Source organism: Vibrio penaeicida, from assembly GCF_002933855.1.
Lineage (GTDB): Bacteria > Pseudomonadota > Gammaproteobacteria > Enterobacterales > Vibrionaceae > Vibrio > Vibrio penaeicida_A.
The window spans coordinates 57,672-114,238 of sequence record NZ_BFAQ01000006.1; the positions used below are offsets into that span (position 1 = coordinate 57,672).

Genomic DNA, 56,567 nt, shown 5'->3' on the forward strand with positions numbered 1-56,567 from the left:
CAGGTTTAAGCACAGTGCTCAATGCAGATCAAATTAATGTCCACTTTGCTTAATGGAGCCTGGGTAAGTCCACAGAGATGAGAGCCATCAGAAAGGGGGTGGTTATGGGTACAGCTAGCGCAAACGCCAAATGTGCGAAAGTGGTTCTGCTTTTGAATCGACGACAGGAGCAATTGCAGTTGCTCCTGTAAGAGGTCTGGGCGCAAATCTGAAACCGAATCGCCATCGGTCGCCAATGCACGCGTTAGGGCTTGGGAAGGAAAACAACCATCAACCAGATCTCGCCCTTTTTGGGATACCACTAAATGCGTAACTCTTTTGTCATCTGCGTCGGCCAGTTTCTCTATATAACCTTTGTTTTCCAATACTTTAAGGCTTTGAGATACGGTTCCTTTCGTCAAGCCTAAATACTCCGTCACCGCTTTGGGTGTATCGGAAAATCGATTACAAATAGTCAAATAGTGGAGCGCATCTAGCTGGACGGGCTGCAACCCATGCTCGGTTAAACCAGCACGGGTTTCATTTCTAACGAGGTTGCCGATTCGATCAAGCAACTGATGAACAAGATAAGTATTCATACCTAAATAGTATCGACTCAAAACCTTATTGACAAGTTTATTTATTTACTGTTAGATCTATTGGTATCGAGTCGATACCAATATAAAACCTAATAATCTATAACCCAAAAAACCTACGCCAAAGGTAGCTACACAAAGGAAACGTTATGAGCAAATTAAACTTAGCTAAAAAGACATCATCGCTATTGGTTGCATCCGCATTACTGGTCACCTCCGCCCATACGATTGCCCATTCAAAACATACGGGTGGGATCCAATCGGGTACCAGTGATTCCGTACTCTCTGCATTTGACATTATTCACACCAAAATCACGACCGAGGGCAACACGGCAACATTTCATATTGCCGTATCCGACAAAGCGGGGAGCGTTAAACCAACCCCAACAGGAAAGCTAGCAGGGAGCGACGTTTTTTCTTACGTTTGGCCGACCACCATGAACAGTGGGCAAATCGGGTTTGAAGATGATGCAGGAATTTTGGCTTTCGCGGTTACATCCCACCCCGATTTTGACGATACCCCGCTTTACGATGAAAACGGCGATGGCGACAAAGCAAACGACGGGGACGTTTGGCACAGTCACTGGGTGGTGTTGCAGCCTAATGAACAATGTGGACCTGGGGCTCTCGGAGTCGTTGATATTCCAGAGGGAAGTAAGCCCAAGGTACCAGACACATGGCCAGGCTTGCCGTTACTGATTGATAGCCCCGATTACACCCCTAACTTTGACGGTAATACGCTGAACGTGCAGGTTCAATTCGATGATATCGATGCCGTCAAATTGGCCAAATTTGATGGGGTTACTTCCGGCTTGCGAGTCAATGCAAGCGCGCATTCACCGCTTCTTTGCATTGTTGATGTGTTTGATGTCGCCTCTGGTGATTTAAGCCTGCCGGGCATCGTTATACCCAAGTAACCTAAATAAGGAAAAACAATGAAATCATTACCACTAGCACCTGAACTGAAAACCGCAGGCTGGCTTAATTCGGATATCCCGATTGAGTTAAGAGATTTACGAGGCAAAGTGGTTGTCCTGCATACATTCCAGATGCTTTGCCCTGGATGTGTCAGCCACGGCTTGCCTCAGGCTTCTAAAATCCATCAGTTTTTTAAAGATGATGATGTACAAGTGATTGGGTTACATACCGTATTTGAGCATCATCAAGGTATGCAGCTAGAGTCGCTAAAAGCTTTTGTCCACGAATATCGGTTAACGTTTCCGATCGGAATTGATGCGCCTTCTGGCGGTGATATCCCGATCACAATGGCAGAGTACGGATTACCCGGCACGCCGACATTGGTGTTGATCGATAAATCGGGTCAGATCCGATTTACGCATCATGGGATCATTGAAGATATGATGGTTGGGAAAATGATTACCTCATTACTGCATGAACAGTATTCAGAAGTTGGTCAATCATTGTCTGGAGATAAAAACAAAGACTTGAACTGCGACGAAGAAAAATGCTCTGCAAACTAGACGATATGATGCCGTAGTCCACATGAGTCATCCGATCCAAACCTTTAGGCGTGGTGCTTCCACTTTCCTTCCACGCCTCTTTTTATGTTGTGTCCTCAGTTCAATCATTTGAAAATGCGTTAGGTATACTCCCCTTGAGGTGTAACCTCATATCTGCGCAATCCTGATACACTTTCCCCATAGCAGGGAACACGATGTGTTCACTCAAAACACCTGATTTAACGAAGCCACATTTTTCTAAGACTCGGATACTCGCAACGTGATTTACATATGGGTGAGTTCGAATCTCGCTAATACCGCTTCCTTTTAGTATTTCGATTCCAACCAAGCATAATTGAGTCGCCAGACCTCTATTTTGATGATCAGGCGAAATACCAAAATGAATTTCAGCATGTGTACCGTTAAAGATAAAGACAAGCATACCTATCACTTCGGACGTTTGATTACATTCCGCAACAGATACTTTAATTTTTGAAGAGGTTTTCAGGTTGGATTGGGACCATTTTTTGATAGCCACTGACGCCTCATCTTCATTAGCAAACGCTTTTCGAGCAAGGTATTGGGTTGTTTCTTCCCTTCCCAAGTAATTTTTAAAAAGAGAAGTCGTATCTGACTCTCGAACAGACCTAACATTGATATCTGAGGCAGCTCTATGAACTTTCAAATCCGGACATTCTCCTCTAGAAGATTAGCCTTACTCTACCTTCAATTGTTTTCGTCTTCTTCTCGTTTTTTCAGCTCGTTTTGGTACCAAGTTTCATTGATAAACCAACTCAGAGCACCGAAAACAAAGCCGCCACCTAAGCCAATGCCAGCCGCTTGCGACAAACTCACTAAGGCCGAAACATCGTGCTTCGATAATGCTGGTATCGAGTACGCTGCCAGTAAGGCAATGAAACCTGAGAAAATGGTCCAATTGAAAATGTATCGGATTTTTCCGGCTTCTCGTTTTTGTTTCCAACGCTTAAATTTGTGCTCCAACGCATTCATCGCAATCTCTCGTTTTATTGATTATTATGAAAACATGATACCGCAAAATTAACTTCTTTGATAAAGCTGCTAGGTTCATTCATCCCTAAATAAACACGCTCGCCCGACTTCAGTTTAAATTCTACGTTAGGAACACCCATTACGTTATAAACCTTCACTTCTTTAGAGCGCTTTACAGCTTGGTTCCATACATTAACCTCACAGATGTCAGCGTATTGAATCGCTCTCGGATGCCATACTCCGTAGCGAATAAAAATCTGATTTTTGCCTAAAGAAATAGGGCGTATAGATAGTGCTTTGTATTCCGCAATGAAAAAGTGCATACCAAGCAATGTCAGTAAGGTCAAAGTATTAGCGGCAAAAGGAGATATCCAGAAGTGCACAAGAACGTGGGTAATCGGGACTTCAAATAAAATGATGAAAATAAACCCAAGAAGGTTACTTTTTGTACCATCTTTCAGGTGCCCATGAAAATGTGAATTACCTTGGAAATCCTCCGTTTTCATTTTGCTAGAGAATAATGCGTATGACCACACGCGAATTTCGAAACATACCCATTTACTGAATATGCCGTGCCCAAATACCCCCTCGACGGAGGTTGATATTGCTTCATCGGGGTCGGAATTCTTCATAAGTAACGATTTGATGGTAAGAATAACCATCAACATTGCGAAAACCTCTACCGCAAGCAGTAACGGAGCAATCAAGTAACGAGCAAATTCAAGGTGCGACCATAAAACTTTTGAGTCTTCGGGAATAATAAAGCTACCCAAAACAACGATTACGCCAACATACACAGCTGCTTTGATTCCCGCTTCTTTTTTATCTTTGATGCACATAAAACAGAGAATCGGCAACACGATAATGCCATCGAGCAACAAAAACCACTCCGGTTTGTTGCCAGCAATATTGAACAACTTATCTATCGATGAGTGGATCGCCGTAGATTGGTAAAACATCGCCCAAAATAGCGAAATAGTAAGAAAGTAGACAAAAGGAATATGATGGCGCTGAAAGGTAGACATATCGATTTACTCCCAAAGCAGCAAGGAAAGGGCAAGCAACTTGCTCGTATTCAACCATCGTGAGCGATAATAGGATATTAAAGATCGATACTCGGTCACCTAAAGCTTTTGGGGTTAGCAGACATCACTTAGTTTTCAGGCTAGGCAACGCTTGATATACGTTGCCAGATCTTTGGGATTTTCTAAAGGCAGCATATGCCCACTTCCTGAGATTCTGGTGACTGAAATACTCGACTCCAGAAACGTCGCTTCGTTATACCAGCTTAAGTCGACCAGTTTGTCTTTCTCGCTGCAAAAAATGAACGTATTGCAGGGCGCACAAGCAAGTTCTTGATACAAATCTTTCCGATGAGTCGTATGGTGGTATTGACTTAAAAAGGTGTCGATACCTGACTCGCGATCCATTTCCTGTATTTGCTCGATAAGCGAATCAGTCCGCTTACTTTCATCCAATAGAGCGGCGACTTTCGTGCGGCTAATACCTGAATACCCTTTTGCTTTAACGTACTGAAGTACATGGTTTCTTTGTTTTACCTCAGCGGATGGCAATTCGGTTAAACCGTTCGATATTACAATAAGGTTGGAAACGCGGTCTGGGTATTGATAGGTGAAATGCCCGGCACTGTAGCCACCCAATGAAAAACCGATGAGGTTAAGTTCGTCGCCTTTTAAGGTTTCACGATAATACTCGGCAATTTCATCGAAGCTTTTGCCATTGGGAATTGGCAAATGAACTAGGTCAAAGTCATCGACTAGGTAGCTCGATAACTCAGACCATAGTTTTTCATTGCACATCGTGCCGGGGATTAGATAGAGAGTTTTACGCATGAACTTAACGTATCAGGTCGCTGAGATAATGTCTCTTAACTTTTTAATATCTCTGAATTTTATACACTCAAAAAGTAACTGTAGTAGGCATTGTCTCGTTCATACCCTAAAGATTCATACAGCTTCTGCGCTGTGAGGTTATCATGTGCGGTTTCAAGGGCGAGACCTTTAGCATTGGTGTTGATTGCTAGCTCTTTCGCAGCATTCATGAGCGCTTTTCCTGCGCCTTGACCTCTCGCATCCCCTGTAACAAACAGATCATTTAAAATCCAAGAGCGCTGCGCAGAAACCGATGAAAAAGTCGGGTAAAGCTGGGTAAAACCGATACCTTCACCTTGCTCATTCAACGCAAGAAAGACCACGGATTCACTGTTTTCGAGCCTCTCTTGGATAAACGTTGTCGCAATACCGATATCACTTTCGTGACCATAGAAGACTCGATATTGGTTAAATAGGTCCGCTACCATAGCGACATTTTCTGCACTTGCTTTAATTATATCCATATAAAAATCCGTTCTTTAATTAAGCCAATTATTCCGACATTGTCGTGTTCAGAGTGTATGCAAACAACTCGTTGATTACAAAAACTTTATTGGTCTAACACTACAATCGTATTCGCTAATTTATCCCCTATTCTTTGCCTGCCCTTACCCAATATAAAGAGAGCATCGATAGTGCCAATAATTGGCGATAAAATATTGCGTAGAAATGCGCGCCACAAAGTACAGCTTTTACCCGTAGATTTGTTGATCGTCGACATACCCAATACCAGTTTCCCGATGCTTTTGCCCCGTGGCAGGGCGTCTGAGAACACAAAATAGGTAGCGGCAGCGGCAATAGAAGTCAGTACTTCAACGTCACTTCCGACCTGTAGGTAATCCATTAAGGCCATTCCTGTGAGAAAAATCGCCCAAGAAATCGCACCATCAATTATTTGCCCAACGTATCGCCTACCGGGACTCGCTAGAATGCGCGTTTCTTCCATATCCTTTCCCCGCTTTCCCTGTCGAATTTGTTCTGGATTGGCATCCGTCATTTCTACAGCCTCTATATCACCGACGGTTGGTTCGATTTTCATTTAACCGTGTCCATATACTCTATTAAAAACAAAACATGAACGAAAAAATCTAGACGTTTCCCTTTCAAAATGAAACTTCTACGCGAAGGTTCTATTAGATGTGCCCCGCAATTTCGTTCAATACTTCATTCATTATTCTCGATACGTTTGTCTTTCCACGCTAATCGAGGAAATACAGAATGGAGTCTTTAATCTTGTCTATGGTTGTCTTTGCGTTTGCTGGCGCGGCGACACCGGGTCCGGTGAATATTATTGCCGCGGCATCTGGCGCTCAATACGGCCTGCGCAAAGCTTCAGTTTATGTTGTTGGCGCATCTGTTTCTTACGCGATTGTTGTATTACTCAGTGGGCTAACGATTGGTTCATTGTTAATCACTCTGCCTGCATTTACTTTCTACCTTAAATTGGTCGGGTCGGCTTTCTTGATCTATTTAGCATATAAAATCGCTACCGCTTCCCCTGAACCACTGAAGGCAACGGATATTGGACAGCATGCGCCGGGGTTTGGTAAGGGTGCATTAACTCAAGTACTGAACCCTAAAGCATGGCTTTACGCCTCGTCTGGCGTGTCTTTGTTTGTTGCAGGTAGCAGTACCGAAGACTTGCATTTACAGCTATTCGTCACTATCTCTTTAGTAGTTTGCCTTTTTGGTGTCGGTATTTGGGCATGTTTTGGGCAAGCAATCGGTCAGTGGCTCAATAGCGCTCAGCGTCAAAGAGTATTCAATTGGACAATGGGTATGCTATTAACGGCAACGGTGATAGGGATGTGGTGGAGTTAAAACATGAAGCAAGATGATTCAGTATTTTTGACCCAATCTCAAAGCCTACCATTTGTCGAAATGCGCACAGCGTCTGATTCATTCGCATGCTATCAAGCTCACTCCCACGATGAGTTTTCTTTTGGTGTAATCGATGGTGGATGCGCAAGCTATCGCAACCTGAATCACACCCATCAGGTGCACCAAGGTCACACCGTTACCATTAACCCTGGAGACATGCATTCTTGCAACCCTGACAAAACGCAGTGGTCTTATCGAATGCTATTTGTCGATACCCAATGGATTGGCAAGCTACAGCAAGAGTGGACCAAAAAAAGCGGTGTGGATTACCAACCTTTCTTCCACCAATACGAACAACGCTCTGATTTGTATTGGCTATTTCATCAACTTTATCAATCCCTTTTGCTAGAGAAAAACGCATTGGTGACGGAAACACTGATGGTTGAATATTTGGCAAGTATCTTTGAGCATCCTGTTAGCCAAAGCCTGAATAAGCCCTTAAAAACAGAATCAAAATTGAATCGAGCAGCAGAGATGCTGAGCGATCAATTGGAAGTCAATGTCGCACTGGATAAGCTTGCAAACGAAGTGGACATGAGCCGCTATCAATTGATTAGAGCATTCAATCGGCGGTATGGCGTTTCTCCTCACGCGTACCAATTGGACCAACGGATCATCAAAGCAAAATCTTTACTTAAACGTGGGGTATCTTTAGCCGATACCGCCTCTGAAACCGGATTTTCTGATCAGGCGCATTTTCAACGTCATTTTAAAAAACGTTTGGCGATCACCCCTAAGCTTTATCAATCCTTTTTCATTACCTAGCTCGCACACCAGAATCATCAGGTTGCATATAAAGAGATTTTCAATATAGAGTCGAGCTTACTATCGATTTTATAGAACTTGAGAAGGAAAAGGTGATGCGAGCACTTCTTTTAAGCCTGATGATGTTTAATGTTCATGTTGTGGCTGACGAGCTGTCTATTCCCAGTGACGTATTGAATTGCGCAGGCAGCGAACCCGACTGGTATCTCGAAGTCACGCCGAAAAAAGCATCGTTCGAATTGCCCTCTACCGACGAATTCTCGGTCAACGTTACACAATCAATAGAGACCGAAAATCACACCAATAAATGGGTCATCACAGCAGAAGACAACCAGTTTCACCAACAGATTGTCATAGCGTTAGCCGAAACTCACACCTGCTCTGATGACATGAGCGATAAAGTATATCAATACGAAACCATACTCCTTGTACACGGTCAGGAAGCCTACAGCGGATGCTGCAATGTGATTAAAGGCTAGTGGGCTACTTAACCTCTTATCCCGAGTTCAGGTTACTTAGCAAAAATTAGCAGGGATTAATCAACACTTTGTGACTTTCAAAAGCAAGTCACCTGAATGTTCAAGTAAATCTAAGACATCATCTGAAGACGCACATAGCCACCGATCAACTTCATTAGGCGGAATGAGAAGCGGCATTCGATGGTGATAAGGTTCATAAGCTTTATCGGGTTTAGTCGTCAAAGTTACTACGCTATTCATAGACTCTAACCCAATCGCTGCCATATATAGTGGTTCATCTTTTGGTGGCTCGAAAAGGTATTTTTGTTTTGAGCCTTCACGTGATACCCATTCATACCAACCACTACACGGTACTACCACGCGTGACGATTCATAAGCACTCCGGAACGTTGGCTTGGAAGCGACCGTTTCTGCTTGTGCATTGATGATGACTTTTTTAGCCCAATGAGGCTTGATGCCCCAGCTAAGGTCGTACTGCTGCAAACCGATTGGGGCTGCGCCTACCGAAGCAAGCGTGTCTGTTGGTCTGACATCTGAGTTGGGTTGTGTCAAAAATCGAATACCAAGCTGCTCACACACTTGCTGAGCAAATGGATCGTCCATAACATTAAGCCGGCCGCACATCATGATTTCCACTGATTCCTACAGATTCAGTATAGCCTGCGGTTTTTACGTCATACCTATTTGTAAAAATAAAAAAAGCAGATCCGAAGATCTGCCAAACGAGTAGATTATTACGTGCTGCCATAGCAATAGGCACAATGACTATCGCTCACTCAGCACTACATCATACGATGCATTGAAAAGTCTCAGTTAAGATGCTTGCTTGCCTACGATCATTTGATAATCGGCATCTAACCTGCGCTTTTCTTCTTCGGGTAGAACGGTCCAATGTTGACCCGTTCTCGCCCCTTCAATTTCGTAAAGCAACTTAGGCGACACATCCAAATCAAGCCCGAGCTTTACGATTTTGCTCACGATATCTGCGGTAGAATCTTGTTGAAGTTCTGTCATAGAGCCAATTCCAATTCTGCGGAACAACTTAAGGTGCAGACGACGAACATTTGGTAACAACCGCAGAGGTTGGTTTGCTCGATGATCACGGTTGGCGGCTTCGATAGACAAATGGACCGCCTCGACGAATGTGAAGTCATCAAGTTCAGAAAATAATGAAAAATAGTGGGCGGCGATTTTAAAATCACCCTTCATTTGTGGCTCTGGTTGGCATTCGCCACAACCCATTTCAACCAATTGGTCTTTGAGTTGGTCTCCTGCCCTTAGAAAAACATGTTCATCACGGGCCACCGCGAAAATGACATCGTTACAAAAAATCCCTGTGCCTCCAAACATTGCACGAGAGCTTACGCGTCCAAATCGCTGCGCGATGAGTATGGTTGAATCAACGTTTACGTTCATACCCTTTCCCCCTTTATTACATCCTTGGCGTTATGCCTCAGGAAACGCCAGCACCCTCATACCGGCTTCACGAATACGTGATGTTTCCCTGCGTTTCAAGCCTATAGCTTGGATATCAGTGCCATCGTTTCAGATACGAACATGTGATGGTCACTGTCGACAATCAATTTGACTGTCATGAGTAATGTAACGGTGATAAAAACTGGACGAACCACTTTATCGCCGTTATGGATTACGATTTTGCTTCCGACGACTGAACCTAAAATTTGTCCAGCGCCCATGACAAGCCCCAGTGTGTAGTCCACGGAACCTAGCCCTATAAAAAACAACAAAGAGACCAAGTTACCCATGAGGTTCAGCGGTTTTGTAGCGATGGTTGCTTGCTTGATCGTGACACCTAAAAGGATCACGAAAGCCACCATCCAGATCGAACCAGTACCTGGACCAAAAAAACCGTTATAAAACCCAATCGCTAATCCACAAATCAACATGAATCGACGATTGGAAATCTTGGCTTCAGACGCTACGTTGTTTTTAATTCTTTTCGATAAAATCGAGTAAAATGTAATGCACACCATCAGAACTGGCAGAAGAAGTTGCAGTACTTCTTTTGAAAACAAACTCACCGAATAAGAGCCTAAAACCGCCCCTATTGCCGTGGTTAAAATGCCAAATCCAAATCCTTTAAGTTTTATCTCTTTATTCAGCCAATAGGTAATTAACGCTGTGGTTTCACCTATCACTGCCTGTAACCTATTTGTTCCTAATACAACCAGTGGTGGTATACCTGCTAGCATCATACTTGGCACTGTTATCAGCCCACCACCACCAGCAATCGCATCCACGATGCCAGCAATCAATGCGGCGCAAAACAGCCAAATTAAAACACTTTCAGATACACTAAAAAGCGACAGCTCCATTTGTCAAAACTCCGTACAGGGCAAAAAAAAGCCGAGCCCTGTACCATTGACCAAGGCTCGGTAAAACATGGATTTAGGACGTTCTGCGATTCACAATTACTCGGTGCATTACACGTAATGAGCCGTAGTAATCGTTTACCGCATGGTGTTGCACCGACCGGTTGTCCCACATAACAACCGTGCCATTTTCCCACTTAATGCGGGTGGTGAACTCGGGTCTTGCAACATATTCGTAGAGGTACTCTAGAATTGGGGTACTTTCTTCTACTGTCATGTTGGCAAATTTGTGTGTGTGCTCCTTATTAACGTATATAGAGGGATTGCCTGTATCTTCGTTAATTTTCGCTGCTGGGTGGGTTGCTTCAAACGATGCGTTCGCTGTTGCAATCTCACTAAAATTGGTTAGATGTGGTGTTTTTTGTTTTGCTGACTGGTGCTTATTCGAAATGTACACAGCATCATTGTTCAACAAAAACTCTTTCATACCACTCGACAATCGGCTGAAAGCCGTTTGACTGTCAGAGAAAACCGTATCGCCGCCCACATCAGGTGTGGCACGAGCTGTTAAAATGGTAAAATCGGGTGGGCTCTCCAAGTAAGTGGAATCCACATGCCACATCCCACTAAAGTTTTCTTGCTGATGAGGTTCTTTTCGTATTTCGACAATGTTTGGGTGCCCCTCAATTCCACTTGAGAATGGGTACTTCTGTACTTCACCTAACTTGTCTGAAAATGCCATCAAATCTTCAGCTGAAATAAATTGATCCCTAAAAACCAATAATTTGTTTTCTAGCATTAGCCTTTTAACAAAGATAAGCCCGTCTTCGTCTAGCTCTGCTAATTTCAGCCCTTCAACTTCTAAGCCCATATGAGGTGCCAATCGCCTGACACGCGTATCTATCTTAAATTGTGGTGTTGCAACCTTGTCCATGATCGTTAAGTCCGTCTTTTTGTTTAATTATGCGACGCCATTATTAGTATCAATTTTCAACATGTAGTTAAATTAATCATATCTAACTCCAATATTAAGGTTGAACTTAATGCTCACTTCACAGGACCTTGAATTTTTCGACACGATCGCCAACAGCCCTTCACTGGCTGCGGCTGCCAGAACGCTCAACGTTACCCCCCCTAGTATTTCGCAAAGGTTGCAGGCATTAGAAAAAAAATTAAATGTAAAATTAGTTGAAAGAAGCGTTCGTTCTACAACCCTTACTGAAGAGGGGGAAAAGCTGGCCAAACGGGGGCGCAAGCTACTTGTAGACATTGAATCATTACAGAATGAAATACTCGCTGATAAACAAGTCATTGAGGGAGAATTGAGGGTGCTATCCCCATTAGGATTTGGCATCGATTACATTGCTCCTCTTGTCACAGAGTTTCAAGAACGATACACAAATATAGATATCGACCTCACTCTTTCAGACATACCGCGCTGGACAGACCGGCAACATCCAGATGTAATGGTTTACATTGGTGAACTTAAGAACTCTTCACTCAAATGCATACATCTTGCAGAAAATCGACGCCTTTTGCTGGCATCTCCTCAATACTTGAGAAATTCGCCACCTTTGCTCTGTCCGCAAGATTTACACAAGCATCAATGTATCGCTTTAAGAGAAAATGATGAAGATGTGACCATGTGGAAATTTGAAGCCACCAGCAATCAGCCTCTCACAGGGGTAAGAATTCATCCCAAGCTATCCAGTAATGTGGGGCAAGTTATTAAAGATTGGGCAGTGGACGGGAAAGGGATCATTCAGCGTTCAGAGTGGGATGTTACCAAAGAACTCAAATCCGGTGAGCTGGTTTCATTGTTACCAGACTTCCCCATTCCAAGAGCCGATGTGGTGGCGCTAGTGTCTGATGACAGGCAACAACGTCCATTGAAAGTGAACTTATTCTTAGACTTTATTAAAGCGCGTCTTTCAAACCGACCTTGGTTTAATAAAGCATAAGTTTAACAAAGCATAAGTTCAACGACGCATTGGTCTAACAAAACTTGAGCTTAATACGTATGAAATAGAGCTACTCACACAAAAGCCACTCTTGCAAATAATCACTCAAGCAAGAAAACGATATGCCCCATAACCATGGTGAGCCAAATAGGCGTGTAAGGGATATCTTCAGGAGACATTTTCGTAATATCATCTCCTAGTATGACTAAATCAGCAGATTTACCTACTTCCAATGTCCCCGTTAAATGCTCTACCCCTAAACTTATCGCTGGGTTTTGAGTGTATGCCTTTATCGCAGCATCAATATCGGGAAGCCCTTGATTGCCCATCTTTAGGCTATTGGCAATACCCGCTAATGGACTGATTGGATGGACATTCCAATCACTGCTTAAGCTAACATTCGCCCCTGAACGATATAGCTTGTTCAAAGGCATCAGATCGTGGGTGCGTTTCATTCCAATAAATGGCTTCGCCCAATCATGGTTTTGCTGTGCAACGTAGTCAGACCCGACCTGCATGTCTGCCGTCACGCCCAACCTTGCAAATCTCGGTATGTCTTTTTTACTTATCATCTCGACATGCGTCAGCGTGTAGGAAGCGGTTTTTGCCTGATTATCTAGGCTTTCAATAGCATCTAGCGATGCTCGCACGGCTTTATCGCCAATCGCGTGGATGTGAGCACCATAACCAATGCCATTTAACAAATGTAGCCACTCTTCCATCTCGCCCGGTGGAATGTAATACAAACCATCTTTACTTTTCGGCATATAAGAAAACAGATACGGCGCCAAGGTTTTCGCCGTGCCATTAATCAATATTCCATCGCTGTACATTTTCACTTGATCAATACGCAACCAGCCTTGATCATCGTTCCGATAAATACGCTCTAAGTATTTCAATTGTTTAAGCATGTCATCTTGAGGATAAATCCATGGTCGGAGAGATACTCTAGCGGTTAGATCGCCATTGATTTCTGCCTGCTGCCAAACTTCTAGCCAGCCTCGCTTCCAATACATCCGGCCATCACCAATGGTGGTAATACCATGCTGCGCAGTCTCGTTTAACCCATTTATCAGCCCTTTATAACTAGCTGCAAAAAGGTTATCAGAGCTGTTCCAAGCAAGCTCCATGATCACGTCTCCAGCGTTATCCAATAAAATACCATTGAGCTTACCCGTGCGTTTATCTTTCAGAATTCGACCACCAGCAGGGTGAGGTGTTTTCGCGGTAAAATTGGCGGCCTTAAGGGCAGCAGAATTGACCCACATGGAGTGCGACGTTTGCTCCATAAGAACCACAGGTTTATCTGGGAACACACTATCAAGCACCTCCAACGGGGTACGCTTGTTTGATTTATGGAGAATATGATCGAGTTGAAAACCGTACCCAATGATCCACTTCTGCTTCTCGCCGTATTCTTTGCAGTAGCGTAAATAGGGGATTTGTTCTTCAAGCAAAACGTCTGGATCCACATAGCAGTCGCCTCCCACTTCGGAAGCCGACTCAAAAACGTGGTTATGATTATCTATAAACCCCGGAAGAACCAACGCACCATTCGCGTTGATGATCTTGGTTTCTACGTCAATGTAGTCTTCCAGCCCGGCTTCATCTCCCAGATAGTCAATTTTCCCTTCTCGAATCGCCATAGCAGAAACACGAAATCCCTTCCCTGTATAAATATTGGCGTTACGGATAACCGAGTCCGCTTTTATAACGGCAAAAGAAGGAAAACAAATAAAAAGTAATAAACACCAAACAGTTAGACGCGTCATTCCACCGCTCCAAGTGAGACCAGAATCTTTATAATAGGTCATTCTAAGATGGTTTCCGCTATGAGAAATAACTAAACGAAATAAGAATCAAATATAAGATTATTTTTTTTAAAGCTCAAAATAAAATCAAGGCGGGGATTTTATGAGCTACTGATCATATAAATTTACATTTGTAGAATTTTATTTTGTATTCCTCACAATTGATGTGATTATATTGGCCCCAACAAATCTCTCAGATGGAATAGAAATCACATGCCTCAAACCCTTTCAAAATCAGCTCAAGAAGTTCTAGTGGGTGAAAATGAACAACTTGTTTCTACAACCGACTTAAAGGGTGTTATCACGTATTGTAATCCTGCCTTTTGTAGAGTCGCTGGTTTTGAAGAGAACGAGCTTTTAGGGCAGAACCACAATCTTGTTCGCCACACCGATATGCCAAAGGCAGCGTTTGCTGATATGTGGTCACACCTTAAGAAGGGGAACGCATGGCGAGGGATTGTGAAAAACCGAACCAAGAATGGTGGTTTTTACTGGGTAGATGCTTATGTGACTCCTATTTACGAACAAGGCAGAATCGCGGGTTATCAATCGGTTCGAGTAAAACCAAAATCCAAATGGGTTGATGTGGCTTCGAAGGCCTACCAAAAGCTGCGTGAAGCTGAAAAGAACGGTCGCAGTTTTGCTTTTGGTTTACCTACTGCATTCAAATACTCCGCACTGGCTGCTGCGTGTGCAATCCCTGTCATTGCGAATATGATGGAGAGCGGTATTTCATGGCAACTAATGATGAGTGCTCTGCCTGCTGCTGTGCTTGCGGTTTTCTTCCGCCAAGAACTCATCGATACACCCGTGTTCCTGAAAAAGCTGCAATCCGAATACGACAGTGTGAGTCGTTTGGTTTACTCGGGTAGTCACATTGCGTCTTCTGCTGATTTCCATATCAAGTTGTTGCAAGCACGTATCCGCACAGTATTAGGGAGAATGACCGATTCAGCAGCGCCTCTTCACCAACTCTCGGACGATTTAAGCAATACCGCAATTCGAGCCATGGGTGCCATTCGACAACAAAACACTGACATCCACCATGTGGCAAGCGCAGTGAACGATATGGCTTCTTCTGCCAATCAAGTATTCGAACATGCATCTCAAACTCAAGTGCTGATCAACGACACTCAATCGCAATGCGACCAAACCCGAGCCAAGATTGATGCCACTGAAAATCAATTGAATCAACTTGCTGCTAACGCAGAAAAAGCGACACAAACCACCTATCAACTTAGCGACCAAGCACAAAAAGTCGGCTCAGTGATGTCTGAGATAAGTGGTATTGCAGAGCAAACGAACCTGTTGGCTCTGAACGCTGCAATAGAAGCGGCGCGGGCAGGAGAACAAGGCCGTGGATTCGCCGTCGTTGCCGATGAAGTTCGTGCGCTTTCATCACGTACTCAAAATGCAACCGAAACCATTCAAGCGAGCTTAGGCCAAATGTTGTCGACCATTTCGACATGGCAAAAAGAAATTGAACGCAGCCGAGATCAGACTGGCGATTGCGTTGTAATTGCGCAAGAAGGTGCGCAAAGCCTCCAGCAAATTGAGCAAATGATGACTGAAATTCATGGTTTGATCGACCAAGTATCCGACTCGGCTAACCAGCAAACTCAACTTTCTAGCCAAGTTAGTGATCGCGTGCATTCTATTGCTCAAACTTCCGAGAACAATTTGGCCGAAACAGATTTGGTCGAGAAAAACAGCCAAGTATTAAAACAAGGTGTCGATAAACTATTCCAATTGGCGAAACAGTTCGAGCAGAAATAAAGATGCTCTCATTCGCTCTCTAACAGGGCACTTTCGCTGACTCAGTAAAAAAAGGGGTGAGGCATTGAATAAATGCCTCACCCCTTTTAATTTTATTGGTAAAGTTAGATCTTAGGGCTGTTTAGATTTGAGCCATACTTCGTCATTTTTTATCTGAACTTGCCACGTTCTTAAACTCTGTTCTGGCATTTCCAAACACGCGCCTGTTTCTAAGCTAAAATGCTGCTTATACATTGGAGAGGCTACGCACAATTCCTCCCCCTGATTTCCAACAATTCCTCGGCTCATTACGTAAGCCCTTGCTATTGGATCCCAATTCCCTATAGCAAAAACACGAGGCGACTTATCCGAGTTACTTGTATCAAAACACGCTTCATCATCAGGCACCAAAAATAACGCGACCTGATGATCGTCAAACACACTGCCGACACCTTGATACGGCAAAAGCTGGTTTATGTTGCAAATCTTCTTCCACATCATTTCACCTCTGAATTTTGCGTCGAAATAGTGCTGGGTATACGTTGACCTCGAACTCTCTGGTAAGGCAGCGGAACACTATCTCCTTCGTGGTTAATGAATGGACGGAATCGGGCGCGTTTTTTATCCGACATCACCGCGGTTTTCCACTCACATTGATAAGAATCCACTACATGTTGCATTTGCGCTTCTAGCTGAGCATTGATCCCAAGCGAATCGTCTATCACGACACTTTTCAGATATTCCAACCCTCCGTCAAGGTTGTCCATCCATACCGATGTTCGCTGAAGCTTGTCTGCCGTTCGAACGTAGAACATCAGCACACGGTCAATCAAGGTGACCAGTTCGTCTTTCGACAAATCAGAAGCCAGCAAGTCCGCATGGCGAGGGCGCATCCCCCCATTGCCACAAACATACAAATTCCAGCCATTTTCAGTGGCGATCACACCTATATCTTTGCTCTGCGCTTCCGCACATTCTCGTGTGCATCCGGACACCGCCATTTTAAGCTTGTGGGGCGAACGTAAACCTTTGTAGCGGTTTTCAAGTTCAATCGCGAAGCCAACAGAATCATCGACCCCGTATCGACACCATGTTGACCCAACACACGACTTCACTGTACGCAGTGACTTGCCATAGGCATGACCAGTCTCAAAGCCCGCTTCGATGAGTTGTTCCCATATTTCAGGTAATTGCTCCATCTTGGCACCAAACAAGTCAACGCGTTGCCCACCAGTAATTTTGGTGTAGAGATCGTACTGCTTTGCAACCTGCCCTAAACGGATAAGCTTGTCTGGCGTGATCTCTCCACCCGGGACGCGAGGCACAACGGAATAGGAACCGTCTTTTTGCAGATTAGCCATAAAGGCGTCGTTCGAATCTTGCAGCGCTTGGTGTTGCGGTTCCAAAATGTGTTCATTCCATAACGATGCAAAAATCGACGCCGCTGTCGGCTTGCATAAATCGCACCCAACACCATTGCCGTATCGGGTGAGTAAGGTTTCAAAATCGTGGATCGCTTCTACTTGACAGATATGAAACAACTCCTGCCTTGAATACGCAAAATGCTCGCAAATGTGGTTGTTTACCTCCATCCCTAATGCAGCCAATTCTGCATCCAGCACGGTTTTTACCATGTTGCTGCACCCGCCACAGCCTGTGCCTGCTTTGGTTTCAGATTTCAAGGCATTAAGATCGTGCGCGCCAGCTTGAATAGCAACCACCAAGTCGCTTTTAGTAACATTGTGGCATGAGCAGATAAGCGTGTTATCGCCGATTTCACCCGACAGCGGTGAGGCATCAAGCAGCAACTGCGCTGGATACTCTGGTAACGGTGATTGATTGAGGTAACACTGGAGCAGAGCATCATAATCGGTATTGTCTCCTACCAATATCGCGCCCAACAATTGCGACCCAGACGCATCGGTGATCAGCTTCTTGTAAATGCCGGTATTCGCATCTTGAAGAATGAGTTCCTGAGCGCCTTCTGTCGTCTTCTGCGCATCGCCAATCGAGGCAACATCCACCCCGAGCAGTTTGAGCTTGGTGCTCATATCCGCGCCAGTAAAAGTGCTGTCTCCACCAGACAATTGCTCGGCTACTGTACGTGCCATTTGGTAGCCAGGAGCAACCAGCCCAAAGATTTTTTGTTGCCATAAAGCACATTCCCCAATGGCGTAGACATTCGGATCACTCGTAATACAGTGGTCATCAATCACAATGCCACCTCGCTCTCCCACCGTAATACCAGCCTGTCTCGCTAGCGCGTCTTGTGGACGGATCCCTGCGGAAAATACGATAACATCAACCTCTAGCGGGTCTTTATCTTTCAACTTCATGCGATGGAATGCGCTTTCTCCATCTATAATTTCTTCTGTCGCAGTACCTGTATGCACCTGCAAACCAATCGACTCTATTTTGCTTTTCAGCATGTTGCCAGCTCCGCTATCAAGCTGAACGGGCATCAATCTTGGTGCAAACTCAATCACGTGGGTGTCCAACCCGAGTAGCCTTAGTGCGTTAGCAGCTTCCAGCCCAAGTAGCCCACCACCGATCACTGCACCGGATTTCGCCCCTTCACAAGCTGCTTGGATTTCAGAGAGATCATCCAGCGTTCGATAGACAAAACAGTTTTTACGATTGTGTCCAGCAATGGGCGGAACAAACGGATAAGACCCCGTTGCAAGAACCAATTTGTCGTACTGTAGAATGACGTTGTCATCGATCACCACCTGCTGATTTTCAGTTTTGACCGATGTAACCTGACGACCAAGAATCAGCTCTACCCCATATTTTTTATACCAGCCCTCACTTCCAAGCTTTAAGTCTTCGTGGGACTTACCAGAAAAGAGGGCAGACAACTGTACTCTGTCGTACGCGATGCAAGTCTCTTCCCCAATTACTGTAATTTGATAGTGTAAATGAGCATGCTTTTCTACCAGTGAAGCCACCAATTGATGCCCCACCATTCCGTTCCCGACAATGACCAAACGTTCCATATTGCTCACCTTCCTTATGCGCTTTTGGGAGCTTCTGACGGCTCCTCTTGTTTTGGGGTTGCCAATACGGGTTGCGGCTTGGCTTGTTTTTCGTACAGAAAGCGTAAAACCGACTGGCGATATTTTTGATATTGGGCGTTATCTGCCAACTGGACGCGATTTCTCGGTCTGTCGAGCTCTACATGGAGTACTTCGCCAATTGTGGCCGCAGGTCCGTTGGTCATCATGACAATCCGATCCGACAACAGAACGGCTTCGTCTACATCGTGCGTTATCATGATCACGGTGGTGTTAAGTTCCGCGTGAATCGCCATGAGTGCGTCTTGCAAATGGGCTCTGGTTAACGCATCTAACGCACCAAAGGGTTCATCCATCAGCAGCACTTTAGGCTTTAAAGCGAGTGCTCGTGCAATCCCGACTCGCTGTTTCATGCCGCCTGAAATCTCATCGGGCTTTTTGTCGCTGGCATGAGTCATTTGCACTAATTCAAGGTAATGTTGAACCTGCTCTCGTACCCACGACCGCTTTTTCTTTCCCTCTGTGTTGGCTGAGGCTAAGTTCTTGGTGGCTAACTGCTTTACCGCCAGTTCCACGTTTTGGTAAACCGACAGCCAAGGCAGCAAAGAGTGGTTTTGAAACACGACTGCGCGCTCTGGTCCCGGTCCATCGACTTCTCGTCCTTGCAGTATCACACCGCCATCTGTTGGATCGTGTAGCCCAGCAACCAAGTTAAGTACCGTTGATTTTCCACAGCCAGAGTGACCAATCAATGAAATGAATTCGCCCTCTTGAATGCGTAAATCCACTTTTTTCAAAGCAACAAATTCGCCTTTTGGCGTGGGGAATCGCATACCTAACTGAGTCAGATTTAAAAATGAATTTGGCATAATATTCTCCTAACGCAGTATTTGCTGCTTATCCCAAGACACCGACTTTTGCAGCGTCAGCATTCCCCTATCGAGCAACAACCCGATAAACCCAATCGTGATCACAGCAACCATGATCCGACCGAGCGAGGCTGAGCTGCCGTTCTGGAATTCATCCCACACGAACTTTCCTAGCCCCGGGTTTTGCGCCAACATTTCTGCGGCAATCAGCACCATCCATGCAACGCCTAGTGAAAGGCGCAGACCGGTAAAAATCATGGGAATCGATGAAGGAAGAACAATCGTCCAGATGTGTTTCCACCATGATAGGCGTAACACTCGGCTTACGTTCACCAGATCTTTATCGACACTCGTTACCCCCACAGCGGTGTTGATTAGCGTGGGCCACAAACTGCACAGCGCCACGGTAAGCAAAGAGTTCACAAACGATTTCGCCACCAAAGGATCGGAGCTGACGTAAGTAGCACTCACCACCATGGTGACAATCGGTAACCATGCCAATGGTGAAACCGGCTTGAGTAACTGGATAACTGGGTTGAATGCTTGGTACAAGTTGTGATTTAACCCCAATACGATGCCCGCTGGAATGGCAATGAATGAGGCGAGAAAAAAGCCGCACGCAACGGTAATTAAGCTAGTCACTATCTGGTCGAAAAAGGTCGGCTTGCCGGTATAAGGACGAATTTTCACTTTGGCATCTGGGTCTTTCGCTAGCTTGGCTGCATTGCGTTTTTCTTGACGCTCAACAAACGCCACTTCTTTCTCTCTTTCTGCCCAGTGATCGGAGACCAAATTGCCAAACTGCTGCGCTGTTTGAACAGGGCCTGGCAACGTGCCTAAAGAGGTTTGTACTTGGCGAGCAGACAAATGCCATAACATCAAGAACAGCAATATCCCAAGTAGAGGGAGCAACAATGCCTTACTGTGGTTGGCGACCTGCGCTCTGTTTGGAAACAACGAAAATACGTTGTTTTCCGACATTTTCTTCTTAGGTGAGGGCTTCTTGGATAGCTGACTGTCCATTTTAGATTTCCTCTGAACCTTTCAGGCCAATATTGAATTTCTTCAAATAGGCATTCGGCTTTTTACCGTCATACACAATATTGTCGATAAAATGCGTTTGCGGCTGGCGGTAACCATCTTGTGAACTAAATTCTGGGAAATCTGCTTTGCTCAAAATCCCATCTTTGATGAGAGACTCCGCAGCCTGCTGGTAGATATCGGGGCGATACACTTGTTTCGCGATATTGGCGTACCAATCATCTGGCTTTTCTTCTGGAATCTGCCCCCAGCGACGCATTTGCGTTAAGTACCAAATGGCGTCGCTGTAATAGGGATAAGTCGCGTTGTAGCGGAAAAATACATTGAAGTCTGGCACTGAACGTTTGTCGCCTTTTTCATACTCAAACGTACCCGTCATACTGTTGGCGATCACATCCGCATCCGCACCAACGTATTGGCTTTTAGCCAGTAACTTCACCGCTTCTTCACGGTTGGCGTTGTTGTTATCATCTAACCAATGGGCGGCTCGAATTAACGCCTTAACGACGCGAATATGTGTATTCGGGTACTTTTCTGCCCATGCTTTAGATACACCAAACACTTTTTCAGGATTGTTTTTCCATATTTCGTAATCGGTTACTACTGGAACGCCTATTCCTTTGATAACCGCTTGCTGATTCCAAGGTTCGCCGACGCAGTATCCCATTATGGTTCCAGCTTCCATCGTGGCGGGCATTTGTGGTGGAGGGGTAACACTCAACAGCACATCAGCGTCTAACTGACCGCTGTTGTCTCCGGTTTTAGGGGCGTAATACCCTGGGTGAATCCCCCCAGCGGCTAGCCAGTAGCGCAACTCGTAATTGTGAGTAGAAACTGGAAACACCATACCCATGTTGAATGGTTTTCCTTTGTCGAGGTAGCTTTCAACTACGGGCTTTAAGGCATCAGCTTTGATGGGGTGGGCAGGTTTCCCATCCGCTTGTTTGTTTACATGGGGCTTCATTTGTTGCCATATGTCGTTAGAAACAGTAATGGCGTTGCCATTCAAATCCATACTAAACGCGGTGATCACTTCTGCTTTTGTGCCTATACCAATGGTTGCCCCAAGCGGTTGCCCCGACAACATATGTGCACCATCCAACTCTCCATCAATCACTCTATCGAGCAGTACTTTCCAGTTGGCTTGCGCTTCCAGCGTTACGTACAACCCTTCGTCCTCAAAAAAACCTTTTTCATACGCCACCGCAAGGGGAGCCATGTCGGTCAGCTTAATAAAGCCAAACTTCAAGTCCTCTAACTCGGGTTCACCTACCTGTGCATAAGCAGAATGCGCACCTATTGAGATCGCACCTAATGAAAGTGTTAAACCCACTGTTTTTAGTAACCAAGACCTTATTCTGTTTTTCCGACAACCCATTCGAACGCTCCTGTTCCAATTTCCAATAATAAAAACTTAAAAAAAAGGCGCGGCTGCACTCAAAGTGCAGTCACGCCATTGCTTAGCTATTAACCACCGCCGTTGATGGTCTATTGGAGCATTGCTCCGCTTATAGTTTTTATTATTTCAAGTTGCGTGCCAAACACAAATATTACTAAATATCAGTTAGTTAATGGCTTTCCGCATTATTAACTTAGTTCTTTTGCCGCTTTGTAGTGCATCACTGCACCAGATCGAGTGTTATTCCATTCCACTTCCTAGCTAATCGCATCAAACGTTAGCATTAGGTTCTTAGCCACAAGACCAATTGGCTGGCTGGATTTCATCGCGCTGGTTCGAAGTGCTTTATAGGCTTCTTCTTCGTCGATACTGTGCATTTTCATCAATGTGCCTTTGGCTTTCTCGATCCATTTTCTATCGTCGAGTTTTTGATTTAACAAGGCAATGTCTTGTTCCATTTTGTCCATATTTTCACGTAATCGAACGGCGTGTTGGAGCCACATGGACAGATCATGATCGGAGCGGTAGGGAAGGATGACGTATTGATTCGCGAAAGGAAGGCGAGCGATATTATCGGCCAGGAGTGTTCCTACAAGTATGACCAATGTGCACTTTTTGGCGACGGCATACTCAATAAGGAACTGCAATTCAGCAGTTGGTGCTGACCATGAAACCACCAAAGATTGACGAGTAATATCAAGCTCTGGCTCTGCCCTAGAATCCGATTTATTGAGCATCGCTTCTAAGTGTGCCAGCTGGCCTTGCACAACCTTCATTTGCTGCGTGGCCAGTTGTTCACTTAGTAGCGTTTGTTGTTCTGGGTTATCGCTGAAAACGAAAACCGTATGGTCCTTCATAACATGTCCTTTTTATCGCATTCCGACTTCTGTTATGAAGTGGGATAGGTTAGGAGGCTAAGGCTGCCTTCGCTAGATATTGGCCCCAATATTCGTTTGCCAATTTTTGTGCCTTTTCTTTGTCCCCATGAATCGCAAACAGCGCCGACACTAGCGTCGCTACAACGCTGTGCGACATCAATTCAAGCTCGGCAGGTGCCGTTCCTAGTACACAATTTTCCGCTACTTTTACGGGTTGAGAAGCGCTTTCTTCCCAATACATGGGAGCTACTTTTCCGTGGTCGCACACCCATACTGTTTGGCTGACTTTTGGGTTGAATTCGGTTTCACCCGATGTACCTTTAAACGACAATACGCGCCCTGATTCCGCGCAGACTTTTTGCTCTACTTTGGCATGCAGTTCCTGAAAACCCGGGTGGAAACTGCCTCTTAGACCATAAGGTAATTGACCAGGGTTAAGTGCTCTCACCACTGTATTGATTGGCGTCCTTACTCCGTATCGTGCATTCCAACTTAGTAATGTCACGATTTTGGGTTGGAAAGCTTCCAATGGTAGGTACGCAATACCCTCCGACTGAATCACCTTTTCTGCGTGCGCCAAACTGTCCGCATACACGATACCAAGCGCACCTAACGACTGCTCGGCATGATTTTTTGTTAAGTGTCTTTGCGCGTGACCGTGCAATAGAATCTTGTGGTCGTTATCGGCTAAAATTTTAGCGGCGACCAAATGCCAAGCTTTGTCGGTTGTTTTGTTCTCGTGAACGCGCTTTCCGGCATACAAAGGCCAATCCAAGTCCGCTTTGATAGGTTCAAAGCCTTCATGAAATGCGCGGACAAACCCCGCTATTTCTTCAGGAGTTTCGTTGTTTACCCGCATTAGTACTAATGCCATCGCCAGTTGGTCGTCGGCAACGTGCCCATCAAACCATCCTCTCAACAAATCGAACGATTCTTGTTCAGTGAGCGGTCTTCTTCCACGCTCGCCTTTCCCGAGAGCCCTAATACACTGAATAGCGATAGACATTTACTGCTTCCTTTTAATGCACCTTTTGAAGAAGTGATCACTATACAGAAAACTCTGCGCTCTGTGATATCAAAGCCGAAATATTTGCTCTTATTTCAACCACTTCGCCCAAAATCATCAGTGCAGGACTAACGCCCTTTAATTTCGCAGCCGCATCGCTGAGTCGGTTCAGCGTTAGAGTATGAATTTTTTCTTCATCGCTACATCCATTGGTCACAATGGCGACAGGTGTTCTCCCCTTTAGTCCATTCTTAATCAGCCCTTGCTGGATCTCATTTGCTTTCTCTAACCCCATGTAAAAAACCAGCGTTTGCCCGCTGTTCACCAAGCCACTCCAAGCAGGTAAAGCACCAGTAACAACGTTCCCTGTAACTAACGTGACGCTACGCGAAACTTCTCGGTGAGTCAGCGGAATCAATGAACTTGCAGCGCAGCCGATCGCGGCAGTAATACCAGGAATAACTTCAAATGGAATTTGGTACTTCGCCAATTCCAACGCTTCTTCCCCTCCGCGCCCAAATATAAAAGGGTCGCCGCCCTTTAGCCTTACGACCTGTTTGCCTTCCTTGGCTAACCGGACGAGTAACGCGTTTATCGCTTCTTGTTTCATACTGGGACGACCACAACGTTTACCAACGTAAATGGTTTCTACATTTGGGCTGGCGAGCGTTAAAATGTCTTGGTTGATCAAGCGGTCATACACAAGCACTTGGGCATCTTGAATGGCTTTAAACGCTTTGATGGTTAACAATTCGGGGTCGCTCGGTCCGCATCCTACCAATTTTACCGTTCCCCCATCCCTTCCGTTTTTCTTATGCGCTGTGGGTGTGTGCGCATCTAGGTTAACTTTCTTAAACAGCAGAGGTCTGAATGAAGTCGATCTACAATCCGTTTGCATTACTTTTGTCATTCCAGAGTATCCCCTACTTCATAAAAATTACGTTTTGTTCCAAAGCGTTATTGAGCTCGGGAATGCATGACCCGCAGTTGGTTCCGCACTTAAGTACCGCCTGCAACTCATGTAATGATTGAATGTTATGTTGCTCAATCGCTTGCTTAATTCTAATGTCTGACACCCTAAAACAGCTGCAAACCAGTGTGCCTTGCTCACCACCAGACAACCCTTTCGATACCTTTTGAATATCAAGTGGTTTTCCTAACATCTCTGCAATTTCATTAGCATTCACGGGTATAGGCTTGTGGCTGATCACCGTTATCGCGTCCGTCACAAAGCTTTTTTCTAACGGATCAAACCGCCCTGCTATTGCACACCAGCCTTGTGGTATGTCTAGAATCAGACATCCAGAAAGCGCCTGCATTAATAATGGTTTGGAATATGAAGTTGAAGTGCAATACCGCCAAACAACACCTGTATCAAGTGTTTGCATTGATGAATAGATAGTGTGACTACTCGCAATAACAGCAGGCTTAGCGCGGTCGCTGTGACGCTGAACATGGGTAATGTAACTGCCTACTTTTGCGGGCATCAATGACACGGGTTGCGATTTGAATGCAGGCTGTCCGGAAAGGGGATCAACAACGGATTCCAGAATTCTATTTATTTGGCTTGCCGACTCGTCATGACCACTGTAGCAACCAGCCCAATGCATGCTCATAAATACTTGCTTGGCATTCAGCCCTTTGTCCCATTTTGCTTTCGCGTAAACAATAGAACCTTCGGCAAGGGTTGGATGCTGAATTTTAACGAGTTCGCCTTCGCTAACGCCTAGCATTTCACCGCTCAGTGAGTTGAGATACAAGGTGGGTTCTGGGTCGAGTTCTGAAAGGTGCTCGATGTGCCCTGTTCGCGTCATCGTATGCCATTGGTCGCGATGGCGCCCTGTATTCAACCACCATGTTGGATCGGTTTGATCCGATTCATTTGGCTTGGCCACCAAGAAGTTGGCTCTGCTAGAAGGCGTGCTAAATCGACCATTACGATAAGGAGCGGCATCTTCATTTAGTGGCCATCGAGCTGGTGACCAGTTTAGATATTCATCATCTGAGATGTCTGCCAGCTCGGATATATCTAGAAGAAGCGGCGAGTCGTGATTTATGGATGTCATTCGCGCGTATTCTCGAAATACGTCGGCTTCAGACTCGAAATCAAACCCACTTTCCATCCCCATTTTTTCGCACAATGCCCGACCTACCGCGCTGATGGTTTCCCAATCGGTTTTTGCTTCACCCGGTGGTGTTATAAAACGGCGCTGACGCGACATACATCGCTCGGAGTTTGTTACCATACCTTGTTTTTCGCCCCATCCTGCGGCGGGAAGTAACACATTGGCGTATTTTGCTGTGTCGCTATCTGGCGTTATGTCGGAGACGATCACCATGTCACACTGAGCGAGCGCGCGGCGTACTTTGTCGGCATTCGGCATAGAAACCACTGGGTTGGTTGCCATAACCCAAATGACTTTCACTTCCCCTTTTTCCACCGCATCGAACAAATCCACGGCTTTCAAACCCGGCTTGGTTGCGATGTTGGGCGCTCCCCAAAACTGAGCCACTTTTTCAATCGAATCCTCATCAAAGCCGCGATGTACAGCTAACATATTCGCCAGACCGCCCACTTCTCTCCCGCCCATGGCGTTGGGTTGCCCAGTTATTGAAAAAGGTCCGCTGCCCGCTTTACCTATTTTTCCGGTAAGTAAATGGGCGTTTATAATACTATTGGCTTTATCTACTCCTTCACTCGACTGATTAATTCCTTGGCAAAATACGGTAATCGCGGTGGGGGATAGTGCGAACCATTGGTAGAAAGTACGTAATGGTCCTACATCCAACCCTAGTGTTTGCGCTACGTTGCGAAGCTCATATTCAGGCGTGGAGACAAGTTGAGACACAGACTCAAAACCGTTGGTATGATGGTCTATAAAACGCTCGTCCATGTGTCCATTTTCAATACAAAAACGGATCAAGCCGTTGTAAAGCACAATGTCGCCATCGTTTTCTAACGCTAAATGCAAATCGGCTTGTTCGGCAGTTACGGTTTTGCGAGGATCTAACACCACTAAGCGTAAGTGGGGGTTTTGTTCTCGTGCTTGCTGGATCTGGCGAAAAATCACAGGATGAGTCCATGCGGTATTCGCCCCTGTTATTACAATCAGATCAGTCTTAAGTAGGTCGTCGTAATTAACGGGCACAACATCTTCACCAAACGCGCGAATATGCGCAGCCACCGCCGACGACATACACAAGCGTGAGTTGGTATCAATATTGGCGCTCCCGACATACCCCTTCATCAATTTATTGGCGACGTAGTAATCTTCCGTGAGTATTTGCCCTGAGACATACATCGCCACAGAGTCTGGTCCGTACTTTTCTATTGTCTCTTTCAGCTTGTCTGAAACGGTGTCTATTGCCTGTTGCCAAGTCACCATTTCGCCCATAATACGGGGATAAAGCAACCGAGATGGCATATTCAGACTTTCTTTCAGAGCTGCGCCTTTTACGCACAACGCGCCTTTATTGGCTGGGTGACTCTCATCACCTTTGATTAGATCTTCAGCAATACTTACACCACACCCAACCCCACAGTAAGGACAGGTAGATTGTATTTCACATTTCGACATGCAGACTTTCCTTGGCAGATTATGCTCCGTACACTTTGTTAACCTCGTCTATCGAGGCTGCTTGAATACAAAAAAGGCACCCAACCAGCGAAAGCTGGAAAGGCGCCATTGCCTTTGACGTTGCGTTGAATTTTGAACCCAAGACACTCATATCACATCGCTTCCATGCGCCAATATGAGATGTAAAGAAAACAGCAAAGAATGAGCCAATAAATAATTACTATAAAATTCAATAGATTAATTATTCAGCCAGCGGTTGTAATGCACTATTTCTGAGCAAATCACCCCAATTTAGTGCGGATGCTTTTGCCTATGAATGAGGGATTCTAATGAACGAGCATTGTTAGAAGACAACAAAAAGCGCTACGAGTGGTAGCGCTTTCGAGAATCAATTCAGCAATTTTATTTTGGGAGAAATGCTCTATCGGTTGGTGGTGATTTAGCTGGCATTCGACGTAATCATTAACTTGATACCGAAGTAACCAAACAGCGAACCTGCTGCGCGTTTTGTCCAACGGATAATGGTTTCGCTTTGCTGTACTTTTTTGCTGACTTTGGCAGAGCTCCAAGAGAGGAACAGCAACCACATCATACCGTTAACGTTAAACACGACGCCAAGTATCAAAAAGGCTAGCGCTTTGCTGTCACTTTCCACAGAAATAAATTGAGGTACAAAAGCGAGGAAAAACAGCGCCACTTTAGGGTTAAGAACGTTAGTAAGAAATCCTTGTAGAAAAATATTCTTTAAAGGGGCTTTATTCAATTTTGCTGGCGCATCTTGGTTGTGATTAGAAGGCTTAGAAAACAGCAGCATTGCTGCCATATAAAGAAGATATAAACCACCTATAATTTTGACTACCGTAAACGCCATAGCCGAGGTGGCTAAAACAGCGGATAACCCAAATGCCGCAGCAAAAATGTGAAACAGAGTACCCGCCCCAATACCTGCCCCAGCCACTATACCCGCTTTCATTCCTTGAGTAGCGCTTCTGCCCATCACATACAAAGAGTCTGGACCAGGAATCAGATTAAGCGCTATTCCTGAAACAACAAACAGCCAAAAGTTTTCAATACCGAACATTCAAATTCCTTTTTCTGAGTGAGTAAGGATGGATTGTACTCTGGTCGTTCTATAAAGAAAACATAGAGTTATAAGTCAAAGAAAACATCCGAATTTAAGTTTACACTGCGTATTAAGTACTCATTGTTGTCGCTGGGAACAAGTACTAACGTCATCAAGCCCGGTCCCTTTTCGAATATCGCCTCAACAGAAAAGATAACATAAGTACCATTTTCACTCGTAGACGAATATGACCTTACAAGTTTAGGTTTAGCGAAGCTTTTCAACTTGCCAATTTTTGAAAAGTACCTGAATATCTTTTTTCCTTTTTCATTCTCAAAAGCATACAAAGCATCGGGTGAAATTAAGTGTTTAAACTGCTCTACATCCCACGTTGCAACGAGCGGAACGCTTTTCTCGACAGTCGGCGATACTGCTGCGGTAACCTCACTCGATTTCATACCGATCCACAAGAAAAATCCCCCTAGTACGACAACTAATACTAAAAGCCCACCCAAAAGATATTTCAAAAATTGTTTCATTCACTTGTCCATTTGATGTTCGAGTTTTTCGTAGATAACTGACATTTATGTAATTAACAATTAAATCATTTTCACTTAAGCACTCTATACATTCAATTAGAAAGTATTATCGATGGTGTAAACTTTGATGCAGTGATATACGCATCGTAAGTCAATAGATATGAAGAGAGGTTTGGACCTAACACATGAGCGTATATCAGCTAAAAGCCGATCATGAAAACTACTGTTTATTCGAATTAGATGTAATGCAGCTCGCTAACCAACTTGGGGATGAAAATCTTGTCGATTTTTTTCTGGATCTACCTGATACCCAAGAGAGCTTAAAGCCTATTTGGGATAATGTTAGTTCTGAGTTTGAAAGTAGTACATCTAGACCTTTTCCTGACATTACAACTTGGGACATCAATTTCTTACTGCTTAACGAAAAGGCTTATGAAGTTTCAAAGGAGTTACTCGAAAGTGTTGGTGAGTTTCTCCCTATACTTGTGAATGGGGCATCATATTTTGCTTTCCATTGTCAAAGCTTTGGACTAGTAGACCCAAGCAAGACTGAAATGAATTACGAGGAAGGCTACCCCACTGGTCTTAGATCTCTGGAATTCCATGAACCGGATATTAGATTTAAAGCTTTATTTAAATCTAAACTGCAGGGAGCAAGTAAACTTTTTGCCAATGAACGCTTAAAGCAACTCTGTGAAAAAAATGGGCTGAAAGGTCTTAGGTTTGATAGCGACCTTACCAATCCTTTTTAAAAAATACTTCAAGAACGAGTGATCTCACAGAGGTCACTCGTGTTCCTAATGCTCACCTCTAACTCCAGTTGATATTAGCCTATCAATCTGCAATTCAAAATGCAGAATAAAGAAGCACTTCCCAAAACATACGCACTCTAGACACCCAATCATATTTAAAATCAACATGTTAATGAGTGGCACAAATAGTGCTTTATTGGGTTCTCAGTGTTTAGAGTATTCAAAAGGAAAGCTTGATGGCTAAAGTATCGGTGATTATTCCCACTTATAACTGCATTGCTTATCTACCCAAAGCAATCAACAGCGTTTTGGACCAAACTTTTGACGACTATGAAGTGGTCGTCATCAATGACAACAGCACTGATGAAACCAGCGCCTATTTAAATCAAATCACTGATACAAGGTTAAAAGTTCTGACAACGCAAGGCGTTGGAGCGTCTGAGGCTCGGAATATAGGAATACGAGAAGCGAATGGGGAATTTGTCGCTTTTTTAGATGCCGATGATTTTTGGCACCCAGAAAAGCTAGAGAAACAGCTGAATCTTCACGCCAATCACCCAAACCTTGCCATGAGCTTTACGAACTATGATCACCTAGATGAACAATACCAACTCATTATCGACTGCTTTGGGTATTGGAATCAGTTTCAGGTGTCCGAGCAGGACCTTTGCCTGAGCAAACCGCTAGAGTGCGTAATCGAAAACAACATCGTCGGCACATCTACCGTTATGTTAAAGCGAGTGGTTCTGGAACAGTTAGGCATGTTTGATGCACAAACCACTTATGCTGAAGATTGGGAGCTTTGGCTACGAATATGTGACCAGCATGACGTGGGAGTCGTAAATTCCGTTTTAACGGGATACCTAATGCGCAATGGCTCAGCGACCCAAACAGATAACCGCCGATTAGATAACTTGAAAAGTGTCGAATCCATTATTAATAAATATCAAAGCACTCGCGATTTAGAACGCGTAGGCTATGCCTCTTTTAACAAAGCCAACGCAAGAGTTCTTGAAGGATACGCGGATTACTATCGGGGGCTAAAGCAATTTTCCACAGCCATCTTATTCGATCTGCGAGCACTGAAATTGGATCCTCAAATCAGAAGATTTCGAAGCTTGTTGGGGGATTGCAAGAAACTCACGCGCTTGATTATTCAGTAACACCTGATTTCAGTTTACATTGTAAATTTTTGGCTATGCGTCTCTCGGTGGTGCTTCCTCATACTGCGGTACGCCATCGGCAATCAATTCCCACGTCGCTTTGGAACCCACATAAATATGCCGACTGAGCGAAATTTCTGGGTCGCCATTGATGCAACCCAGCGTAACGCCATGAACTTCGCCGTTGAATACACCGGTCAGCGTCGAGCCGCATTTTGAACAAAACTGCAGCCCGAATCCGTGTTCGCCAACATAAGACGTCAATTTATCTTCACCAGACAACCATTCAAATTCGCCTTCTTTCACCAGTGCATACGCAGAAGCCTGAGCACTAAATGCTTTTCGGCATCGAGAACAATGACAAGATCGAGCATCATGAAGTGTTCCATTGATCTTGTATTTAATATCACCGCAAAAGCACTCACCTGTAATCGACATGACGTATCCTTATGTCTGTAGTTTGAAGACTAGATTACACCGAATAAAAGGTTCATTCCTCACTCTCTAACCAGTTCTGGGACTTTTTTGTACAGCAGATCCAATTGCGCAAGAAAGTGCTTGGTATTTTCATTTGCTATGACGTGGTTTCTTACTTCATATCAGTCTTTGTGAATTAACCCAAGCATAGTGAACGGTTCTAACGCCTTTTATCGTGCTGCCTTAAATCCGTGGCATAATCCGATGAAACTAAGGAATAGTGTCTTTTCCTTTGCAACGTTGCGTCTTACAGGAATCCAAAATGAAGCTTGTTCAGTTAAGTCAGATTCAGTTTGAACAAATCTTAGTTGGTGAACCGACTTTTTCTCACATGGACGATGCGATTCCGCCTAAACACGTGTTAATACGAGCATGGGAGCAATATCAAAATGCTGTAGATGTTATGTGGGCATTACCCTATTTCATTGAAGTCGAAGGGGAAGTAGTGGGCAGCTGCGGTTTTAAATACGCCCCGAAAGATGATGAAGTAGAAATTGGCTATAACGTTGCTCCTCGTGCTCAAGGGATGGGGATTGCGACTTCTGCTGTAAAAGCGCTCAATAAAATTGCCTTTCATTCCGGCATCATCAATCATACCAAGGCACTGATATCAAAAGATAATATGGCATCTTTAAACGTCATTAAAAAGAATGGCTTTGTTTACAAAGGGATAGTTGTGGACAGTGATGGTGAGCAATTGGAATATTGGGAATTAAGCCAGCCCCTGTACTCAGTGATAAAAATGATGACACTTAACGGAAAATCAGGAGTGATAATATGAAGATCATTTATTTTGCGGCGGGTATTGGTATTTCTTGGGTGGGGATCGAAATCATCTCATCAGGAAACTCCGTTATTACCGGTTGGATATTATTACTTATCGGTGTGCTAACCGTTGTTTTCTCCTTTTTTGCTTCTGGAAATCCTCCCACTAATCGAGGCAGAGGCGGCAGCGATGGCTCTGGTGTAGGTCCGCATTATTATGACAGTAGTAGTGATAGCGGCGGAGACGGTGGCGGTGGCGGTGACTAGCCACGTCAATATGGCTTTAGACAGTAAATAGTGTATAGGAGCATGTATGACAGATACTTCAAATCAGAAAAATCGAATATTCGCACTGGTGTTAGGAATGTTTCTCGGTGTTCTAGGGGCAGACCGGTTTTATCTTGGTAAAAAGAAATCAGCCATATTGAAAATGGTCACGTTTGGTGGGCTGGGTTTGTGGTGGTTTATTGATAATGCGATGTTAATGATTGATGCCTTTTTATATACCCTTGGTAAAGACACAGGAATGGTAAAGGATGCATCCGGAAACCATCTTAAATATGGTTTATCTCTCTATCGCTATAAAAATGGTCAGTTTGAGAGAGATTGGTGTTGATCCAATTCACCTTCATTCATCGTATTGGTACGCACACCGCCATTTAATGTGCCCTTGTTTTCCTTGGCCATTTACGATTTTTGATAATACTGACACACCCAACCGAGAACCTACATGCCGCCAAAAGAACGAAACTTGCCATCCCGACGCATTTCTAGGTTCGGCAAATTTGCATCACTCACAGCACGCGTTGCAGGTAACGTCTTAGCGGAAGGAACCAAACAACTGGCTAAAGGAAACAAGCCTAAAGCAAAAGACTTACTCCTAACTCCGCAAAATATTGGCAGATTAACCGATCAACTTGCACACCTGCGCGGTGCAGCGATGAAGTTAGGTCAAATGCTCTCTATGGATGCTGGCGATTTGTTGGAACCTGAATTGGCAAACATCTTAGCGCGGCTGCGCTCAAATGCCGATCCTTTGCCTTCCAAGCAGCTTAATCAAGTATTGGAAGAAAGCCTTGGAGAAAATTGGAAATCGCAATTTTTGGCGTTTAACTTCAAGCCTATTGCCAGTGCATCTATCGGACAAGTACACCAAGCCTACAGCGACGACGGTGAAAAGCTCGCGGTAAAAGTGCAATACCCTGGGGTTAGACGAAGCATAGACAGCGATGTCGATAATGTAGGAACTCTGCTCAAAGTCGTTGGGCTGGTGCCTGAAGCGGTCGATTACAAGGGCCTGCTAGAAGAAGCGAAATTGCAACTCCACGATGAAGCAAATTACACTCGTGAAGCAGAATTTGCGTCACGCTATTACGCAGCGCTAAAAGAACACCCTCATTTTGTTGTCCCCAAAATTCATTCCAACATGTCTTCCGATTCTGTTCTTACCATGGCGTTTTTAGAGGGCAATTCAATTGAACAGATAGAAGGTTTGAGGCAAAGCACGCGCAACCATGTTTTGCATCAGCTCATCGATTTGATGTTTAAAGAGCTGTTCGAACTGCGAATGGTTCAGACCGATCCGAACTTTGCCAATTACTTATACCTCGAAGACTCTGGGCAAATAGGGTTGCTGGATTTTGGCGCCACACGAGAATACAGCGAGCGATTCAGCAACGGCTACCGACAGGCTTTTATCTCTGTGCTGAATCAAGATGATCAAGGGCTAAATCAAGCGCTAGAACACATCGGATTTTTTAGTCAGTCCATTTTGCCCAACCAACGTCAATCAATCATTGAGTTGGTAAAAATGGCCTGTGAGCCCATGCTGATAGATAAAGAATACGATTTTAAAGCCAGTGGATTGGCACAAAGAATACGTGAAGCTGGCACGATTCTAAGTATGAAACAAGACTACTGGCACACGCCACCAGCGGATGCTCTTTTCCTGCATAGAAAAATTGGAGGAATATATTTGCTCGCAGCGCGACTCGACGCAAAAGTGAACATTCACCAACTGGTAAAGCCTTATCTGAAGGGATAATCGGCACTTGCCAGCCACTCCTTCAGTTGACAAGTGCGCGTGAGGGGCAGCTTAGAATAAATCTAAATGCAGTTTTTCCTCTGCAACTAGCTTGTTGTACAAATTAGCCTCAGAAGATGAACTCTCAGAAGTCTGTAATGCATTAAACATCGGTTCAATTTGACTGGCTAGGTTCTGCTTTCTCCCACATACATACACGTTCGCTCCCTGATAAATAAGATCCTGAACAAGCTCTCCTTGCTCTTTCACAGAATCTTGCACATAACGCTTACTTTCTTGATCGCGAGAAAACGCCAAAAAGCAGTTTTGCAGAACGCCTGTTTTCAACCAATGCGCAATTTCATCACGATAAACATAGTCTTCGCCTTCGTGCTTTTCGCCATAAAACAGGATGCAAGGTGCTAACGCTTTTTGCTGTGCTCTGGATTGCAGATACCCAATAAAGGGGGCGATACCAGCCCCCGTTGCAATAAGAATGCTAGGGGCATTGAAATCAAAATGAAAATGCGGGTTAGAACGTACAAAGATTGGAACACTATCCCCAACGTGTAGCGATTGCAGATACGCTGTCGAACACCCCGGTGTCGGCTCTGCATTTTCTGGGTCGCTCCACACTTCTCGCACGCATAATTCCAAAGCATCAGCATTGGCAAGTTGGCTAGATGCAATGGAGTAAGTGCGAGGCTCCACGCTGTTCAGAAGCTCGGAAAAGTCCATTATCGACATGGTTTGGGGAGGGTAAAAGTCCCGTAATAAATCGATAAATTGGTGCCTTTTCACGTATTCCATCAACGCGACTTTATTACGATTTTTCAGTAACGCTTTTAAGTCGCTATTTGGGAAACGCTGAGTAACTTTGCGAATAGCCGATTTACTGATCCGAGCAATTTCCTTGTCTTTCAAACATGTCTCTACCTCACTGACTGGCAGACCAAAGAAATCTGCATAAGGCGTAAGAAGCGATTGCACATTACTCAGCATCAAGTGAACAATATCGCCCGGTTGATAACGAATGCCGCTGTCTTTTATCGATAAATGAATTCGGTATAAGCTAGGAAAAGTACCCGAGATTTGGGATGCAGAAATCAGGCTGGCTGGATACGCGGCATGCTCACCATAAGACGTAACAGATATATCGAGATCTTTCCCTGCTTGTAAATCATTGTTCAACAGCACAGCTTTCAGTGTTGATTTCCACGTTTCAAACAGTGCTGGGTAATTGAGGTCGGAATCGACTCGGTTAATCAGTCGTTCTGCTCCGCGTGTTAAAAGTGCTTCATCCAAACTTTTACTGAACCCACAGAATTTGGAATACGCGGTATCCCCGAGCCCAAAGACACCATAAGAAAACGATAAGGGTACTGTGCTTTCTTGAAATACCTGCCAAAAACTTTCGGCGTTGCTCGGGGGTTCTCCGTCGCCAAAGGAGCTGGAGATAAAGGCGACAAAGGTATCGGCTGTAAGGTTGGATGATTCAAATTCATCCAGCTCTTCAAGGGTAATATTGAAGCGCTGCGTCAGTTCGCTATCGGAAAAGAGCTGGTCTGCCAGCTCTTTTGCATTTCCGGAAACAGAACCATACACAACATAAACGTTCTGAATGGCTGGCTGCATAAATTTATGCCTCGTCGTAGTATTCGTCGTAGACTTCCTTAGAAAACTCAACGGCATCAAAATCTGCCATTAGGTCGTTGATTACACGCCTAACACTGATGTATTCGGTGATTTCTCCTTTTTCATCAAATACTGGCTGAACCGAAGTATCCACCACATAAATACCGCCACCTTTGCCTTTGTTAGGCACAATACCTGTCCAGATTTTCCCTGATTTAATCGTATCCCACATATCTTTGTAGACCGCTTTTGGCACTTGCTCTACACGTACAATGCTGTGTGGTTGACCAACCAGTTCATGTTCTTCGTAGCCCGTTAACTCGCAAAAAAGAGAATTGACGTAAGTGATATTGCCTTCTAGATCCGTTTTGGAGATAACCAATGCGTTATGCACCGCGGTCATGATTTGGTCATTCAGAGTTGCTTGACTCATGTGTTAAACCTCTTTTTGATAATGGTTATCATTAAGACTAATATAAGTTGCATTTAAAATACAACTTATATTTTTGTGTTAAGTCAATCAGTATAACGTTCTGATTTTTATTACTTTAAAAATGAATTTATTGTTTTGAGATTACTTTTTACGCTCAAGGCTGGTCGTACCTAAGTAACCTAAAGATGCTTGGGTATTTTTTGCAAAACGACTTTTGACCAAATGACATCCGGCTTATTTTTCATTTTGCTTGGAAGGTTTTCCAAATGCAGTAAGGTTTGAAATCCAAGCTCTTGCGCATATTGGAATAACTCTTCAGTACTCGCTGGAAAGATGTGCTTGCCCAACCCCGCCGGTCCATTTCTTAGTGAAATGGCACAAATACCGTTGTAATTCAGTAAATCGAAAAAGCGCTGTAAGCTCGTTCTTCTTTCTGATGGGTTAAGGTGGTGCCATACACCATCTAACAGAATGAAATCAAACCCTCACTCCCAGCTTTTACTTTATCTAGGTTGGGCAAACTGTCATGAACCCATTGAATGCATAAGTTTTGATGGGTATTTTTGGCGATATCAAGAAACGCTTGTAAGGGTTCCACTGACACAACTTGATACCCAAGGCGAGACAGTGCTGCTGAATTTTGCCCTACTCCAGACCCAGCATCTAAGACTCGGCTTAATATCCGTGGTAAGAACGGTATAAATTCTTGGTTAATCTCTTCAAATTTGAGATTCAGGCTCGCCTGCGCAAACGCGTCGACGCCTTGTTCGTATCCTTGTGTACCTTTAACTGTATTCAAAAAATTCAACCTCATACCATTGCATCATTAGTGCCTTTTTCACCGTCCTAAAACTCTGGCTTAATTACTTTGCCGCACCGAATACCTGTGTCCAATAATAACGATATTCAGCGTCGCTGTTTTCAACCATGGCAGCACCTACTTCCTTAAACCCAGCTCGCATGATGTTTTCGCAGTGCCCTTTACTCGACATCCACCCTGCCATTACATCATGAATATTGGTTCGCCCTGCTGAAATATTTTCACCGACGTAATTTCCGGCATAGCCTGCATCTTTGGCTCGATCTGCTGGTTTTTTGCCATCCAATCCATCGTGGTCAAAAAAATTGTAATTTGCCATATTAGACGAGTGCACATGTGCCGCTTCGGTCAGTTGTGTGTTCCAAGTAAGAGGTGCTACGGCTGGCATGCTCCTGCCCCCGCATACCTGAGAAGAAGCCCGATACCCATTGATCACTTCAAGCATTTCTTTGGCAAAGGCTTCTTGCTCAATGGGTGGCTTTGTTGGTTTTGTTGTAGGCGGTTGAGTAGTGGGCGGTTTGCTCGTGGGAGGCTGAGTTGTTGGTGGCTGAGTTGTGGGTGGATTAGTCGTTTTCCCTCCCGTTGATGTGCTCGAACTGTTGTCACTACCACACCCCGCTAGAACGGATAAAGAAACCGCAAGTAAAGTACCTGTTTTTACACCATATAACATAAAATTCCTTAGCTTCTGGATTAGAGAGTCCCGACGCTAAACGGAAATTTATAAAAGTTAAACAGGCAAACAGCATTACTGATTAACTGTTTTCAGAGCACTGACATTACGCTGAAATTGTGAGAAGTAATCTGAGGAAATGGACTGTTTTTAACCAATAACATCGACGCTGTTTCTAACCACCAATGTTGGCTCTAACTGCACCACTTGAGGCTCTGTTGTCTCTTTCTCCAGTTTCTTGAGCAACGTCTCGACTGCCGCTTTCCCCAAGCTATGTTTGGGCTGGTGAATAGTAGTAAGTGGTGGCGTCATGAACTTTGCGATATGAATGTCATCGTAGCCAATCAGTGACACGTCTTCTGGGATTTGAATACCCATTTCATGTGCAGCGTTGATTGCGCCCATAGCCATCATATCGTTACAAACGAATATGGCACTCGGCAACGGTCCTTTTGCCTGCATTTTCTTGAAGGCTTCATAGCCCCCTTCACATTCAAAATCCGATTCAATGATCCAATCTGGATTGAGCGCTAACCCTTCCTCATTCATTGCGCGTTTATAGCCTTCGTACCGCATTTGCGCCTGATGTTTGGCTAACGGTCCGGTAATGCAGCCAATATTTTGGTGCCCCGATTCGATCAAGTGCTTCGCCGCCATGTAACCACCGCGTAGGGAATTATCTTGAATTTTATCACTAGCAAACAGCATAGGTCCCCAATCCATCACCACCACAGGAATATCAGGGTAGCGTTCAAAAACGTCGATCTTCTCCCCTTCAAGGGTGGAACACATCAACAATAAGCCATCGACACGCCTTTGCAGTAACGTATCGATAGAGGCTTTCATGCGTTCATTATCGCCTTCGGTATTACACAGAATGAGGTTGTAGCCCTTTTGATAACAACTGCGTTCGACCCCTTTAACGACTTCGCCAAAAAAAGGGTTGGTAGACGTTGTCACCAGCATACCGATGGTTTGAGTACGATTGATTTTGAGGCTACGCGCCAAAGCTGAGGGCGCGTAGTAATTGAGTTCTTTGGCGGCGTTGTTGACACGAAGCGATATTTCTTCGCTGACATAACGAGATTTATTTATGACATGGCTAACAGTCGATGTAGAAACCCCTGCGAGTTTTGCTATGTCTTTCATCGTTGCCATGCAGTTCTCCGTTTAATGGTCAGCAATAAATGCCTCGACTTCTTCACGAGTCGGAATTGATGTTTGCGCTCCGAAACGAGTAACGGAAATGGCTGCCGCAGCATGCGCAAACTGGATAGCTGATTCTAAAGGCATATCTTCTAATAAACCAGTGACCAATGCCCCATTAAACGTATCTCCTGCAGCCGTTGTATCCACTGCGTCCACACGGAATCCGGGGACTGATTCACCTCGCCCATTCTGGCTCAGCCATACGCCTTTCGCTCCCAGCGTAATCATAACGATTTCGATGCCCTTTTTGTGTAAGGCATCCGCTGCTCGCTGCGCAGATTCATCGTCGGTAACCGTGACTCCCGTTAACACTTCTGCCTCAGTTTCATTTGGAGTTATTACGTCGACACATTCAAGCAAACTGTCTGGTAATTCACGGGCGGGGGCAGGGTTTAAGATAACGTTGGTGCGGCTTTCTTTCGCGATTTGAGCGGCTTTTTCAACTCCATCTAATGGCGTTTCTAGCTGCATTAATAAGAAATTCGCACTGCGAATCTGCGCCAAATTCGGCTCCAATGCTTGTGCGGCTAATTTTGCGTTTGCCTCGGCAGACAAACAAATGGTGTTTTCACCACTATCTGAGACTTGAATCATGGCGATGCCCGTAGGGCAGTTGGGCTGTACTTGAACACCAGAAATGTTGATGCCATCCGATTGGAAGCTTTCACGTATATTGATGCCAAACGCATCATCCCCCACACACGCAATAAAACCGACGTCGGCTTTCAAACGCGCGGCAGCAACCGCTTGATTGGCACCTTTGCCACCGGGAATCACCTGATAATTCTCCCCGTGCAGTGTTTCTCCTGGTCTCGGAAAAGAAGGGACTTGAAGAACGTGGTCTGCATTAACACTACCTAAAACCACTAACTTATTCATACGGTTGTCCTTGATTCAATTTGAACGGTTTGAATGTCATTATGATACAAAAATGAAAAGACCTTAGGGTCTGTATTAGAAGATGCCCCCTCCTCCAATGACAGGAGATTTAAGAAGAAGAGGGCAACATATTTTCTATTTGAGCCTATTTTTTACGTTACTTCGCCACAACTTTTAGCGGTACAGGAATGTACGCTTTCACTTTCCCACCGTTTAGCACTTTAACGGCATTTTCTACACCGAGTGCGCCGATCATATCAGGTTGTTGGGCGATGGTTGCCGCAAGCTTGCCACGGTTAACCGCCGCGATACCATCATCTGTGCCGTCGAAACCGACGATCATCACATCTTTACCTGATGTCTGCACGGCACGTAGCGCACCCAGTGCCATCTCATCATTTTGTGCGAATACCGCTTGTACATTCGGATTGGCAGCAAGCAGGTTTTCCATAACATTCAGCCCTTTAGTTCGGTCAAAGTCCGCAGGCTGACTTGCTAGAAGTTCCATCTGGCTGCCCTCTACCGCTTTTTTGAAGCCTTCACCACGCTCACGCGCAGCCGACGTACCTGCAATGCCTTCAAGCTGAATCACTTTCGCTTTCTCGCCCACTTTTTCAACAATGTAGCGCCCAGCCATTTCACCACCTGCCACATTATCGGACGCGATATGGCTGACGACTTCACCACGGCTTGCGCCTCGGTCGAGAGTTAAAACTGGAATATTCGAACGGTTAGCAATGCGAATGGCGTTGGACACGGCATCAGAATCCGTTGGATTAATGAGGATGGCTTTCACTCCGCGAATGGTTAAGTCTTCGACGTTCGAAAGCTCTTTACTTGGATCGTTTTGAGAGTCCAATACGATCAGTTTGTAACCAAGCTCTTCCGCTTTGGCTTCCGCGCCATCTTTCATCGTTACGAAGAATGGGTTGTTCAGTGTTGAAAGTACAATCGCCAATGTATCTTGTGCCTGTGCCGATACCGACACAGTTGAAGAAAGCACAGCAGCAGAAATAAGGGTTGCAAGTTTTTTCATTGTTATCGTCCTTTTTGTAGGGTTGTCACCAAAACCGTGGGGGTTGTAAGTTCTCCCCAGTCACGATCTGTGTTGAGAAGAATTACTTGTTTTTGTTGTCTACCAGTACTGCCAGAAGGATCACCACAGCTTTTGCTATCATTTGGTAGTAAGAAGACACATCTAATAGGTTCAGAGCGTTGTTTAAGAAGCCGATAATCAGCGCACCAATTAACGTCCCCATGATGCGACCTTTACCGCCCATAAGGCTTGTGCCACCGAGCACAACAGCGGCAATCGCATCGAGCTCGTACCCCATTCCTGCGGTTGGTTGAGCAGAAGATAAACGTGATGTCACAATGATGCCGGCCAACGCCGCCAACAGACCACAAATCGCATACACGCCGATTTTTACGCGATCCACATTGATGCCAGAAAGACGCGTCGCGGATTCATTGCCACCCAAAGCGTAAACATAGCGGCCAAAACGCGTGTGATTGAGCAAATACCAAACCGCAGCAAACACACCCACCATCAACCAAACAGGAACAGGTATACCTAACGCGTACCCCGTACCAAACCATGCAAAGGCGTCCGCGGTGTCGGTAAACCCTGCAGAAATTGGGCGACCATCGGTGTAAACCATGGTCACACCGCGCAGTAATGTCATTGTTACCAGCGTCGCGATAAAGGCTTGAACTTTCCCTTTAGCGATAATGATGCCGCTAATGGCTCCCAGTGCAGCACCAGCAAACAAAGCGGTAGGTACTGCAATAAGTACGGGAACTTCAATCGCAATTAGGCTGGCTGCAAATGCGCCGCACAGCGCCAGCACGGAGCCGACACTCAGGTCGATGCCCGCCGTTAAAATAACCAGTGTCATCCCCACGGCAATAATGGCGTTAACCGATGTTTGGCGAAGGATGTTAAGAATGTTGTCTACAGTGAAAAAATTCGGATTTAAAAACGACACCACCACAATCAAAAGCAGCAATGCAATCAGGGATTTTTGGTCGATTAGCCATTCTTTACTAAACAGTTTCTTGCCACTTTCAGGAGTGGATTTATCTAAGGTTTTGGTGCTCATGCTGCTTCCTCATTGATTTTCTTGCCTACTGCACACGCCAGCAGCTTTTCTTGGTCGGCGTCTTTGGCATCAAACTCACCACTGATGCGCCCTTCATGCATCACTAAAATGCGATCGCTCATGCCCAGCACTTCTGGCATTTCTGAAGAAACCAAAATGATGCTCATGCCTTCGCTTTTGAATTTATTGATAAGTTGATAGATCTCTTTCTTGGCCCCCACATCGACACCACGGGTGGGTTCGTCGAGAATCAATACCTTGGGTTTGGTCATTAGCCCCTTGGCAATGGCGACTTTTTGCTGGTTACCACCCGATAAATTGCCAATAATTTGGTCGCGCGTTGGGGTTTTGATGTTGAACAGCTGAATGAAATCTTCCACCGCTATGACTTCGTCACTGTGTTGGATCTGCACGCCTTTGGTCAGTTGGTCCAACGCACACAGAGACATGTTCTCTTTTACCGACAACCCAAGCACTAAACCGTCGCCCTTTCTGTCTTCGGAAATGTACGCGATGCCATTTGCTAAGCCGTCTTGAGGGGTCACTGGGTTGATGGTTTTGCCATTTAAATTGATAACGCCGCGCTCACTAGGCAACGCACCGTAAATCACTTTCATTAATTCGGTGCGTCCTGCCCCCATTAGCCCAGAGACACCAAGAATCTCACCTCGATTGAGCGCAAAGTTGATATCGTGCACCCCCGCTCCCGTTAAGCCGCGAACCTCTAAACATACGTCTCCATGGTTAACGTCAACTCGTGGGTATTGTTCTTCCAATTTTCGGCCGACCATCATCTCGATGAGTCCGTCTTCATTGGTATCGCTGACTGCACATTCACCGATGAATTTGCCATCACGTAAAACAGTTATGTCGTCACAGATTTCAAAAATCTCTTTCAATCGATGAGAAATGTAAACAATGCCGCAGCCTTGATCTCGCAGTTCATTAATAACGCTAAACAGAGACTCGGTTTCCGTGTCGGTAAGCGCATCGGTCGGTTCATCCATGATGATGACTTTGGATTCAAACGACAGCGCCTTAGCAATTTCAACCATCTGTTGCTCGCCAAGGCTTAAGTCGCCCAGCAAGGTTTTTGAGCTGTGCTTTACATTTAAGCGAGCCAGTAAAGCGTCAGCCGCTTCGTACATTTTTCGCCATTGAATGCGCCCAAATTTATTGGTCTGCTCGCGCCCCAAAAAGATATTCTCAGCAATGGTCAGTTCAGGAATGAGGTTCAACTCTTGGTGAATGATGCTGATGCCCGCTTGCTGAGAATCTCGTGGCCCTTTAAAAGCCGCAGGCTTATCTTGATAGCGAATGGCACCTGAATCTTTGGAGTAAATACCTGTTAGCACTTTCATCAGCGTTGATTTACCAGCACCGTTTTCTCCCAGAAGCGCCATAACGCGCCCCGGATACACTTTTAAGCTCGCTTTATCCAATGCTTTAACGCCCGGAAACGCTTTTTCGATATCGCTGAGTTGTAAAATGGCTTGGGTCATAATCTGTCCTCAACATTGAGGGGTTAAAAACATTGGAGGGGCTAAAAAACCACACCTGCCTGAAAAATCACATTTGCGTAAGGTGTGCATTCGCCAGTGCGAATAACGGCTCGGCTTTGATGCGTACGCGTTTTAAATGCTTCATGGGAAACATAGTGGATAGCGATACTTTTGCCTGAGTTCTGTTCTTCTTTCTTCAATTCCGCCACCAACATGTTGTGATGTTTTGGGCTAATTTCTGCAAATTCATTGGCGATAATAACGCCCTCTACTTGGCACTCAGACAACACCGCTTTAACCGTTTCCAAAAACTGTGGTACGCCGTGCGTCAGTGCTAAATCGATTCGCTGAACCGCTTCTGGAATCGGCAAGCCAGCATCACAAATCGTGATTTCGTCGGTATGGCCTAACGTGGCAACCAGATACGACAATTCTGAGTTGATGAGGGTACTTTTCTTCATTTTCACACCTTAAATGGTTAGGTGAATTGCCCTAATTCGTAGCTAAAAATCATAGAAAAGATGCAAATAGCTCTAATCTTCTGGCAAATATCACCATCTACATATCTATAGCTACGAGCTATTTATGTTGGTTTTCTTTATTGTTAGAAAACTCATCGAAACGTTTCGATGACTGTATCGCTAAAATTTTTTTTTGCATCACAGCGGCAATTAATGTGTGATTTTGATCTTCCAAATAAGGAAATGAAGATGGGAAAAAGTGAGGGCGATCACTGAGGATTTAAACGAAACGCCCAAAGAGAATACATAAAATTAGCGAGTCACATAAAATGAACGGGGCAGATAAATTTTTTAAGCACCCATACCATTGGCTTAAAACGCTTAATCACGCGCTGCTAGTTCTCTTAACCCATGCCAGATATGCTCTCCCGCTTTGTGCAACCTCGCTTGATAACGGTAAGCATAGAAAGATATGGGGCAAATCAGATCGTCCGTCCCTATTACGGTAAGCTCGTTGTTTCTCAGTTCCTTTTGAATGGCGTAATCTGGCAGCCACGCAATACCCGCCCCGTTAAGCACTTGAGTTTTTAGCAAATCCGTCATGGACGACGTAAATACCACATCTAAAGTGGAGTGAGGGCGCACTTTTTCAACCTGTCTTCCCATGTACGAATTCATGCTGTATGCCAAACAGGGGATCGTTTCTTGGCTTTCCAACTGGTAAATCGCTTGCCCATTTTCGTTACAAGCACACACAGGCAACAACTTGGCATCGCCCACTTTCAAGGACATATAAGGCGGTAGCCTTAACCTTTCATCATCGAAAGCGAGCAAAATATCGCACTCTCCTTGTTGCAGCGCTTCAATTGCTCGATCCACATCGATCGCCTCTACGCTCAGCACTGGCTTGATGCTTTCACTGTTTCTCATTGTGTGTAGCTTAGGCACCAAACTGCTTGCCAGAGAATGCGCCGCCGCTATTTTGACAACATTGCCATCAAGCCGTGATATTCCCAGCAATTGATCGACGGAATCGGTAATTTGAATCAATAAATTTCGGGCTGACGTTCGGAATACTCGCCCGCTTGGGGTCAACTCAATGGGGACTTTACTTCTATCGATTAACTGTGCACCCAGTGTTTCTTCGAGCGATTGAATCCTTCGGCTAAATGCTGGCTGCGTCATGTTTCGAAGTTGAGCCGCTTTAGAAAAGCTTCGGCATTCGGCAAGCGCTTCAAAGTCTTCTAACCATTTACTTTCTATATTCATACGCTCCCCTACTTTATCTCGACCTGAACTTACATTATGCATAATTTGCATAATGCAAAGAAACTCGGCATTTATCAAACGATCTCTCGTGGCGTAGATTAGTTCCATGCTTACTAGTATGAATAATATCAGAATGGACAGAGTTATTGGTGTTCTTGGTGGTATGGGACCGCTTGCTACTGCCGAGTTTATGAAGAAGGTCATATTACACACACCCGCCAGTGTTGATCAGGAGCACATCCCTATGCTTATTCGGAATATCCCACAAGTCCCTGATCGTACAAATTTCCTGATGGGTTTTGGGACCGATCCTTTCGCCGCGCTTGAACATGGTTTTGGAGAGCTACTCAAGGCTGGGGCAACGTGCATTGTGATCCCTTGCAATACGGCTCATCACTGGTACGAGCGCCTCATTCATGACAGGCATGTTCACACCATTAGCATTATCGAAAGTGTTGTTGAACAAGCTATCTCTCGTGGTTTTCAACGCGTTGGCATACTGGCCACCGATGCCACTATTCAAACCAAGTTATACCAATCTTCATTAGGGCTGCATGGCATTGAAGCGCTAGTCCCTAACCACTGGCAGCAAACGGCAGTCATGGAGGGGATTAAAGCGGTGAAATCTGGGCATTTGAATGTGGCCACCAATATTATCGAGCCCATTTTTGACGAATTGGTAAAGCGCGGTGCTGACGCAGTGATCTTGGGGTGTACAGAGATCCCTGTTGCTCTAGAAAGAATCGAACAAGAAGTGCCTGAGAAATGCTTGGACTCTTTAGAAATTTTGGCCCAAAAGTGCGTACTTTGGGCTAAGTCATCGGCATAAACTAAATTGGAATTACTATGGATAGGTCAAATAAAATGGACGTTTCATCCCCTGAAAAAGGGATCACACTCTGGAAAAAAATCTTTATTGGTATGCTTTGCGGCATCGTTGTTGGCATTGTGGTGGGGTCTGATGCAGTACTACTAAAACCCATTGGCGACATTTTTCTGAATGCGATAAAAATGCTCATCATTCCTCTGATATTTTGCTCTCTCGTTGTGGGTGTTACCGCGATAAGCGACACTCAAAAAATGGGGAGAATTGCAGCAAAATCAATCGGTATATATCTTTTAACTACGGCTCTTGCGATCAGCCTTGGCTTGATCGCTTCTTCACTGATTTCACCAGGGGTGGGGTTAGAAATGAACCTTTCCTCCGCACAAGTCGCTTCCAAATCTGAGCCTTCGTTTTTGGACACCTTGATAAACTTGGTGCCTAAAAACCCCATTAGCGCTCTGGCCTCTGGTAACGTTTTGCAAACCATTGTTTTCGCCATTGGTCTTGGGATAGCACTGTCGTTGAGTGGTGAAAAGGCAAAGCCTGCGGTTCGAGTATTCGAAAGCTTGGCTGAAGCCATGTACAAACTCACCTCACTGGTTATGAAGTTTGCGCCCTACGGTATTTTTGCGCTTATTGCTGTGGTGGCTGGGCAATATGGATTGGATATTTTACTGCCGCTTATCAAAGTGATTATTCTGGTGTACTTATGCTGCATCATACAAGTATTAGTGGTGTATTCGGGCATTTTAAAGGTCGTAGCAAACCTAAGCCCTATTCACTATTTGCGAGCTTTAGCTAACCCTGCGGCCGTTGCGTTTACCACGACCAGCAGCTCAGGCACATTACCTGTAACCATCCGTACAGCCCATGAAGAGTTGGGCGTGTCCCGCGAAATTTCGAGCTTTGTATTACCCCTTGGCGCAACGATTAATATGGATGGTACAGCTATTTATCAAGGTGTGGCGGCCATATTCATTGCTCAAGTCTTTGGTGTTTCATTGGATGTGCAGGATTACCTCATGATCATTATGACCTCGACGTTAGCATCGATAGGTACGGCAGGCGTTCCTGGGGCTGGCTTGATCATGCTGTCTTTGGTTTTGTCCACGGTAGGGTTACCGCTGGAAGGGCTTGCGATTGTCGCTGGCATCGACCGAATCCTAGATATGGCGAGAACCAGCGTGAATGTGTGTGGCGATCTTATGATTTCGGTGTTAATCAGCAAAAGTGAGAAAGGATTGGATACTTCTGCCTATGAACGCTCTCGTTAGGCTATACCCCAATTAACCTCAAGCTAGATGATCCAGTGCTTCATCTTTGTAAGAGGTTAGTTGGGGTAAATTATATAGAAAAAGTAAAAACTTATTATGCTTTTCTATGCATTATCAATCTAAATAAGAAACTTATACTGATTGTGTTTTGAATTTTACTGCATAGAGGCAACCGATATGAAAGCAATGACCATTCGCGATTTTGGTGATGTAGACGTCTTTGAAGAATCCGAGCTAACTCAACCTAAAGCGACGCCAGGACATGTCCTCGTTCGTGTTGCTGCATCAAGTGTGAACCCTGTTGACATGATGATTCGTGAAATGGGTAAAGACCTGCCGTTTTCTCCTAAAACACCTGCTGTACTGGGAATGGATTTTGCGGGCACAGTCGAAGCCATTGGTGAAGGCGTCAGCGCTTTTAAGGTCGGTGATGAAGTATATGGCTGCGCTGGCGGTTTGGCCGATATTCAAGGTAGCCTAGCGGAATATATGGTGGCAGATGCACAATTGATTGCACACAAGCCTAAAAATTTATCAATGCGTCAAGCGGCTGCCTTGCCTCTTGTTGGTATCACAGCATATGAAGGATTAATGCGTGCAGGAATCAGCCAAGGACAAAAAGTTTTGGTCCATGGTGGAACGGGAGGCGTTGGTCATATCGCGCTTCAACTTGCGAACTACTTTGGCGCAGAAGTTTACGCCACAGGATCAAGTCGAAAAGCCGCATACATCGAAAAACTGGGTGCCACCTCCATTGATTTTAACGACGAGACTGTTGATGAATATGTGGAAAAATACACACAAGGCAAAGGCTTTGATCTCGTGTACGACTCTGTAGGCGGTCCTAACCTGAATAAATCTTTTGAAGCAGCTAAGCTCAATGGTCAGATAGCAACAACGTTTGCATTGGTTGAGCAGGATCTTAGCTTGGTTCACATGAAGGGCTTGTCTTTGCATGTAGTATTTATGCTGATTCCTATGATTTACAATCAAGATCGTTCATCACACGGTGACATTTTGGCGAAACTTGCATCCATTGCTGAAGCCGGAGCCTTAACGCCGACTTTGGATGAAAAAGTATTTACGATGGCACAAGTAGGTGACGCTCATACTCACCTAGCAAGTGGTCAAGCAATTGGCAAAGTTGTCGTTGATATCGAATAGCCATTAACAAGCTCATCTGCTCTTCACGCAATAAACTGGATTGCCGATAACCAAAACTTGAGGCAATCCATGCTCCATTTTGCTAGATTCGCGTATTGGTTCAACCCACATTAAGTTACGTATGTCTGGCTCAATATCCAGCGAGGACAGCTACGTATATAGGCAATTATGCATATGAGCAACAACACATGAACGCCATTATTGAACTCCTTAAACGCGATCCTATACGGCAGAAAGCATTAGAGACGGTTGCTGAACTTAAACTTCCTCAATGCTATTTGGCTGCTGGATTTGTTCGGAATTTAGTATGGGATCACCTGCACCAAAAATCGGTGCCCACGCCACTCAATGATGTGGATGTGATTTACTTTGATGCAAAAGAGCGTGATTCTGAGTTGTACTTAGAGTACGAAAATGTGCTCGAAGCCCGTATGCCCATGCTCAATTGGCAAGTGCGAAATCAAGCCACAATGCACACTCGCAATGGCGATTTACCTTATAAAAGTTCGGTGGACGCAATGAGCTACTGGCCCGAAAAAGAAACCGCAGTAGGGGTAGGGATTGGCGAAGAAGGGCAGTATGAACTTGTCTCGGCGTTTGGCTTCGACTCACTGTTTGATTTGAAAATCACCCATAATACGAAGCGCTCTTTTGCCATATTTGAACAACGTATCGCTAATAAAAACTGGCTTAAACAATGGCCCAAGTTAGAAGTTAATCGATAAGAATAACTCCCCAATATCAAGCAAAGGCTGCGTAAGAACGCAGCCTTTGTGCTTTTAGGCCAATCAACCGTTATCGCTGAATCTTCACCGCATCGTGGCTGAGCAAGTTAATCATTGGGTTGTCCGCCAGTACTCGCTCTTTCATCCAGTAAGCCACAAGCAAACCGGCGAAGAAGCCTCCCAAGTGTGCAGCATAATCCACACCCTGATTCGCCATGATCATTCCAAAGAGGTTAAACCCTAACCATATGACAAAGAAAATAATCGGCGAGATTTTCTTTTGGAAAACAACAATCATGAACGTCAAGCTTGCGTGTCGGAACCACAACAAATAAATACCAAAGAAGCCCGCTATCGCACCACTCGCGCCAACTGATGGGATCAAGCCATCCATATTGGATGCAAAACTTACCAATGAGGCAGCAATACCACAGAAGAAGTAGAGAGCAAGGTACTTCTTATGCCCTACGGCGTCTTCTATGTTGTCTCCAACCACATACAAAAAGTACATATTTCCAGCCAGGTGCATAAAGTCACCATGCAAGAATGTGGCAGTCACGAGTGTCCATAATTCTCTTCCCGCCAAGATATCCGCAGGCGTCATTGCAAGATGTTCAATAACCCAATCGGTAGTTTCGTAACTGAATGCATACAGAGAAAAAATGATGCAATTAAGGGCGATGATGATCCAGTTACACCAAGGTAATGTCTTGGGTTTTAGGTTGTATTCGACAGGCATTTGAGTCAAAAATTGAAACAGATACGTCTTCCAGCTGATTTTTTGGTTCAGTTCACCTAATACGTTACGGAGTTCAGGGCTACGCTCCACCGCTTCCAATTCATCTTTATCAATCCAACTTCCGTCACATGAACGGCAAATGTCGATTTCATGTTGATAGCTTTGCAATAAATGGTGGCGTTCCATTGGCTTGGCACAATCTGGACATAAGTATTCCGATTCACCCAATTCTTCACCAAAATGCTCGCTGTAACATTCACCTATTGGGCCATCATTGACTTCATCGATCAGTCGGTTCACTTCGTTTTTTTCAAACCAAAGCCCACCACACTCTAAACAAATATCAATTTCTTCACTCTCGTATTGTGTGGCTTTCAATTGGGAGTTATCACATTTTGGGCACTGCTTAGTCATAGCTATTGACCTCCTTTGATTGCGCCTATCACGACACCATTTTTAGCCAACTCCGTTTTAAGCTGATTGGCACTTTTTGCAATATTCGGTAACGTTTCATTTTTCATATCATCGACCAACAATTGCAGTTGATCGCCAGCGTATTTTGCGCCTAACCTGCGCGCCATTGCTCTATCTAAAATGTCTTCTGATTTGGCATAAAAGCGACGAGCAGCCGTTAGTACTTCATTTGGGGTTTCCAACGTGGTTGGGTTGTATTTCATCGTTTCCCAAATGTACTTACTCATATCTGGGCGATTGTCTTTCATTTCTTGTGCTGGCGGGTTTCGAGAAAGGTAATCATTGATATAAGCCTGCAAATCGTTGGTGTTGTCCGTAAGCTCATCATGCAGTGACATGCGAAGATAGTAGTTATCTTCCATTTTACTGTAGGTATCAAAGGTGAGCGCCTGCTGCAAACCACTCTGGGCCGCGAGGTAAACACCGACAATGGTCGACACAATCATAAACATTTGATTGAGCCAAAAGCCTGAGCTTCTTAGCTCTTTATTATCCAACTGCTCTTTAAGTTTCAAAACAACGTCCTTTACTTTTTTATTCGATATTCATTCTTACTTTGCTCAATACACGACTGAGCGCAACTGAGTGAATAAATACTAAATAAAACAAGATATTGTTAAATGACAAATGTAAGAAATGTTGAAATAAAGCAGGGGAATTTCAAAAGAAATGGAGGAAGCTCGCATAAGTGAAACGTTGGGAGGAGTGTCACCATGAAAATCACTTCAAGAAGCTGACTTGTGGCACGGACATCGTGCCACGTAAAGGGCGTCTACCGTCAGCGACTGTAGAGCCTGAACCAAGGTATTCGAATTTGTAAAACTTAGCCTTTCTCGGCTTCACGACGCACCGCTTTTAGCAATACCGATGTGTCCATTCTACCTTCACCGGATTCAGACAGAGCCTTATAAGCGTTATTGGTTTTCTCGGTCAATGGCAGTTGAAGCCCTTGCTTATTGGCTTCATCTAGACAGAAACCTAAGTCTTTGATCATCCAATCAATGGCGAAACCAAAATCGAATTTGTCTTGCGACATGGTTTCGGCTCGGTTCTCCATTTGCCAAGATCCCGCTGCGCCATTCTTCAAGCAATCAACCAAAGTAGGTATGTCTAGCCCCGACTTTTCAGCCAGAAGTAACCCTTCGGAAAGACCATTAAGCACACCAGCAATACAGATTTGATTGACCATTTTTGCGCGTTGCCCTTGCCCTACTCTTCCCATCAAAACGGAGGACTTGCCATAGGCATTAAATATTGGCTGTAGCGCATCAAACAAAGCTTGGTCGCCGCCACACATGATGGTCAGAACGCCATTTTCAGCCCCTGCCTGCCCGCCCGATACCGGAGCGTCCATAAATTGAATACCTGCGTTCTTCGAAGCCGTTTCCAGTTCTTCAGCCAATTGAGCAGACGTGGTGGTGTGGTCGACTAAAATCGCGCCTTGCTTCATGTTCACTAGTGCGCCAGATTCGCTGGTCGTCATACTACGAACATCGTCGTCGTTACCCACACAGGTTAAGACAACGTCGGCTTCTTTCACGCACTCGGCAACGGTTTCTGCAATGTTACCTTTGTACTTTTCCTGCCAAGCCTGCGCTTTAGCAAACGTTCGGTTGAATATGGTAACTTCAAAACCTGCACTCACTAAGTGTCCAGCCATGGGAAAGCCCATCACACCTAATCCGATAAAACTCACTTTCATTATAATTCTCCTTACTTCACTAAATTCTGGCTTTCTGGTCAGTCTATTTATCTCACTAAATATACCAAGTAACCTCAAAATGCTTGGTTCAGCAAGAGTTAACTGGTTTTCAGACAAGGCACCAATATGAAGATCTAGGGTCTGCTGACCTTTCGAGATGATTTTTGCAGCAATTTGTGGTTTTTTTATACAAGGCAGAGCTCATTCGGTGTAGTCGCTCTACATCAATGAGCGATAACGCAGTAGAAAAAAGCCACAAATGCTGCCCGAAGGGTTCGACTAGGCGTCCCCGTTCCCATGCCTTTTACTCTTTGTTGCAAGGTATTTGCTTAGAATTACTAGGCTACACACCTTGCGCCGCGATTAAAAGGAATAGAACTCGAACAAAATTTAACCACGAAAGGTCAACAGACCCTAGTCATTCTAAATCAAGAATCGGTAACGCAGTATGAAAGACAGTTAAACTCGCTCTTGGTCGAATGACCTGATCTTAGAACGCGTAATGCGCTCCCTACTTTACATTCTTATCCAGAACTCAAATTACTTATCCCTGTGATAAAGCGTGTTTAATATTAATATTACTTACTCCATAGATCAGTAACTTAATAATAAAATTGACATTTTTAATGTAAATATCAACTCGCACTCTATTGATGGTAATCATTACAATTAGACTTGAGTGTGGAAACAAAATCACAATAGACAGATAAAATCGGAAATAGAAAATAGTATTTTATAAATTGAAAGAAGATCAATTAATGGGATCATTCCCATTGAGTCATTTCAATAACCCTATACTCTCTCCAATGCATGTAACCTAAAAAATTAATCAAATATAACCAGATAGTTAATAACCGTTTGCCTACAAAAGCTGTCTGTCGTTTGTATTTTTAATCGAACTGAAATTGGTGATGAAAGTGTTCAAAACTTCTTCTATATACAAATCCATTGTTTACAGCCTAACTATCGCGCCTGTATTGATATCAACGCCATCAATCGCGACCTCTCTGACTGGGAATGAACTCAATTCCACGATTGTCGAAACCTCTATGCTGCAACGCCAAAATCAAGAATTAAGCGCGTTATGGAAATCGCACGCGTTGACGGACTACGCCGATTTACTGGCCGACATTCCTGACCCAGCGAATATTGCACGGAAAGTACTCAAGCAAAAATACCCAGAAATTGATCCGGACGGTACGTTCTACGTGTACTTCGGTGAAGAAGGGCGCTCTGCTCACAACTTCCTAGGCTGGGATCATTTCACCCCTATACACGCCATGACAATGACGCAAGCAGCCCTAATTGATACCTTCTCTTTAAGCTCGCCTGATGTATTAAATTCAGTAAGCGGATTTTATACCGTTGGCGCTGGCGCAAAAATCTACGACAGCACCAACCTAGTGAGAGTCTCCCCAAAAGACGTAGCCAAAACGGTTTGGGATGCCGATTTACAAACACAATTTGATGATGAAGTAGAAAAATTCTGGAACAATAACCTTGGAAAGTTTGTTTCAGCATCTAAAGACGCATTCAGAGTTTCAGGTTATAGCGCATTCCAGAAAAACCAAATCTCACACTCTGCACTGACGATGATTCAGGACGTTTTAAACCATAACGCTTCCGTCAATATCTATCATATGGATATTTATGGTTACTCTTCCCCTGACATTTTATGGATCGAGCCCTCCACTAACCAGGGGAGTAATCTCCTTTATATTCCTGGGGCTAAAGAACCCTTTATCGAAGTCTCCTCGCTAACAGAACTAAGAGGAAAACTGGTTACTGACCTTAAAAGTACAGCGAATCGAACCGCGTTAGCAGAGCACTTTAGTATCTACGATCGTCAGGATGGCACCTCATATTCAGGGGTCAATAGCGCCCTAAAAGGGATCGCGAATGGTCAATGGGCGTCTAGCTATATTATGACAAAGCATTCTCGTATTAACGAAGACACTTTCCAAAGCGTTGCGAAAGCGGTTATGGCTCGAAACATCAGCGACGGTGACATGCAGATTAAGTCCAACAGCGAAGTCACTCGTGATACCGCCCTAAGGACCATAGGCGCAATTATAAACTTACTCCCTGCCATGCAAATCGTCGAACCTGAAATCAGTATTCCGCTCGATCTGGTTATCTTAAATGCAACCAGTTTGGGGTTAAACATCAACAAAGCTGTTACAGGCGACACAGAAGCCGAACGAAAAAAAGGGGCACTTGGTGCCGGATTAGACAGCGGTTTCCTTGCCGCTAGCATCTTTCCCGCCGCCAAAAAACTGAGCCGATCAATAAAGACATCCGCATCTCAATTACACCCAACAGGCAATGTAGCAGACATCATTGAATCGAGTGTTCCAGCTGAGTACGATCGATTGAACGTTGGAGATAACCCCGTGGTGGTTACCCACCCTCAAACGCAACAAGAGCTGTACATTGTACGTTTGACGGACACCAAACGAGTTGTCGCTATGCGGCGTACACCTTCTGGAACGTTTATTGAAACTAACTTTGAATCCGGGCGGGATATTGCCAACAGCAGAATAGTAGAGACAACGGATCCCGTGACCAATCGTCGCCAATTCCTCGATAAGGGCGGCTTGTTAGGCGGTGGGAAACGAGGCTTTAAGTTAAAACTAAGTGCCATTGATCCTAATGTCATTCCAACAGCCAGTACAATTGAAGATGGTTACAGCATAGACAAGCGTAAACTCATTGCTGATTCCAATGGCGCTAACTACTTCCATGGTAGCCGATCGTCCAGTTTACTGACGTTCAAGCTAGGTTCGGAGACCAATGGCGCTATTGAGCCAATGGGCCAACTCATTGAAAAGCGCGTATTTCCATTTTCTGGCGAAGCAGGAAACTCGTTGGCGGAAAATGCCGCCAATAGAAACCTAGTTTCTGTCGTCACACTTGATGAAGCAGGCTCAGCCTACGACTATGCAACGAACACGAGCCGAGCAGCGAAGTTCAATATAGACGTCGCGACAAATGAAGCGATTGAGAACGAGTTAACGTTAAAGCAATACTCTGTATCCCCTAGCATTATTGACGATATTAAAGCGGGTAACGCGTACGCACCTCTGGATGGAATTCAGAGCGAAGTCGCGGATGTGGCTCGCGGAAAGCTCGCTTTAAATAACAACCGTGTTGTTCGATTCAACGGACTTGCGCCAGCGGAAAAACAACTTGTCCAGGAGGAGTTTCCCATTATGTATGGATTCGAACCTTCCGAGTTCAACATTAAGCCGATCCATTCTGACATAAAGGGAGAGTTTGGGGTTCAGGGAGGTGTACAGATGAACGAAATCAAAGTGATCTACACCATCGTAGACAAGGTTAGTGAAGTGTCAGCTTATCTAAATGACAATAACATCCACATCCCAACCAAAAGCTTTGAAGACATTCAGTTTAACGCAAATGAAGGAGCGGCAGGGCTGAGCAATAACCTTTTACGATAGCGGTGTTCGCAACCCGTACCTTCACACTATTTGAATTCGATGAAATGAACGTGACAATGACAAATTGGCGAACGAAAGACACATCGTTTGATTCGGTCAAAACACGACAGCATTGAAATCAAACCCAATCGTGCCCGGTAGGATCCTCTATCGGGTATTATTCGCATTAAGTAAAAGCACAGAAATCAGGTTAATGACTTTGAATCTGGACATTAAAATGAAGGCAAGTGAGAGAAGTTATGGACTAGGCTAAGGACTTGTTTAAGAAACATAAAAAATCCGAGTGTTAAAATAACACTCGGATTTTGGCATCTTTGGAGGATCGTTCAACCCATCATTTTTCTCTTAACTAATCGGCATTAAGCACTTAGGCTCGGTTTCTATCAATTAAGGCTGATATTACAGTTCAGCGTTATGGTAAACCTGCTGTACATCGTCACACTCGTCTAGCATGTCCAAGAATTTTTGGAACTTCTCTGCATCTTCACCTGCGACTGGCGTGTGCGTTTGTGGGACAAACGTAATTTCTTCTACATCCATGGTCAAATCAGGGTATGCGCCTGTTAGAGCTGTCTTCGTTTTAAAGAATTCAGTATGTGGCGCAAAGACTGTAATCACACCGTCTTCCAACTCAACATCGGTAACGTCTACATCGTCCATCATTAGTGTTTCTAAGATGATTTCGTCATCGTCGCCTTTAAACTGGAATACTGCTTGGTGATCGAACAT

At 44.7% G+C, this 56,567-nt stretch carries 58 protein-coding genes (1 of these 58 only partly in view); 19 read left to right on the forward strand and 39 right to left on the reverse strand.

Features of this window, described 5'->3' with window-relative positions; all coding sequences use genetic code 11:
- Window positions 1–5: 5 nt before the first annotated feature.
- Complete coding sequence (locus VPNCDNU1_RS01320) at window positions 6–578, reverse strand: MarR family winged helix-turn-helix transcriptional regulator (protein WP_104398679.1); 573 nt, start codon at window positions 576–578, stop codon at window positions 6–8.
- Between the two features lie 146 nt (window positions 579–724).
- Here VPNCDNU1_RS01320 and VPNCDNU1_RS01325 point away from each other — a divergent pair, with 146 nt between their 5' ends.
- Window positions 725–1,492 carry a hypothetical protein gene (locus VPNCDNU1_RS01325; RefSeq protein WP_104398680.1) on the forward strand — a complete coding sequence of 256 codons (768 nt, stop codon included), beginning with the start codon at window positions 725–727 and terminating at the stop codon, window positions 1,490–1,492.
- Window positions 1,493–1,510: 18 nt separating this feature from the next.
- On the forward strand, window positions 1,511–2,056 hold the full coding sequence (locus tag VPNCDNU1_RS01330; RefSeq protein WP_104398681.1) for a redoxin domain-containing protein: 546 nt from the start codon (window positions 1,511–1,513) through the stop codon (window positions 2,054–2,056).
- A gap of 100 nt (window positions 2,057–2,156) precedes the next feature.
- Here the strand turns inward: VPNCDNU1_RS01330 and VPNCDNU1_RS01335 are convergent, their stop codons facing one another.
- From VPNCDNU1_RS01335 to VPNCDNU1_RS01360, 6 genes are all read right to left on the reverse strand, one after another.
- Window positions 2,157–2,720 carry a GNAT family N-acetyltransferase gene (locus tag VPNCDNU1_RS01335; RefSeq protein WP_104398682.1) on the reverse strand — a complete coding sequence of 188 codons (564 nt, stop codon included), beginning with the start codon at window positions 2,718–2,720 and terminating at the stop codon, window positions 2,157–2,159.
- 41 nt (window positions 2,721–2,761) lie between these two features.
- Window positions 2,762–3,046, reverse strand: coding sequence for a hypothetical protein (locus VPNCDNU1_RS01340; protein WP_104398683.1), 285 nt, complete (start codon window positions 3,044–3,046; stop codon window positions 2,762–2,764).
- A 14-nt stretch (window positions 3,047–3,060) separates the two neighbouring features.
- On the reverse strand, window positions 3,061–4,071 hold the full coding sequence (locus tag VPNCDNU1_RS01345) for a hypothetical protein (RefSeq protein ID WP_104398684.1): 1,011 nt from the start codon (window positions 4,069–4,071) through the stop codon (window positions 3,061–3,063).
- 135 nt (window positions 4,072–4,206) lie between these two features.
- Window positions 4,207–4,899, reverse strand: coding sequence for an alpha/beta fold hydrolase (locus tag VPNCDNU1_RS01350; RefSeq protein ID WP_104398685.1), 693 nt, complete (start codon window positions 4,897–4,899; stop codon window positions 4,207–4,209).
- Between the two features lie 59 nt (window positions 4,900–4,958).
- A complete protein-coding gene (locus VPNCDNU1_RS01355; RefSeq protein ID WP_104398686.1) occupies window positions 4,959–5,402 on the reverse strand; it encodes a GNAT family N-acetyltransferase in 444 nt (147 codons plus the stop codon).
- An 86-nt stretch (window positions 5,403–5,488) separates the two neighbouring features.
- Window positions 5,489–5,977 (reverse strand): RDD family protein, encoded by a 489-nt coding sequence (locus VPNCDNU1_RS01360; RefSeq protein ID WP_237324051.1) that lies wholly within the window; start codon window positions 5,975–5,977, stop codon window positions 5,489–5,491.
- Window positions 5,978–6,156: 179 nt separating this feature from the next.
- Here VPNCDNU1_RS01360 and VPNCDNU1_RS01365 point away from each other — a divergent pair, with 179 nt between their 5' ends.
- The 3 genes from VPNCDNU1_RS01365 to VPNCDNU1_RS01375 all read left to right on the forward strand — a co-directional run bounded on the left by VPNCDNU1_RS01365 (window position 6,157) and on the right by VPNCDNU1_RS01375 (window position 8,063).
- Window positions 6,157–6,759, forward strand: a complete 603-nt coding sequence (locus VPNCDNU1_RS01365) for a LysE family translocator (RefSeq protein WP_104398687.1) — start codon at window positions 6,157–6,159, stop codon at window positions 6,757–6,759.
- Window positions 6,760–6,762: 3 nt separating this feature from the next.
- Window positions 6,763–7,584: a helix-turn-helix domain-containing protein gene (locus tag VPNCDNU1_RS01370; protein ID WP_104398688.1), complete on the forward strand. Its 822-nt coding sequence runs from the start codon at window positions 6,763–6,765 to the stop codon at window positions 7,582–7,584.
- A gap of 95 nt (window positions 7,585–7,679) precedes the next feature.
- Window positions 7,680–8,063 carry a hypothetical protein gene (locus VPNCDNU1_RS01375; protein ID WP_104398689.1) on the forward strand — a complete coding sequence of 128 codons (384 nt, stop codon included), beginning with the start codon at window positions 7,680–7,682 and terminating at the stop codon, window positions 8,061–8,063.
- Between the two features lie 60 nt (window positions 8,064–8,123).
- Here the strand turns inward: VPNCDNU1_RS01375 and VPNCDNU1_RS01380 are convergent, their stop codons facing one another.
- The 4 genes from VPNCDNU1_RS01380 to VPNCDNU1_RS01395 form a co-directional block, all read right to left on the reverse strand.
- The gene (locus VPNCDNU1_RS01380; RefSeq protein ID WP_237324055.1) at window positions 8,124–8,690 is read right to left on the reverse strand and encodes an SOS response-associated peptidase; all 567 of its coding nucleotides are present in this window, start codon (window positions 8,688–8,690) and stop codon (window positions 8,124–8,126) included.
- Window positions 8,691–8,876: 186 nt separating this feature from the next.
- Entirely contained in the window at window positions 8,877–9,479 is a 603-nt protein-coding gene (locus tag VPNCDNU1_RS01385; protein ID WP_104398690.1) for a TfoX/Sxy family protein, read from the reverse strand.
- A 101-nt stretch (window positions 9,480–9,580) separates the two neighbouring features.
- Complete coding sequence (locus tag VPNCDNU1_RS01390) at window positions 9,581–10,399, reverse strand: TSUP family transporter (RefSeq protein WP_104398691.1); 819 nt, start codon at window positions 10,397–10,399, stop codon at window positions 9,581–9,583.
- A 73-nt stretch (window positions 10,400–10,472) separates the two neighbouring features.
- Window positions 10,473–11,330 carry a TauD/TfdA dioxygenase family protein gene (locus tag VPNCDNU1_RS01395; protein WP_104398692.1) on the reverse strand — a complete coding sequence of 286 codons (858 nt, stop codon included), beginning with the start codon at window positions 11,328–11,330 and terminating at the stop codon, window positions 10,473–10,475.
- Window positions 11,331–11,439: 109 nt separating this feature from the next.
- Between VPNCDNU1_RS01395 and VPNCDNU1_RS01400 the strand changes: the two genes are divergently transcribed.
- A complete protein-coding gene (locus VPNCDNU1_RS01400) occupies window positions 11,440–12,357 on the forward strand; it encodes a LysR family transcriptional regulator (RefSeq protein ID WP_101111767.1) in 918 nt (305 codons plus the stop codon).
- Window positions 12,358–12,458: 101 nt separating this feature from the next.
- Here the strand turns inward: VPNCDNU1_RS01400 and VPNCDNU1_RS01405 are convergent, their stop codons facing one another.
- Window positions 12,459–14,129: an amidohydrolase gene (locus VPNCDNU1_RS01405; RefSeq protein ID WP_104398693.1), complete on the reverse strand. Its 1,671-nt coding sequence runs from the start codon at window positions 14,127–14,129 to the stop codon at window positions 12,459–12,461.
- A 252-nt stretch (window positions 14,130–14,381) separates the two neighbouring features.
- On the opposite strand from VPNCDNU1_RS01405, the gene VPNCDNU1_RS01410 reads away from it, so the two are divergent.
- Window positions 14,382–15,944, forward strand: a complete 1,563-nt coding sequence (locus VPNCDNU1_RS01410) for a methyl-accepting chemotaxis protein (protein ID WP_104398694.1) — start codon at window positions 14,382–14,384, stop codon at window positions 15,942–15,944.
- 111 nt (window positions 15,945–16,055) lie between these two features.
- On the opposite strand, the gene nirD is transcribed toward VPNCDNU1_RS01410, so the two are convergent.
- The 11 genes from nirD to VPNCDNU1_RS01465 all read right to left on the reverse strand — a co-directional run bounded on the left by nirD (window position 16,056) and on the right by VPNCDNU1_RS01465 (window position 29,310).
- A complete protein-coding gene (gene nirD, locus VPNCDNU1_RS01415) occupies window positions 16,056–16,424 on the reverse strand; it encodes a nitrite reductase small subunit NirD (protein WP_371410773.1) in 369 nt (122 codons plus the stop codon).
- Window positions 16,421–18,919, reverse strand: coding sequence for a nitrite reductase large subunit NirB (nirB, locus tag VPNCDNU1_RS01420; RefSeq protein WP_104398696.1), 2,499 nt, complete (start codon window positions 18,917–18,919; stop codon window positions 16,421–16,423). The genes nirD and nirB overlap by 4 nt, the downstream gene beginning before the upstream one ends.
- 14 nt (window positions 18,920–18,933) lie before the next feature.
- Window positions 18,934–19,806: an ABC transporter ATP-binding protein gene (locus VPNCDNU1_RS01425; protein ID WP_104398697.1), complete on the reverse strand. Its 873-nt coding sequence runs from the start codon at window positions 19,804–19,806 to the stop codon at window positions 18,934–18,936.
- 9 nt (window positions 19,807–19,815) lie between these two features.
- Window positions 19,816–20,787: an ABC transporter permease gene (locus VPNCDNU1_RS01430; RefSeq protein ID WP_104398734.1), complete on the reverse strand. Its 972-nt coding sequence runs from the start codon at window positions 20,785–20,787 to the stop codon at window positions 19,816–19,818.
- Between the two features lie 43 nt (window positions 20,788–20,830).
- Entirely contained in the window at window positions 20,831–22,225 is a 1,395-nt protein-coding gene (locus tag VPNCDNU1_RS01435) for a CmpA/NrtA family ABC transporter substrate-binding protein (RefSeq protein WP_237324053.1), read from the reverse strand.
- 278 nt (window positions 22,226–22,503) lie between these two features.
- Complete coding sequence (locus tag VPNCDNU1_RS01440; protein ID WP_104398698.1) at window positions 22,504–23,103, reverse strand: ANTAR domain-containing response regulator; 600 nt, start codon at window positions 23,101–23,103, stop codon at window positions 22,504–22,506.
- Window positions 23,104–23,152: 49 nt separating this feature from the next.
- Window positions 23,153–24,130 carry a glycosyl transferase family protein gene (locus VPNCDNU1_RS01445; RefSeq protein ID WP_104398699.1) on the reverse strand — a complete coding sequence of 326 codons (978 nt, stop codon included), beginning with the start codon at window positions 24,128–24,130 and terminating at the stop codon, window positions 23,153–23,155.
- 40 nt (window positions 24,131–24,170) lie between these two features.
- Window positions 24,171–25,040: a uroporphyrinogen-III C-methyltransferase gene (cobA, locus tag VPNCDNU1_RS01450; RefSeq protein WP_104398700.1), complete on the reverse strand. Its 870-nt coding sequence runs from the start codon at window positions 25,038–25,040 to the stop codon at window positions 24,171–24,173.
- Window positions 25,041–25,053: 13 nt separating this feature from the next.
- Window positions 25,054–27,708: a nitrate reductase gene (locus VPNCDNU1_RS01455; RefSeq protein ID WP_104398701.1), complete on the reverse strand. Its 2,655-nt coding sequence runs from the start codon at window positions 27,706–27,708 to the stop codon at window positions 25,054–25,056.
- A 439-nt stretch (window positions 27,709–28,147) separates the two neighbouring features.
- Window positions 28,148–28,789, reverse strand: a complete 642-nt coding sequence (locus VPNCDNU1_RS01460; RefSeq protein ID WP_104398702.1) for a LysE family translocator — start codon at window positions 28,787–28,789, stop codon at window positions 28,148–28,150.
- A gap of 68 nt (window positions 28,790–28,857) precedes the next feature.
- Entirely contained in the window at window positions 28,858–29,310 is a 453-nt protein-coding gene (locus VPNCDNU1_RS01465; RefSeq protein WP_104398703.1) for a hypothetical protein, read from the reverse strand.
- 185 nt (window positions 29,311–29,495) lie between these two features.
- Between VPNCDNU1_RS01465 and VPNCDNU1_RS01470 the strand changes: the two genes are divergently transcribed.
- Complete coding sequence (locus tag VPNCDNU1_RS01470) at window positions 29,496–30,062, forward strand: hypothetical protein (protein WP_104398704.1); 567 nt, start codon at window positions 29,496–29,498, stop codon at window positions 30,060–30,062.
- A 236-nt stretch (window positions 30,063–30,298) separates the two neighbouring features.
- Window positions 30,299–31,225 carry a glycosyltransferase family 2 protein gene (locus tag VPNCDNU1_RS01475; RefSeq protein WP_104398705.1) on the forward strand — a complete coding sequence of 309 codons (927 nt, stop codon included), beginning with the start codon at window positions 30,299–30,301 and terminating at the stop codon, window positions 31,223–31,225.
- Between the two features lie 33 nt (window positions 31,226–31,258).
- On the opposite strand, the gene VPNCDNU1_RS01480 is transcribed toward VPNCDNU1_RS01475, so the two are convergent.
- Window positions 31,259–31,663 (reverse strand): GFA family protein, encoded by a 405-nt coding sequence (locus tag VPNCDNU1_RS01480; protein ID WP_101111782.1) that lies wholly within the window; start codon window positions 31,661–31,663, stop codon window positions 31,259–31,261.
- 301 nt (window positions 31,664–31,964) lie between these two features.
- On the opposite strand from VPNCDNU1_RS01480, the gene VPNCDNU1_RS01485 reads away from it, so the two are divergent.
- The 4 genes from VPNCDNU1_RS01485 (at window position 31,965) to VPNCDNU1_RS01500 (ending at window position 34,511) form a co-directional block, all read left to right on the forward strand.
- Window positions 31,965–32,483, forward strand: a complete 519-nt coding sequence (locus VPNCDNU1_RS01485; RefSeq protein WP_104398706.1) for a GNAT family N-acetyltransferase — start codon at window positions 31,965–31,967, stop codon at window positions 32,481–32,483.
- A complete protein-coding gene (locus tag VPNCDNU1_RS01490) occupies window positions 32,480–32,734 on the forward strand; it encodes a hypothetical protein (protein ID WP_104398707.1) in 255 nt (84 codons plus the stop codon). The genes VPNCDNU1_RS01485 and VPNCDNU1_RS01490 overlap by 4 nt, the downstream gene beginning before the upstream one ends.
- Before the next feature lie 46 nt (window positions 32,735–32,780).
- Window positions 32,781–33,083: a TM2 domain-containing protein gene (locus VPNCDNU1_RS01495; RefSeq protein WP_104398708.1), complete on the forward strand. Its 303-nt coding sequence runs from the start codon at window positions 32,781–32,783 to the stop codon at window positions 33,081–33,083.
- 114 nt (window positions 33,084–33,197) lie between these two features.
- Window positions 33,198–34,511 (forward strand): ABC1 kinase family protein, encoded by a 1,314-nt coding sequence (locus VPNCDNU1_RS01500; protein WP_104398709.1) that lies wholly within the window; start codon window positions 33,198–33,200, stop codon window positions 34,509–34,511.
- Window positions 34,512–34,562: 51 nt separating this feature from the next.
- On the opposite strand, the gene VPNCDNU1_RS01505 is transcribed toward VPNCDNU1_RS01500, so the two are convergent.
- The 11 genes from VPNCDNU1_RS01505 to VPNCDNU1_RS01555 all read right to left on the reverse strand — a co-directional run bounded on the left by VPNCDNU1_RS01505 (window position 34,563) and on the right by VPNCDNU1_RS01555 (window position 45,473).
- Window positions 34,563–36,125 (reverse strand): flavodoxin domain-containing protein, encoded by a 1,563-nt coding sequence (locus VPNCDNU1_RS01505; RefSeq protein WP_167404692.1) that lies wholly within the window; start codon window positions 36,123–36,125, stop codon window positions 34,563–34,565.
- Window positions 36,126–36,129: 4 nt separating this feature from the next.
- Window positions 36,130–36,558: a PAS domain-containing protein gene (locus VPNCDNU1_RS01510; RefSeq protein ID WP_104398711.1), complete on the reverse strand. Its 429-nt coding sequence runs from the start codon at window positions 36,556–36,558 to the stop codon at window positions 36,130–36,132.
- Window positions 36,559–37,021: 463 nt separating this feature from the next.
- On the reverse strand, window positions 37,022–37,357 hold the full coding sequence (locus VPNCDNU1_RS01515) for a class I SAM-dependent methyltransferase (protein ID WP_167404693.1): 336 nt from the start codon (window positions 37,355–37,357) through the stop codon (window positions 37,022–37,024).
- A gap of 64 nt (window positions 37,358–37,421) precedes the next feature.
- Window positions 37,422–38,051 carry a CAP domain-containing protein gene (locus tag VPNCDNU1_RS01520; protein WP_104398713.1) on the reverse strand — a complete coding sequence of 210 codons (630 nt, stop codon included), beginning with the start codon at window positions 38,049–38,051 and terminating at the stop codon, window positions 37,422–37,424.
- Between the two features lie 150 nt (window positions 38,052–38,201).
- Window positions 38,202–39,209, reverse strand: coding sequence for a substrate-binding domain-containing protein (locus tag VPNCDNU1_RS01525; protein ID WP_104398714.1), 1,008 nt, complete (start codon window positions 39,207–39,209; stop codon window positions 38,202–38,204).
- Window positions 39,210–39,221: 12 nt separating this feature from the next.
- Window positions 39,222–40,139, reverse strand: coding sequence for a ribokinase (rbsK, locus tag VPNCDNU1_RS01530; protein WP_104398715.1), 918 nt, complete (start codon window positions 40,137–40,139; stop codon window positions 39,222–39,224).
- Between the two features lie 157 nt (window positions 40,140–40,296).
- Window positions 40,297–41,175 (reverse strand): ribose ABC transporter substrate-binding protein RbsB, encoded by an 879-nt coding sequence (gene rbsB / locus VPNCDNU1_RS01535; protein WP_104398716.1) that lies wholly within the window; start codon window positions 41,173–41,175, stop codon window positions 40,297–40,299.
- Window positions 41,176–41,257: 82 nt separating this feature from the next.
- Window positions 41,258–42,241 carry a ribose ABC transporter permease gene (gene rbsC, locus VPNCDNU1_RS01540; RefSeq protein ID WP_104398717.1) on the reverse strand — a complete coding sequence of 328 codons (984 nt, stop codon included), beginning with the start codon at window positions 42,239–42,241 and terminating at the stop codon, window positions 41,258–41,260.
- Entirely contained in the window at window positions 42,238–43,743 is a 1,506-nt protein-coding gene (gene rbsA / locus VPNCDNU1_RS01545) for a ribose ABC transporter ATP-binding protein RbsA (protein ID WP_104398718.1), read from the reverse strand. The genes rbsC and rbsA overlap by 4 nt, the downstream gene beginning before the upstream one ends.
- Before the next feature lie 41 nt (window positions 43,744–43,784).
- On the reverse strand, window positions 43,785–44,204 hold the full coding sequence (rbsD, locus tag VPNCDNU1_RS01550) for a D-ribose pyranase (RefSeq protein WP_104398719.1): 420 nt from the start codon (window positions 44,202–44,204) through the stop codon (window positions 43,785–43,787).
- 381 nt (window positions 44,205–44,585) lie between these two features.
- Entirely contained in the window at window positions 44,586–45,473 is an 888-nt protein-coding gene (locus VPNCDNU1_RS01555) for a LysR family transcriptional regulator (RefSeq protein ID WP_104398736.1), read from the reverse strand.
- Between the two features lie 133 nt (window positions 45,474–45,606).
- Between VPNCDNU1_RS01555 and VPNCDNU1_RS01560 the strand changes: the two genes are divergently transcribed.
- The 4 genes from VPNCDNU1_RS01560 (at window position 45,607) to VPNCDNU1_RS01575 (ending at window position 49,462) form a co-directional block, all read left to right on the forward strand.
- Window positions 45,607–46,302 carry an aspartate/glutamate racemase family protein gene (locus tag VPNCDNU1_RS01560; RefSeq protein ID WP_104398720.1) on the forward strand — a complete coding sequence of 232 codons (696 nt, stop codon included), beginning with the start codon at window positions 45,607–45,609 and terminating at the stop codon, window positions 46,300–46,302.
- Window positions 46,303–46,319: 17 nt separating this feature from the next.
- Window positions 46,320–47,573: a dicarboxylate/amino acid:cation symporter gene (locus VPNCDNU1_RS01565; protein ID WP_104398721.1), complete on the forward strand. Its 1,254-nt coding sequence runs from the start codon at window positions 46,320–46,322 to the stop codon at window positions 47,571–47,573.
- 177 nt (window positions 47,574–47,750) lie between these two features.
- A complete protein-coding gene (locus VPNCDNU1_RS01570; protein ID WP_104398722.1) occupies window positions 47,751–48,737 on the forward strand; it encodes a zinc-dependent alcohol dehydrogenase family protein in 987 nt (328 codons plus the stop codon).
- 188 nt (window positions 48,738–48,925) lie between these two features.
- A complete protein-coding gene (locus tag VPNCDNU1_RS01575; protein ID WP_104398723.1) occupies window positions 48,926–49,462 on the forward strand; it encodes a nucleotidyltransferase family protein in 537 nt (178 codons plus the stop codon).
- A 70-nt stretch (window positions 49,463–49,532) separates the two neighbouring features.
- On the opposite strand, the gene VPNCDNU1_RS01580 is transcribed toward VPNCDNU1_RS01575, so the two are convergent.
- Together VPNCDNU1_RS01580 and VPNCDNU1_RS01585 are read right to left on the reverse strand one after the other, a co-directional pair.
- Window positions 49,533–50,615: a rhomboid family intramembrane serine protease gene (locus tag VPNCDNU1_RS01580; RefSeq protein ID WP_104398724.1), complete on the reverse strand. Its 1,083-nt coding sequence runs from the start codon at window positions 50,613–50,615 to the stop codon at window positions 49,533–49,535.
- A 2-nt stretch (window positions 50,616–50,617) separates the two neighbouring features.
- The gene (locus VPNCDNU1_RS01585) at window positions 50,618–51,190 is read right to left on the reverse strand and encodes a hypothetical protein (protein ID WP_104398725.1); all 573 of its coding nucleotides are present in this window, start codon (window positions 51,188–51,190) and stop codon (window positions 50,618–50,620) included.
- Window positions 51,191–51,363: 173 nt separating this feature from the next.
- Between VPNCDNU1_RS01585 and VPNCDNU1_RS29240 the strand changes: the two genes are divergently transcribed.
- Window positions 51,364–51,495, forward strand: a complete 132-nt coding sequence (locus VPNCDNU1_RS29240; protein ID WP_272897560.1) for a hypothetical protein — start codon at window positions 51,364–51,366, stop codon at window positions 51,493–51,495.
- Between the two features lie 3 nt (window positions 51,496–51,498).
- On the opposite strand, the gene VPNCDNU1_RS01590 is transcribed toward VPNCDNU1_RS29240, so the two are convergent.
- Window positions 51,499–52,377: an NAD(P)-dependent oxidoreductase gene (locus VPNCDNU1_RS01590; protein WP_104398726.1), complete on the reverse strand. Its 879-nt coding sequence runs from the start codon at window positions 52,375–52,377 to the stop codon at window positions 51,499–51,501.
- A 917-nt stretch (window positions 52,378–53,294) separates the two neighbouring features.
- On the opposite strand from VPNCDNU1_RS01590, the gene VPNCDNU1_RS01600 reads away from it, so the two are divergent.
- Window positions 53,295–55,838 (forward strand): dermonecrotic toxin domain-containing protein, encoded by a 2,544-nt coding sequence (locus tag VPNCDNU1_RS01600; protein WP_145959427.1) that lies wholly within the window; start codon window positions 53,295–53,297, stop codon window positions 55,836–55,838.
- 399 nt (window positions 55,839–56,237) lie between these two features.
- Here VPNCDNU1_RS01600 and VPNCDNU1_RS01605 read toward each other — a convergent pair whose 3' ends face one another.
- Window positions 56,238–56,567, reverse strand: the final stretch of a protein-coding gene (locus tag VPNCDNU1_RS01605) for a YebC/PmpR family DNA-binding transcriptional regulator (protein ID WP_101111804.1). Its footprint extends 387 nt past the window's final position; 330 of the gene's 717 nt are visible here — the last part of the coding sequence; its start codon lies beyond the right edge, outside the window; the stop codon is at window positions 56,238–56,240.

What these genes read in the sequence shown, in the direction of transcription:
- VPNCDNU1_RS01320 (WP_104398679.1), bottom strand. Translation starts at nt 578, where the DNA reads ATGAATACTTATCTTGTTCATCAGTTGCTTGATCGAATCGGCAACCTC.
- VPNCDNU1_RS01325 (WP_104398680.1), top strand. Translation starts at nt 725, where the DNA reads ATGAGCAAATTAAACTTAGCTAAAAAGACATCATCGCTATTGGTTGCA.
- VPNCDNU1_RS01330 (WP_104398681.1), top strand. Translation starts at nt 1,511, where the DNA reads ATGAAATCATTACCACTAGCACCTGAACTGAAAACCGCAGGCTGGCTT.
- VPNCDNU1_RS01340 (WP_104398683.1), bottom strand. Translation starts at nt 3,046, where the DNA reads ATGAATGCGTTGGAGCACAAATTTAAGCGTTGGAAACAAAAACGAGAA.
- VPNCDNU1_RS01345 (WP_104398684.1), bottom strand. Translation starts at nt 4,071, where the DNA reads ATGTCTACCTTTCAGCGCCATCATATTCCTTTTGTCTACTTTCTTACT.
- VPNCDNU1_RS01350 (WP_104398685.1), bottom strand. Translation starts at nt 4,899, where the DNA reads ATGCGTAAAACTCTCTATCTAATCCCCGGCACGATGTGCAATGAAAAA.
- VPNCDNU1_RS01355 (WP_104398686.1), bottom strand. Translation starts at nt 5,402, where the DNA reads ATGGATATAATTAAAGCAAGTGCAGAAAATGTCGCTATGGTAGCGGAC.
- VPNCDNU1_RS01360 (WP_237324051.1), bottom strand. Translation starts at nt 5,977, where the DNA reads ATGAAAATCGAACCAACCGTCGGTGATATAGAGGCTGTAGAAATGACG.
- VPNCDNU1_RS01365 (WP_104398687.1), top strand. Translation starts at nt 6,157, where the DNA reads ATGGAGTCTTTAATCTTGTCTATGGTTGTCTTTGCGTTTGCTGGCGCG.
- VPNCDNU1_RS01370 (WP_104398688.1), top strand. Translation starts at nt 6,763, where the DNA reads ATGAAGCAAGATGATTCAGTATTTTTGACCCAATCTCAAAGCCTACCA.
- VPNCDNU1_RS01375 (WP_104398689.1), top strand. Translation starts at nt 7,680, where the DNA reads ATGCGAGCACTTCTTTTAAGCCTGATGATGTTTAATGTTCATGTTGTG.
- VPNCDNU1_RS01380 (WP_237324055.1), bottom strand. Translation starts at nt 8,690, where the DNA reads ATGATGTGCGGCCGGCTTAATGTTATGGACGATCCATTTGCTCAGCAA.
- VPNCDNU1_RS01385 (WP_104398690.1), bottom strand. Translation starts at nt 9,479, where the DNA reads ATGAACGTAAACGTTGATTCAACCATACTCATCGCGCAGCGATTTGGA.
- VPNCDNU1_RS01390 (WP_104398691.1), bottom strand. Translation starts at nt 10,399, where the DNA reads ATGGAGCTGTCGCTTTTTAGTGTATCTGAAAGTGTTTTAATTTGGCTG.
- VPNCDNU1_RS01395 (WP_104398692.1), bottom strand. Translation starts at nt 11,330, where the DNA reads ATGGACAAGGTTGCAACACCACAATTTAAGATAGATACGCGTGTCAGG.
- VPNCDNU1_RS01400 (WP_101111767.1), top strand. Translation starts at nt 11,440, where the DNA reads ATGCTCACTTCACAGGACCTTGAATTTTTCGACACGATCGCCAACAGC.
- VPNCDNU1_RS01405 (WP_104398693.1), bottom strand. Translation starts at nt 14,129, where the DNA reads ATGACGCGTCTAACTGTTTGGTGTTTATTACTTTTTATTTGTTTTCCT.
- VPNCDNU1_RS01410 (WP_104398694.1), top strand. Translation starts at nt 14,382, where the DNA reads ATGCCTCAAACCCTTTCAAAATCAGCTCAAGAAGTTCTAGTGGGTGAA.
- nirD (WP_371410773.1), bottom strand. Translation starts at nt 16,424, where the DNA reads ATGATGTGGAAGAAGATTTGCAACATAAACCAGCTTTTGCCGTATCAA.
- nirB (WP_104398696.1), bottom strand. Translation starts at nt 18,919, where the DNA reads ATGGAACGTTTGGTCATTGTCGGGAACGGAATGGTGGGGCATCAATTG.
- VPNCDNU1_RS01425 (WP_104398697.1), bottom strand. Translation starts at nt 19,806, where the DNA reads ATGCCAAATTCATTTTTAAATCTGACTCAGTTAGGTATGCGATTCCCC.
- VPNCDNU1_RS01430 (WP_104398734.1), bottom strand. Translation starts at nt 20,787, where the DNA reads ATGTCGGAAAACAACGTATTTTCGTTGTTTCCAAACAGAGCGCAGGTC.
- VPNCDNU1_RS01435 (WP_237324053.1), bottom strand. Translation starts at nt 22,225, where the DNA reads ATGGGTTGTCGGAAAAACAGAATAAGGTCTTGGTTACTAAAAACAGTG.
- VPNCDNU1_RS01440 (WP_104398698.1), bottom strand. Translation starts at nt 23,103, where the DNA reads ATGAAGGACCATACGGTTTTCGTTTTCAGCGATAACCCAGAACAACAA.
- VPNCDNU1_RS01445 (WP_104398699.1), bottom strand. Translation starts at nt 24,130, where the DNA reads ATGTCTATCGCTATTCAGTGTATTAGGGCTCTCGGGAAAGGCGAGCGT.
- cobA (WP_104398700.1), bottom strand. Translation starts at nt 25,040, where the DNA reads ATGACAAAAGTAATGCAAACGGATTGTAGATCGACTTCATTCAGACCT.
- VPNCDNU1_RS01455 (WP_104398701.1), bottom strand. Translation starts at nt 27,708, where the DNA reads ATGTCGAAATGTGAAATACAATCTACCTGTCCTTACTGTGGGGTTGGG.
- VPNCDNU1_RS01460 (WP_104398702.1), bottom strand. Translation starts at nt 28,789, where the DNA reads ATGTTCGGTATTGAAAACTTTTGGCTGTTTGTTGTTTCAGGAATAGCG.
- VPNCDNU1_RS01465 (WP_104398703.1), bottom strand. Translation starts at nt 29,310, where the DNA reads ATGAAACAATTTTTGAAATATCTTTTGGGTGGGCTTTTAGTATTAGTT.
- VPNCDNU1_RS01470 (WP_104398704.1), top strand. Translation starts at nt 29,496, where the DNA reads ATGAGCGTATATCAGCTAAAAGCCGATCATGAAAACTACTGTTTATTC.
- VPNCDNU1_RS01475 (WP_104398705.1), top strand. Translation starts at nt 30,299, where the DNA reads ATGGCTAAAGTATCGGTGATTATTCCCACTTATAACTGCATTGCTTAT.
- VPNCDNU1_RS01480 (WP_101111782.1), bottom strand. Translation starts at nt 31,663, where the DNA reads ATGTCGATTACAGGTGAGTGCTTTTGCGGTGATATTAAATACAAGATC.
- VPNCDNU1_RS01485 (WP_104398706.1), top strand. Translation starts at nt 31,965, where the DNA reads ATGAAGCTTGTTCAGTTAAGTCAGATTCAGTTTGAACAAATCTTAGTT.
- VPNCDNU1_RS01490 (WP_104398707.1), top strand. Translation starts at nt 32,480, where the DNA reads ATGAAGATCATTTATTTTGCGGCGGGTATTGGTATTTCTTGGGTGGGG.
- VPNCDNU1_RS01495 (WP_104398708.1), top strand. Translation starts at nt 32,781, where the DNA reads ATGACAGATACTTCAAATCAGAAAAATCGAATATTCGCACTGGTGTTA.
- VPNCDNU1_RS01500 (WP_104398709.1), top strand. Translation starts at nt 33,198, where the DNA reads ATGCCGCCAAAAGAACGAAACTTGCCATCCCGACGCATTTCTAGGTTC.
- VPNCDNU1_RS01505 (WP_167404692.1), bottom strand. Translation starts at nt 36,125, where the DNA reads ATGCAGCCAGCCATTCAGAACGTTTATGTTGTGTATGGTTCTGTTTCC.
- VPNCDNU1_RS01510 (WP_104398711.1), bottom strand. Translation starts at nt 36,558, where the DNA reads ATGAGTCAAGCAACTCTGAATGACCAAATCATGACCGCGGTGCATAAC.
- VPNCDNU1_RS01520 (WP_104398713.1), bottom strand. Translation starts at nt 38,051, where the DNA reads ATGTTATATGGTGTAAAAACAGGTACTTTACTTGCGGTTTCTTTATCC.
- VPNCDNU1_RS01525 (WP_104398714.1), bottom strand. Translation starts at nt 39,209, where the DNA reads ATGGCAACGATGAAAGACATAGCAAAACTCGCAGGGGTTTCTACATCG.
- rbsK (WP_104398715.1), bottom strand. Translation starts at nt 40,139, where the DNA reads ATGAATAAGTTAGTGGTTTTAGGTAGTGTTAATGCAGACCACGTTCTT.
- rbsB (WP_104398716.1), bottom strand. Translation starts at nt 41,175, where the DNA reads ATGAAAAAACTTGCAACCCTTATTTCTGCTGCTGTGCTTTCTTCAACT.
- rbsC (WP_104398717.1), bottom strand. Translation starts at nt 42,241, where the DNA reads ATGAGCACCAAAACCTTAGATAAATCCACTCCTGAAAGTGGCAAGAAA.
- rbsA (WP_104398718.1), bottom strand. Translation starts at nt 43,743, where the DNA reads ATGACCCAAGCCATTTTACAACTCAGCGATATCGAAAAAGCGTTTCCG.
- rbsD (WP_104398719.1), bottom strand. Translation starts at nt 44,204, where the DNA reads ATGAAGAAAAGTACCCTCATCAACTCAGAATTGTCGTATCTGGTTGCC.
- VPNCDNU1_RS01555 (WP_104398736.1), bottom strand. Translation starts at nt 45,473, where the DNA reads ATGAATATAGAAAGTAAATGGTTAGAAGACTTTGAAGCGCTTGCCGAA.
- VPNCDNU1_RS01560 (WP_104398720.1), top strand. Translation starts at nt 45,607, where the DNA reads ATGGACAGAGTTATTGGTGTTCTTGGTGGTATGGGACCGCTTGCTACT.
- VPNCDNU1_RS01565 (WP_104398721.1), top strand. Translation starts at nt 46,320, where the DNA reads ATGGATAGGTCAAATAAAATGGACGTTTCATCCCCTGAAAAAGGGATC.
- VPNCDNU1_RS01570 (WP_104398722.1), top strand. Translation starts at nt 47,751, where the DNA reads ATGAAAGCAATGACCATTCGCGATTTTGGTGATGTAGACGTCTTTGAA.
- VPNCDNU1_RS01575 (WP_104398723.1), top strand. Translation starts at nt 48,926, where the DNA reads ATGAACGCCATTATTGAACTCCTTAAACGCGATCCTATACGGCAGAAA.
- VPNCDNU1_RS01580 (WP_104398724.1), bottom strand. Translation starts at nt 50,615, where the DNA reads ATGACTAAGCAGTGCCCAAAATGTGATAACTCCCAATTGAAAGCCACA.
- VPNCDNU1_RS01590 (WP_104398726.1), bottom strand. Translation starts at nt 52,377, where the DNA reads ATGAAAGTGAGTTTTATCGGATTAGGTGTGATGGGCTTTCCCATGGCT.